At 65.8% G+C, this 53,736-nt stretch carries 58 protein-coding genes, 1 tRNA gene and 1 other RNA gene (1 of these 60 only partly in view); 30 read left to right on the forward strand and 30 right to left on the reverse strand.

All coding sequences use genetic code 11. From position 1 onward, the window contains the following. Window positions 1–891: 891 nt before the first annotated feature. Window positions 892–1,368, reverse strand: coding sequence for an Lrp/AsnC family transcriptional regulator (locus ABE485_RS18160; RefSeq protein ID WP_430795439.1), 477 nt, complete (start codon window positions 1,366–1,368; stop codon window positions 892–894). A 156-nt stretch (window positions 1,369–1,524) separates the two neighbouring features. On the opposite strand from ABE485_RS18160, the gene hppD reads away from it, so the two are divergent. Further along, the gene (hppD, locus tag ABE485_RS18165) at window positions 1,525–2,637 is read left to right on the forward strand and encodes a 4-hydroxyphenylpyruvate dioxygenase (RefSeq protein ID WP_346516667.1); all 1,113 of its coding nucleotides are present in this window, start codon (window positions 1,525–1,527) and stop codon (window positions 2,635–2,637) included. Between the two features lie 100 nt (window positions 2,638–2,737). Here the strand turns inward: hppD and msrA are convergent, their stop codons facing one another. The 3 genes from msrA to ilvD form a co-directional block, all read right to left on the reverse strand. After that, window positions 2,738–3,292, reverse strand: a complete 555-nt coding sequence (gene msrA, locus ABE485_RS18170; RefSeq protein WP_346516668.1) for a peptide-methionine (S)-S-oxide reductase MsrA — start codon at window positions 3,290–3,292, stop codon at window positions 2,738–2,740. Window positions 3,293–3,367: 75 nt separating this feature from the next. After that, window positions 3,368–3,703: a c-type cytochrome gene (locus ABE485_RS18175; RefSeq protein WP_346516669.1), complete on the reverse strand. Its 336-nt coding sequence runs from the start codon at window positions 3,701–3,703 to the stop codon at window positions 3,368–3,370. Next, window positions 3,687–5,372 (reverse strand): dihydroxy-acid dehydratase, encoded by a 1,686-nt coding sequence (gene ilvD / locus ABE485_RS18180; RefSeq protein ID WP_346516670.1) that lies wholly within the window; start codon window positions 5,370–5,372, stop codon window positions 3,687–3,689. Before ilvD ends, ABE485_RS18175 begins: the two co-directional genes overlap by 17 nt. A 129-nt stretch (window positions 5,373–5,501) precedes the next feature. On the opposite strand from ilvD, the gene lgt reads away from it, so the two are divergent. Next, entirely contained in the window at window positions 5,502–6,290 is a 789-nt protein-coding gene (gene lgt / locus ABE485_RS18185; protein WP_346516671.1) for a prolipoprotein diacylglyceryl transferase, read from the forward strand. Here lgt and ABE485_RS18190 read toward each other — a convergent pair. From ABE485_RS18190 to ABE485_RS18205, 4 genes are all read right to left on the reverse strand, one after another. Next, window positions 6,265–7,029 carry an SIMPL domain-containing protein gene (locus ABE485_RS18190; protein WP_346516672.1) on the reverse strand — a complete coding sequence of 255 codons (765 nt, stop codon included), beginning with the start codon at window positions 7,027–7,029 and terminating at the stop codon, window positions 6,265–6,267. The genes lgt and ABE485_RS18190 overlap by 26 nt on opposite strands. A gap of 82 nt (window positions 7,030–7,111) precedes the next feature. Continuing rightward, window positions 7,112–7,297, reverse strand: a non-coding RNA gene (gene ssrS / locus ABE485_RS18195) — 6S RNA. Between the two features lie 31 nt (window positions 7,298–7,328). Next, on the reverse strand, window positions 7,329–7,640 hold the full coding sequence (locus ABE485_RS18200) for a cell division protein ZapA (RefSeq protein WP_008157840.1): 312 nt from the start codon (window positions 7,638–7,640) through the stop codon (window positions 7,329–7,331). Further along, window positions 7,640–8,086: a hypothetical protein gene (locus ABE485_RS18205; RefSeq protein ID WP_346516673.1), complete on the reverse strand. Its 447-nt coding sequence runs from the start codon at window positions 8,084–8,086 to the stop codon at window positions 7,640–7,642. Before ABE485_RS18205 ends, ABE485_RS18200 begins: the two co-directional genes overlap by 1 nt. A 481-nt stretch (window positions 8,087–8,567) precedes the next feature. Here ABE485_RS18205 and ABE485_RS18210 point away from each other — a divergent pair, with 481 nt between their 5' ends. The 4 genes from ABE485_RS18210 (at window position 8,568) to ABE485_RS18225 (ending at window position 13,311) form a co-directional block, all read left to right on the forward strand. After that, the gene (locus tag ABE485_RS18210; RefSeq protein WP_346516674.1) at window positions 8,568–9,032 is read left to right on the forward strand and encodes a tripartite tricarboxylate transporter TctB family protein; all 465 of its coding nucleotides are present in this window, start codon (window positions 8,568–8,570) and stop codon (window positions 9,030–9,032) included. 13 nt (window positions 9,033–9,045) lie between these two features. After that, window positions 9,046–10,551, forward strand: coding sequence for a tripartite tricarboxylate transporter permease (locus ABE485_RS18215; protein WP_346516675.1), 1,506 nt, complete (start codon window positions 9,046–9,048; stop codon window positions 10,549–10,551). A 192-nt stretch (window positions 10,552–10,743) separates the two neighbouring features. Further along, window positions 10,744–12,348, forward strand: coding sequence for a gamma-glutamyltransferase family protein (locus tag ABE485_RS18220; RefSeq protein ID WP_346516676.1), 1,605 nt, complete (start codon window positions 10,744–10,746; stop codon window positions 12,346–12,348). A gap of 57 nt (window positions 12,349–12,405) precedes the next feature. Then, window positions 12,406–13,311, forward strand: a complete 906-nt coding sequence (locus ABE485_RS18225; protein WP_346516677.1) for an NAD(P)-dependent oxidoreductase — start codon at window positions 12,406–12,408, stop codon at window positions 13,309–13,311. 72 nt (window positions 13,312–13,383) lie between these two features. Here the strand turns inward: ABE485_RS18225 and ABE485_RS18230 are convergent, their stop codons facing one another. Next, window positions 13,384–14,013 carry an FMN-dependent NADH-azoreductase gene (locus ABE485_RS18230; protein ID WP_346516678.1) on the reverse strand — a complete coding sequence of 210 codons (630 nt, stop codon included), beginning with the start codon at window positions 14,011–14,013 and terminating at the stop codon, window positions 13,384–13,386. A 196-nt stretch (window positions 14,014–14,209) separates the two neighbouring features. Here ABE485_RS18230 and ABE485_RS18235 point away from each other — a divergent pair, with 196 nt between their 5' ends. Further along, on the forward strand, window positions 14,210–15,145 hold the full coding sequence (locus ABE485_RS18235) for a LysR family transcriptional regulator (protein WP_346516679.1): 936 nt from the start codon (window positions 14,210–14,212) through the stop codon (window positions 15,143–15,145). On the opposite strand, the gene ABE485_RS18240 is transcribed toward ABE485_RS18235, so the two are convergent. The 6 genes from ABE485_RS18240 to ABE485_RS18265 form a co-directional block, all read right to left on the reverse strand. Next, window positions 15,139–16,068, reverse strand: a complete 930-nt coding sequence (locus tag ABE485_RS18240; protein WP_346516680.1) for a 2-hydroxyacid dehydrogenase — start codon at window positions 16,066–16,068, stop codon at window positions 15,139–15,141. The genes ABE485_RS18235 and ABE485_RS18240 overlap by 7 nt on opposite strands. A gap of 111 nt (window positions 16,069–16,179) precedes the next feature. Further along, a complete protein-coding gene (locus ABE485_RS18245; RefSeq protein ID WP_346516681.1) occupies window positions 16,180–17,703 on the reverse strand; it encodes a tripartite tricarboxylate transporter permease in 1,524 nt (507 codons plus the stop codon). Window positions 17,704–17,709: 6 nt separating this feature from the next. Next, a complete protein-coding gene (locus tag ABE485_RS18250) occupies window positions 17,710–18,189 on the reverse strand; it encodes a tripartite tricarboxylate transporter TctB family protein (RefSeq protein ID WP_008157863.1) in 480 nt (159 codons plus the stop codon). A gap of 213 nt (window positions 18,190–18,402) precedes the next feature. After that, on the reverse strand, window positions 18,403–19,935 hold the full coding sequence (locus ABE485_RS18255) for a sensor histidine kinase (RefSeq protein ID WP_346516682.1): 1,533 nt from the start codon (window positions 19,933–19,935) through the stop codon (window positions 18,403–18,405). Continuing rightward, a complete protein-coding gene (locus tag ABE485_RS18260; protein ID WP_175177555.1) occupies window positions 19,936–20,622 on the reverse strand; it encodes a response regulator in 687 nt (228 codons plus the stop codon). After that, window positions 20,603–21,175 (reverse strand): RNA pyrophosphohydrolase, encoded by a 573-nt coding sequence (locus tag ABE485_RS18265; protein ID WP_056327909.1) that lies wholly within the window; start codon window positions 21,173–21,175, stop codon window positions 20,603–20,605. The genes ABE485_RS18260 and ABE485_RS18265 overlap by 20 nt, the downstream gene beginning before the upstream one ends. A gap of 65 nt (window positions 21,176–21,240) precedes the next feature. Here ABE485_RS18265 and ABE485_RS18270 point away from each other — a divergent pair, with 65 nt between their 5' ends. The 10 genes from ABE485_RS18270 (at window position 21,241) to ABE485_RS18315 (ending at window position 30,295) form a co-directional block, all read left to right on the forward strand. Continuing rightward, complete coding sequence (locus ABE485_RS18270; RefSeq protein WP_346516683.1) at window positions 21,241–22,971, forward strand: proline--tRNA ligase; 1,731 nt, start codon at window positions 21,241–21,243, stop codon at window positions 22,969–22,971. 56 nt (window positions 22,972–23,027) lie between these two features. Beyond that, the gene (gene ybgC / locus ABE485_RS18275; RefSeq protein ID WP_346516684.1) at window positions 23,028–23,450 is read left to right on the forward strand and encodes a tol-pal system-associated acyl-CoA thioesterase; all 423 of its coding nucleotides are present in this window, start codon (window positions 23,028–23,030) and stop codon (window positions 23,448–23,450) included. A gap of 2 nt (window positions 23,451–23,452) precedes the next feature. After that, the gene (gene tolQ, locus ABE485_RS18280) at window positions 23,453–24,133 is read left to right on the forward strand and encodes a protein TolQ (protein ID WP_346516685.1); all 681 of its coding nucleotides are present in this window, start codon (window positions 23,453–23,455) and stop codon (window positions 24,131–24,133) included. Then, window positions 24,133–24,591: a protein TolR gene (gene tolR, locus ABE485_RS18285; protein ID WP_346516686.1), complete on the forward strand. Its 459-nt coding sequence runs from the start codon at window positions 24,133–24,135 to the stop codon at window positions 24,589–24,591. Before tolQ ends, tolR begins: the two co-directional genes overlap by 1 nt. A 39-nt stretch (window positions 24,592–24,630) precedes the next feature. Next, window positions 24,631–25,797 carry a cell envelope integrity protein TolA gene (gene tolA, locus ABE485_RS18290; RefSeq protein ID WP_346516687.1) on the forward strand — a complete coding sequence of 389 codons (1,167 nt, stop codon included), beginning with the start codon at window positions 24,631–24,633 and terminating at the stop codon, window positions 25,795–25,797. Window positions 25,798–25,813: 16 nt separating this feature from the next. Next, window positions 25,814–27,136 (forward strand): Tol-Pal system beta propeller repeat protein TolB, encoded by a 1,323-nt coding sequence (gene tolB / locus ABE485_RS18295; RefSeq protein ID WP_346516688.1) that lies wholly within the window; start codon window positions 25,814–25,816, stop codon window positions 27,134–27,136. A 31-nt stretch (window positions 27,137–27,167) separates the two neighbouring features. Then, complete coding sequence (gene pal, locus ABE485_RS18300) at window positions 27,168–27,668, forward strand: peptidoglycan-associated lipoprotein Pal (RefSeq protein WP_346516689.1); 501 nt, start codon at window positions 27,168–27,170, stop codon at window positions 27,666–27,668. Between the two features lie 85 nt (window positions 27,669–27,753). After that, a complete protein-coding gene (gene ybgF / locus ABE485_RS18305) occupies window positions 27,754–28,443 on the forward strand; it encodes a tol-pal system protein YbgF (protein ID WP_346516690.1) in 690 nt (229 codons plus the stop codon). Next, window positions 28,443–29,486, forward strand: coding sequence for a FecCD family ABC transporter permease (locus ABE485_RS18310; protein ID WP_346516691.1), 1,044 nt, complete (start codon window positions 28,443–28,445; stop codon window positions 29,484–29,486). Before ybgF ends, ABE485_RS18310 begins: the two co-directional genes overlap by 1 nt. Further along, complete coding sequence (locus ABE485_RS18315) at window positions 29,483–30,295, forward strand: ABC transporter ATP-binding protein (protein WP_346516692.1); 813 nt, start codon at window positions 29,483–29,485, stop codon at window positions 30,293–30,295. The genes ABE485_RS18310 and ABE485_RS18315 overlap by 4 nt, the downstream gene beginning before the upstream one ends. Window positions 30,296–30,340: 45 nt before the next feature. Here ABE485_RS18315 and ABE485_RS18320 read toward each other — a convergent pair whose 3' ends face one another. Beyond that, entirely contained in the window at window positions 30,341–30,838 is a 498-nt protein-coding gene (locus ABE485_RS18320) for a YbaK/EbsC family protein (RefSeq protein WP_346516693.1), read from the reverse strand. A 128-nt stretch (window positions 30,839–30,966) separates the two neighbouring features. Between ABE485_RS18320 and ABE485_RS18325 the strand changes: the two genes are divergently transcribed. Beyond that, the gene (locus ABE485_RS18325; protein ID WP_346516694.1) at window positions 30,967–31,776 is read left to right on the forward strand and encodes an alpha/beta fold hydrolase; all 810 of its coding nucleotides are present in this window, start codon (window positions 30,967–30,969) and stop codon (window positions 31,774–31,776) included. Between the two features lie 12 nt (window positions 31,777–31,788). Here the strand turns inward: ABE485_RS18325 and ABE485_RS18330 are convergent, their stop codons facing one another. Beyond that, a complete protein-coding gene (locus tag ABE485_RS18330; RefSeq protein WP_346516695.1) occupies window positions 31,789–32,259 on the reverse strand; it encodes an Lrp/AsnC family transcriptional regulator in 471 nt (156 codons plus the stop codon). 298 nt (window positions 32,260–32,557) lie between these two features. Here ABE485_RS18330 and ABE485_RS18335 point away from each other — a divergent pair, with 298 nt between their 5' ends. Continuing rightward, window positions 32,558–33,451, forward strand: coding sequence for a DMT family transporter (locus ABE485_RS18335; RefSeq protein ID WP_346516696.1), 894 nt, complete (start codon window positions 32,558–32,560; stop codon window positions 33,449–33,451). A 9-nt stretch (window positions 33,452–33,460) separates the two neighbouring features. Here ABE485_RS18335 and fusA read toward each other — a convergent pair whose 3' ends face one another. From fusA to ABE485_RS18355, 4 genes are all read right to left on the reverse strand, one after another. Continuing rightward, window positions 33,461–35,572, reverse strand: coding sequence for an elongation factor G (gene fusA, locus ABE485_RS18340; protein ID WP_346516697.1), 2,112 nt, complete (start codon window positions 35,570–35,572; stop codon window positions 33,461–33,463). A gap of 388 nt (window positions 35,573–35,960) precedes the next feature. Then, the gene (locus ABE485_RS18345; RefSeq protein ID WP_346516698.1) at window positions 35,961–36,425 is read right to left on the reverse strand and encodes a universal stress protein; all 465 of its coding nucleotides are present in this window, start codon (window positions 36,423–36,425) and stop codon (window positions 35,961–35,963) included. A 98-nt stretch (window positions 36,426–36,523) separates the two neighbouring features. Continuing rightward, entirely contained in the window at window positions 36,524–36,868 is a 345-nt protein-coding gene (locus ABE485_RS18350; RefSeq protein ID WP_346516699.1) for a TIGR01244 family sulfur transferase, read from the reverse strand. Between the two features lie 38 nt (window positions 36,869–36,906). Further along, a complete protein-coding gene (locus ABE485_RS18355) occupies window positions 36,907–38,367 on the reverse strand; it encodes a PLP-dependent aminotransferase family protein (RefSeq protein WP_346516700.1) in 1,461 nt (486 codons plus the stop codon). Between the two features lie 140 nt (window positions 38,368–38,507). Between ABE485_RS18355 and ABE485_RS18360 the strand changes: the two genes are divergently transcribed. Both ABE485_RS18360 and ABE485_RS18365 read left to right on the forward strand, forming a co-directional pair. After that, the gene (locus ABE485_RS18360) at window positions 38,508–39,431 is read left to right on the forward strand and encodes a DMT family transporter (protein ID WP_346516701.1); all 924 of its coding nucleotides are present in this window, start codon (window positions 38,508–38,510) and stop codon (window positions 39,429–39,431) included. Further along, a complete protein-coding gene (locus ABE485_RS18365; RefSeq protein WP_346516702.1) occupies window positions 39,428–40,072 on the forward strand; it encodes a LysE family translocator in 645 nt (214 codons plus the stop codon). The genes ABE485_RS18360 and ABE485_RS18365 overlap by 4 nt, the downstream gene beginning before the upstream one ends. A gap of 7 nt (window positions 40,073–40,079) precedes the next feature. Here ABE485_RS18365 and ABE485_RS18370 read toward each other — a convergent pair whose 3' ends face one another. Together ABE485_RS18370 and ABE485_RS18375 are read right to left on the reverse strand one after the other, a co-directional pair. Continuing rightward, window positions 40,080–40,772: an LrgB family protein gene (locus ABE485_RS18370; RefSeq protein WP_346516703.1), complete on the reverse strand. Its 693-nt coding sequence runs from the start codon at window positions 40,770–40,772 to the stop codon at window positions 40,080–40,082. Next, complete coding sequence (locus ABE485_RS18375) at window positions 40,762–41,166, reverse strand: CidA/LrgA family protein (protein ID WP_346516704.1); 405 nt, start codon at window positions 41,164–41,166, stop codon at window positions 40,762–40,764. The genes ABE485_RS18370 and ABE485_RS18375 overlap by 11 nt, the downstream gene beginning before the upstream one ends. 96 nt (window positions 41,167–41,262) lie before the next feature. Between ABE485_RS18375 and ABE485_RS18380 the strand changes: the two genes are divergently transcribed. Then, window positions 41,263–42,150, forward strand: coding sequence for a LysR family transcriptional regulator (locus ABE485_RS18380; RefSeq protein WP_346516705.1), 888 nt, complete (start codon window positions 41,263–41,265; stop codon window positions 42,148–42,150). Window positions 42,151–42,227: 77 nt separating this feature from the next. Continuing rightward, window positions 42,228–43,115 (forward strand): alpha/beta hydrolase, encoded by an 888-nt coding sequence (locus ABE485_RS18385; protein WP_346516706.1) that lies wholly within the window; start codon window positions 42,228–42,230, stop codon window positions 43,113–43,115. A gap of 29 nt (window positions 43,116–43,144) precedes the next feature. On the opposite strand, the gene ABE485_RS18390 is transcribed toward ABE485_RS18385, so the two are convergent. Then, window positions 43,145–43,606, reverse strand: coding sequence for a multidrug/biocide efflux PACE transporter (locus ABE485_RS18390; RefSeq protein WP_346516707.1), 462 nt, complete (start codon window positions 43,604–43,606; stop codon window positions 43,145–43,147). 102 nt (window positions 43,607–43,708) lie between these two features. On the opposite strand from ABE485_RS18390, the gene ABE485_RS18395 reads away from it, so the two are divergent. Continuing rightward, window positions 43,709–44,572 (forward strand): LysR family transcriptional regulator, encoded by an 864-nt coding sequence (locus ABE485_RS18395; RefSeq protein ID WP_346516708.1) that lies wholly within the window; start codon window positions 43,709–43,711, stop codon window positions 44,570–44,572. Between the two features lie 4 nt (window positions 44,573–44,576). Here ABE485_RS18395 and ABE485_RS18400 read toward each other — a convergent pair whose 3' ends face one another. Beyond that, entirely contained in the window at window positions 44,577–45,392 is an 816-nt protein-coding gene (locus tag ABE485_RS18400; RefSeq protein ID WP_346516709.1) for a ChbG/HpnK family deacetylase, read from the reverse strand. 36 nt (window positions 45,393–45,428) lie between these two features. On the opposite strand from ABE485_RS18400, the gene ABE485_RS18405 reads away from it, so the two are divergent. Next, window positions 45,429–45,824 (forward strand): GtrA family protein, encoded by a 396-nt coding sequence (locus ABE485_RS18405; protein ID WP_346516710.1) that lies wholly within the window; start codon window positions 45,429–45,431, stop codon window positions 45,822–45,824. On the opposite strand, the gene ABE485_RS18410 is transcribed toward ABE485_RS18405, so the two are convergent. Together ABE485_RS18410 and ABE485_RS18415 are read right to left on the reverse strand one after the other, a co-directional pair. Then, complete coding sequence (locus tag ABE485_RS18410; RefSeq protein WP_346516711.1) at window positions 45,778–47,367, reverse strand: ArnT family glycosyltransferase; 1,590 nt, start codon at window positions 47,365–47,367, stop codon at window positions 45,778–45,780. The genes ABE485_RS18405 and ABE485_RS18410 overlap by 47 nt on opposite strands. Window positions 47,368–47,369: 2 nt before the next feature. Beyond that, window positions 47,370–48,416, reverse strand: coding sequence for a glycosyltransferase family 2 protein (locus ABE485_RS18415; RefSeq protein ID WP_346516712.1), 1,047 nt, complete (start codon window positions 48,414–48,416; stop codon window positions 47,370–47,372). 165 nt (window positions 48,417–48,581) lie between these two features. Here ABE485_RS18415 and ABE485_RS18420 point away from each other — a divergent pair, with 165 nt between their 5' ends. The 5 genes from ABE485_RS18420 (at window position 48,582) to ABE485_RS18440 (ending at window position 52,724) form a co-directional block, all read left to right on the forward strand. Continuing rightward, the gene (locus ABE485_RS18420; RefSeq protein WP_346516735.1) at window positions 48,582–49,076 is read left to right on the forward strand and encodes a GNAT family N-acetyltransferase; all 495 of its coding nucleotides are present in this window, start codon (window positions 48,582–48,584) and stop codon (window positions 49,074–49,076) included. A 158-nt stretch (window positions 49,077–49,234) separates the two neighbouring features. Then, the gene (gene gltS, locus ABE485_RS18425) at window positions 49,235–50,443 is read left to right on the forward strand and encodes a sodium/glutamate symporter (protein WP_346516713.1); all 1,209 of its coding nucleotides are present in this window, start codon (window positions 49,235–49,237) and stop codon (window positions 50,441–50,443) included. A 2-nt stretch (window positions 50,444–50,445) separates the two neighbouring features. Further along, the gene (locus ABE485_RS18430) at window positions 50,446–51,942 is read left to right on the forward strand and encodes a TAXI family TRAP transporter solute-binding subunit (RefSeq protein WP_346516714.1); all 1,497 of its coding nucleotides are present in this window, start codon (window positions 50,446–50,448) and stop codon (window positions 51,940–51,942) included. 42 nt (window positions 51,943–51,984) lie between these two features. Continuing rightward, complete coding sequence (locus tag ABE485_RS18435) at window positions 51,985–52,251, forward strand: hypothetical protein (protein ID WP_346516715.1); 267 nt, start codon at window positions 51,985–51,987, stop codon at window positions 52,249–52,251. Between the two features lie 5 nt (window positions 52,252–52,256). Beyond that, on the forward strand, window positions 52,257–52,724 hold the full coding sequence (locus ABE485_RS18440) for a YaiI/YqxD family protein (protein WP_346516716.1): 468 nt from the start codon (window positions 52,257–52,259) through the stop codon (window positions 52,722–52,724). Window positions 52,725–52,752: 28 nt separating this feature from the next. Here ABE485_RS18440 and ABE485_RS18445 read toward each other — a convergent pair whose 3' ends face one another. The 3 genes from ABE485_RS18445 to dnaQ all read right to left on the reverse strand — a co-directional run. After that, window positions 52,753–52,920 carry a hypothetical protein gene (locus tag ABE485_RS18445; protein WP_313625202.1) on the reverse strand — a complete coding sequence of 56 codons (168 nt, stop codon included), beginning with the start codon at window positions 52,918–52,920 and terminating at the stop codon, window positions 52,753–52,755. Between the two features lie 432 nt (window positions 52,921–53,352). Beyond that, window positions 53,353–53,427, reverse strand: a tRNA-Val gene (locus ABE485_RS18450). A gap of 58 nt (window positions 53,428–53,485) precedes the next feature. Then, window positions 53,486–53,736, reverse strand: the 3' portion of a protein-coding gene (gene dnaQ / locus ABE485_RS18455; protein ID WP_346516717.1) for a DNA polymerase III subunit epsilon. The gene runs 469 nt beyond the window's last position; only the last 251 of its 720 coding nucleotides appear in the window; its start codon lies beyond the right edge, outside the window — the gene reads right to left on this strand; the stop codon is at window positions 53,486–53,488.

Below are 53,736 nucleotides of genomic sequence, written 5' to 3' on the forward strand. Positions count from 1 at the left end.
AATCAAGCCAGGTCATACGTCGCTACTCAAAGGAAGTGAGGTATGTTCTTAAACTTGACGTCTAAGGTACTTCACTTCTAGTGAGCACTTGATTTCATTGTGCTTGTGACCGGATTAAAAACCCAACCACCGCACTCGCATCAAGCGCCCACACTTATCGGTTGTTTAATTGTTAAAGAGCGGTACTGCTAAATTCTGTACTACTTACTGCTGCCACTGATTTCTCAGTGCCTAGCAGCTATCGAAACTTCAGGGTAAACCCTAATTTTTCGGCAACCGCCAAGCCCTCTACTATAACACAACTTTTGCAGATTATGCAACCGGCGTCCGCCTAATTTGCATTCTATCTTGCAACCCGCTCAACCTACGAGCGACCCTGAAAACCAGGGGCTGGTTACCGCACAGTCGGCTGGCAAATTTGCTTCGGGAAAACCCTAACTCGTCATCACCAGCCAAGCCCAAGACTATAGCACAATTTTTGCGGATTGTGCAACTGGCTTCTGCCTGATTTGCCCCAATCCTTGCAATAACCGCGGCGCTTTCATTTCTGATCGCTTTTGCGGCAGGCCCTGGGAAAACCCGGCAGACCTGTTGCACTTGCTTGGCTTCGCTGCTCAGAACTGCTTGAACTGCGAAGGAGCGAGACTATAGCACAGAATTTTCGAGCATGTCGTCGGCATGACACCCTTTTTGCAGAAATATGAATTTTTTAAGGGACGCTCCCCGATTAGCGCGCTTTTCTTGTCCTGCTTTGATCCTAACAAGGCTTGGCGCCCTTCTGGGCCAGCAACACGACAGTCGCCTCCGTCCTCTGCTCTATCTATATAGGAGGCAGCCCTCGAGGACCTCTTCATATGCTCTCTATATATAGGCGATCAAGGGCGGCGCGCATCAAAGCCGCAGCTCGGTGGTCTCTTTGATCTGCTGCAGGGCGAAGAAGGAGCGCATATCGATGACGGCCGGATGGCGCATCAACGTATCCATTGCGAATCGTGAGAAGTGCGCCAGGTCAGCCACCTGGATACGGAGCAGGTAGTCCATATCGCCTGACATGGCATAGCACTCGACAACCTCTGGCCACAATTGGACGTCGCGCGCAAAGTCGCTCATGGGCGCGTGGCTGGAACCGCTATGCTTGTTCAGCCGGATGTTTACATACGCGAGCAGGCCCAGCCCGACCTTGCCGGCGTCGATAAGCGCCACATATTTCTTGATGAAGCCCTGCTCTTCCAGGCGACGGACGCGACGCAGGCAAGGGCTGGGCGACAGGGACACCCGGTCGGCCAATTCCTGATTGCTCAGGCGACCGTCGCGCTGCAGTTCGGCCAAAATCCTTAGATCTGTCCTGTCTAGCTCAATTGCGGACACTTTCAACCCCATAGTTTTATTCCTAGGCAATATTATTGCTCAAAGCATGGTGTTTTGCGCCATGTTTGCAATCGTCTGCCTGCCCTTCGTACCTACAATCTCCGTCTAGACTTGAAGAACAAGTCGTCCTCTACAACGATGCAAGGGAGCAGACTGATGAGCAGCGCATTCCAACCGTGGGACAACCCGATGGGCACCGCCGGGTTCGAATTCATTGAATATGCCGCGCCGGACCCCGCCGCGCTGCGCAAGGTGTTCGAGCTCCTGGGGTTCAAGGCGATCGCCAAGCACCGCCACAAGGATGTGACCCTGTATCGCCAAGGCGGCGTGAACTTTCTGATCAACGCCGAACCCGATTCCTTCGCCCAACGTTTCGCGCGCCTGCACGGTCCGTCGATCTGTGCGATTGGGTTCCGCGTGCAGGACGCCAATGCCGCCTATAAGCGCGCCCTGGAATTGGGCGCCTGGGGTTTTGACTCGCACAGCGGCCCGATGGAGTTGAACATCCCGGCCATCAAGGGCATCGGCGATTCGCTGATCTACCTGGTCGACCGCTGGGCCGGCAAGGAAGGCCATGGCGGCATCGGCGACATCAGCATCTACGACGTGGATTTCATGCCCCTGGATCCGGCCAACGCGCAGACCGACGTGGAATGGCGCGGCGCCGGCCTGACCGTGGTGGATCACCTGACGCACAACGTGCACAAGGGCCGCATGGCGGAGTGGTCGGAGTTCTACGAACGGCTGTTCAACTTCCGCGAAGTCCGCTACTTCGACATTGAAGGCAAGGTCACGGGCGTGAAGTCCAAGGCGATGACGTCGCCGTGCGGCAATATCCGCATTCCGATCAATGAGGAAGGCACCGAAGAGAAGGGCCAGATCCAGGAGTACCTGGACCTGTACCGTGGCGAAGGCATCCAGCACATTGCCATGGCGACCGCCGACATCTACGCCACGATCGAAGCGCTGCGCAAGACAGGCGTGGTGTTCCTGGACACGCCGGAAACCTACTACGAACTGCTGGATCGCCGCCTGCCGAATCATGGCGAAGACGTGGCCCGCCTGCAGAAGAATCGCATTCTGCTGGACGGCGCGCCGGGTGGCGGCCTGCTGCTGCAGATCTTCACCGAAAATCAGATCGGTCCGATCTTCTTTGAAATCATCCAGCGCAAGGGCAATGACGGCTTCGGCGAAGGCAACTTCAAGGCGCTGTTCGAATCGATCGAACTGGACCAGATGCGCCGCGGCGTCCTGAAGACTGTGGAATAACGGACTTCCCCCGCCAGCACGCGATGCCTTGGCATCTGCGCTGGCCTTGAAGCCCCACCGCCTGGTGGGGCTTTTTTTGCGCCGGCGGACCCGGAGAGGATCAGCGCTGCAGGCGGTCTTGGAACTGCTTGCGGAACTTGGCGACCTTGGGTGCGATCACGAACTGGCAATAGCCCTGCTCGGGATGCAGAGCGAAGTAATTGCTGTGGTAGTCCTCGGCTTGCCAGAATCGCGCGGGCGCCAGCAGCTTGGTGACGATGGGCGCATCGTAGACCTTTTGCGCTTCGACCTCGGCGATGACTGCTTCCGCCTGCTGGCGCTGCGATTCGTTCTGCCAGAAGATCGCCGATTCGTATTGCGGGCCGATGTCATTGCCCTGACGGCCCGGCGTGGTTGGGTCGTGGGTGGCGAAGAACACGCGCAGCAAGTCGCTGTACGAGAGTTCGGCCGGGTCGAATTCGATGCGCGCGACTTCGATGTGGCCCGTGTCCTTGCCGCAGACCTGCTCGTAGCTCGGATTGTCCACATGGCCGCCGCTGTAGCCGGGCAACACGCTCTTGACGCCGCGCAGCTCGGCAAAGACTGCTTCGACGCACCAGAAGCAACCGCCGCCCAATACGGCGACTTCATTGCCCGGAGATGGTTGTTCTGCCATGACGATTCCTTCCTGATAGGCGGCCGCTACGCGCGGCCCGCGTCCCGGCGCGACGCCGGGGCATGAAATTCAAGGCTACTGCTTTGCCGGCGCGAGCGACAGGATCCATTCGGACAGGGCGCGGGCGTCTTCGGGCGTGACGTGAGTCTGGGCGGGCATGGGCACGGCGCCCCAGGCGCCACGGCCACCGCCGCGTATCTTGCCGGCGAGGTAGTCCACCATGGCGTCGCCCTGCCCCGCGTAACGTTCCGCCACGCTCTGCAAGGGCGGCCCGACCCGCTTGGATTGCACCTGATGACAGGCCATGCAGGCTTTGCTCTTGGCCAGGTCCAGGCCAGTGGTTTGCGCATGCGCCGCGCCAGCGCCCAGGACGCCGGCCGCGGCCACCAACAGACTAATCTTCAAATGCATCGGTTACTGCCCCACGGCTCGCGGTGCTGGCGAGCTTGCCGAACTTGGCAAGCACACCGCGTGTATAACGCGGCTTGGGCTGAACCCAGGCCTGGCGACGAGCCGCCATGTCTTCGTCGCTGATGTTGAGCTGCAGCAGCAGCTTGTGGGCATCGATGGTAACCGAATCGCCCTCTTGGATCAGCGCAATGGGCCCCCCGACAAAGGCCTCCGGCGCGACGTGGCCCACCACCATCCCCCAGGTGCCGCCCGAGAACCGGCCGTCGGTGATCAGGCCCACTGTTTCGCCGAGGCCCTGCCCCACCAGCGCCGACGTAGGCGCGAGCATCTCGCGCATTCCTGGTCCGCCCTTGGGCCCTTCATAGCGTATGACCACCACATCGCCGTCGCGGATCTGCTGGGCCATGATGGCCGTCATGGCGTCGTCCTCGGAATCGAACACGCGCGCGGGCCCGGTGATGACGGGGTTTTTCAGGCCGGTGATCTTTGCGACACAGCCTTCGGGCGACAGATTTCCCTTCAGGATCGCGAGATGCCCCTGGGGATAGAGCGCACGGTCGATCGGCATGATGACGTCCTGGTCGGCGCGCGGCGCATCCGGCACGTCGGCCAGGGTTTCGGCGATGGTCTTGCCGGTGATGGTGATGCAGTCCCCATGCAGCAGGCCCGCGTTGAGCAGCAGCTTCATGACCTGCGGTATGCCGCCCGCGCGATGCAGATCGGTGGCGACGTACTTGCCCGATGGCTTCAGGTCGCACAGCACCGGCACGCGCTTGCGGATGCGCTCGAAGTCGTCGATGGTCCAGGGCACTTCGGCGGCGTGCGCGATGGCCAGGAAGTGCAGCACGGCATTGGTGGATCCGCCGGTGGCCATGATCACGGACACGGCGTTTTCAATGGACTCTCGCGTGATGATGTCGCGCGGACGCAGATTGCGTCTTACCGCATCCACCAGCACCCGGGCCGATTCCGCGGCCGATGTGACCTTTTCTTCATCTTCGTTGGCCATCGTGCTGGAGTACGGCAGGCTCATGCCCATGGCCTCGAAGGCGGAGCTCATCGTATTGGCGGTGTACATGCCGCCGCAGGAGCCCGAACCTGGAATCGCGCACTTTTCAATCTGCTTGAAGTCGGCCTCGGGCATGCGGCCCATCGTGAATTCGCCCACGGCCTCGAACACCGACACGATCGTGAGATCGTTGCCCTTGTAGCGGCCCGGCTTGATCGTGCCGCCATACACATAGATGCCCGGCACGTTGGTGCGCGCCAATGCGATCATGCCGCCGGGCATGTTCTTGTCGCAGCCGCCGATGACGACGACGCCGTCCATCCACTGGCCTTGCGCGGCGGTCTCGATGCAATCGGCGATGACCTCGCGCGATACCAGCGAGTACTTCATGCCCTCGGTGCCCATGGACATGCCATCGGAAATGGTGGGGGTGCCGAACACCTGCGGATTGGCGCTGGAGGCGCGGATCGCGTCGATCGCGGCGTCGGCCAGCCGCTGCAGGCCGCTATTACAGGGGGTGATCGTGGAATGGCCATTGGCCACGCCGATCATGGGGTTTTCGAAGTCGGCTTCCTTGTAGCCCAACGCGTAGTACATGGCGCGATTGGGCGCGCGCGCGACGCCTTGGGTGATATGGCGGGAACGTTCGTTGTGCGGCATGGTCTGTGTCTCCTGTCGGCCATCGGGGCGCGGACATGGCGGACGCCCCCGGGGAAGCTGGCTCGCTGGCATGCGAATCTGCAGTGCTCGCCGGTTATTATCATTCAACTTTATTGTGTCGGGCAGAACATGCTGCAATATCCAAAATTCGACCCCATCGCCCTGCAGATCGGACCGCTGGCCATCCACTGGTACGGACTGATGTATCTGGCGGGCTTCGCGCTTGTGTATCTGCTGGGCCGCAGCCGCATCAAGAGCGGCCACACAACGACGCTGAACATGCGGGATCTGGAAGACCTGATCTTCTACAGCGTGCTGGGCGTGGTGCTTGGGGGCCGGCTGGGCTATGTGCTGTTCTACAAGCCGTCTTACTACCTGGCCAATCCGCTGGAGGTCCTGTACCTGTGGCAGGGCGGCATGTCGTTCCACGGTGGGCTGATCGGCGTCATCCTGGTGATGCTGCTGTTCGCACGCAAGAAAGGCCTGCCGTTCTTCGCGGTCAGCGACTTCATCGCGCCGCTGATTCCCCTGGGCCTGGGATTCGGCAGACTGGGCAACTTCATCAATGGTGAACTGTGGGGCCGGCCCACCGACGTGCCTTGGGCCATGGTGTTCCCGGACAGCGGCGACGGACTGGCGCGCCATCCCTCGCAGCTCTATGAGCTGGGCCTGGAAGGCATTGTGCTGTTTGCGCTGCTGTGGTGGTTTTCCAGCAAGCCGCGCCCGCTGGGCCAGGTGAGCGGACTGTTCCTGATGGGTTATGGAACGTTCCGCTTCCTGGTGGAGTTCACCCGCGAGCCCGATAACTTCCTGGGATTGCTCGCGGGCGGTCTGAGCATGGGACAGTGGCTGTCCGTGCCGATGGTCGCCTTGGGCGCCATCATGTTCAGCCTTACTGCAAAACGATCGTCCCGTTGACCGAAATGCTGACCGTGACGTTCCCCGCTTCCAGGGGAACGCTGACGTCAGCGCTGCTGAACGAACCGCCCTTCGCCATTGCCGCGCCCATCATGCGCGGCACCGGCACGGGACCACCGGAGCCGCCGAGTTCCAGCTTGGACAGGCGGTAGCCGGAGAAGCCGAACGCATTGGCCGCGGCCAATGCGCGATCCTTGAAGGCTTGCGCGGCTTCCTTCAGCAGCTTGCGTTCCTCGGCTTCACGCGCGGCCGGCGACAGCGAGAAGCTGATGTTGGAAATGGCGGTCTTGTCGGACAGCTTGGAAGCCAGCGCGGCGGCGGCCGCGAAGTCCTTGGATTCAAGCACGATCTCGCCCTGGCCGCGCCACGAGGCGATCTTTCCCTTGTTGTTCATGTTGGGCCAGACGTTGAAGCTGCTGGTGCGCACTTCGACGTCCTTGGTGTCGCGCGCGCGCTTGACGGCGTCTTCAAGGGCCGCGGTCAGCTTCTGGCCGGCGGCCGGCTGGTCCGGGGCTTCGACTTCGGCGGACAACGCGATGCGAACGGTGTCCTGCTTGACCTCGGACGACGCCATGGCCTGCAGCGTCAGCTCGGGGGAACGATTCGCGGACTGCTCGACCGCCGGCGTCGCAGACGGCGCCTGGGCTTGCGCATAAACGGGCTGGGCCGCGGCAATGGCGGCCACGGCTGCGCATGCTGCGCCAAGCTTGGTCAGCGAAAAAACGGGGTGTTTGAACATGGACTGGTCCTAGGAGGGAGGACGATGGGGGATTGCCGAGGCGCCCGACGCGGACCTGCTCTTATGGCAGGCCCGCTGGGATAGATGCCCCGCCTGTGCCGTCAAGGCCGGCATCTCGAACCCTGAGGTTCAAGGTGGTCGCGTTCCGAAGAGCATCGGGTTCGTCTGCGAGAGACAATCACTCCAGCTCTGCACTCCCGCAACCAATATGCCAAAAAGACATAGGTTCAGAGAATGTATGGCCTAGTCACGAACACGGCAGGGACAAACTGAAAATACTTGAATACTGCTTATGAACGTTAGAGCAGTTTTTCCTGACCCGACAAGGCGTCATCGAGTACTGCATTCATGTCCTCAATTCTACGCTTGAAGTCGCCGACCGCCAAACCGCCCAACGGACCATCGGGCGCTTTCATGGCCAACAGCTCGCCGGCGATCTGCAACGCAGCCATGACGGCGATGCGTTCGTTGCTGGACACCTTGCCCGTGCCCTGGATGCGCAGCATGAGCTGATCAACATGGCGCACGGCTGCCAGCAGCGTGGGCTTTTCTTCGGTCGAGCACGCCAGCGAATAGTCGCGGCCCAGGATCGATACGTCTACACGTTCCATTAGTGTTGCTCTCCGGACGGTGCGCCCGGCAGGCGGGCAAGCACGGCGTCGATACGCTCGCGCGCCGACGCGGCGGCCACGCGCAAGCGCTGTAGTTCAGTGTCGCGGGTTTGCAGGGTGCCCTGCATCTCGGTTTCCCTGGCGGAGAAACGCGACTCGAGCGCCTGGCGCTCGGCGGTCTCGCGAGCGAGCTGTTCGCGCAAGGTGGCCTCGGCTTGCTGAGCCTGCTGGAGCATGGCGTTGGCCGCGCCATCATGATCCTGAAGCTTGCTTTGCAGCGTGACGACCTCGGCCTCGCGGTCTGCGGCGCGCTGCTTGAGCACACGTTGCTCTGCTTCGGCGTCGTTCAGGCGCTGACGCAACGCGTCACGCTCGGCGTGGAGTTGGCGGGTGCGTTGCACCAGTTGCCCGATTCGGGCAGCGAGTTGGTCTAGATCTTGCAGCATGGGCGCTATCGTAAACCATCCTGGGTTGAACCGGGCCTCTTCACGCAAGGTGAGAAACCCGGCAATATTCAGTAGGAAATACGGTTGGGATTGGGCGGCGCGAAGGTTACCGGCTCTGCGCTGCCCTGAAAAGTCCCATCCGCCGAAATTGCCGCATCCGGCCGATCCGGCTTTCGCATTTCTTTCTATAAACTTTCACTTAGCTTTCAAAAAGCCCTCAATCTTCCGGCGCCGTTACAAACGGGGGTCGGGAGTTCCCCAATTCTAGGGAAAACCCCAGGCTTTCACAGACCTTACAGGGTTTGCAGCGTGGCAGGCGTCAATTACCATTCGGCCTTTCAAGAAACCACGTCGTCGCTTTCAGAATAATTAATGGCACCCCGAAGTGCCTTTTTTGTGCCTGTCACTCGCCTTTCGGAGAGTGATCCATCCGGCTACAAACCTCTTTTATCTACATGCTGTAAACAGGAGCCAACCAATCATGCAGCTACGCAATCGACAGGACTTCTGGTCGGGGGTGATGTTCATCGCCCTTGGGCTGGGATTTGCCTGGCAAGCCAGCAGCTACCAAATGGGTACTGCTGCCCGAATGGGTCCAGGGTATTTTCCTTTCTGGCTAGGCATCGTTCTCGCGTTGCTCGGCGCCATCGTGCTGCTTGGATCGATGTCCAAGAAAGCCCACGAAACTCACGTCGACAAGTTCGACTGGCGCATCGTCTTCCTGGTGGTGGGCTCGGTTGTGGTCTACGGCCTGGTTCTCAAGCTGCTGGGCGTCTACATCTCGGTGTTCATACTGGTCGTCATCAGCAGCCTTGCCAGCCATGAATTCAGCCTTAAGGTCGCCGTCGCCAACGGCATCTTCCTGGTTGTGTTCACGTACCTGGCATTCATCAAGGGGCTGGGGCTGATTTTCCCGCTGTGGCCGTCGTTTCTGGGCATGAACTGAGGAGCAATCGGCCATGGAATTGTTTGACAACCTGCTTATGGGCTTCTCGGTGGCGTTCACGCCCGAGAACCTGCTGTACGCACTGCTGGGCTGCATCCTGGGTACGCTGATCGGCGTGCTCCCGGGCATCGGCCCCGTTCCGACCATCGCGATGCTGCTCCCGATCACGTACGTGCTGCCCCCGGTGGCCGGCCTGATCATGCTGGCGGGTATCTATTACGGCGCCCAGTACGGTGGATCCACGACCGCCATTCTTGTGGCGCTGCCAGGGGAAACATCCGCAGTGGTGACCGTGCTGGACGGTCACCAGATGGCCCGCAACGGCCGGGCGGGCGCCGCGCTGGCAATCGCCGCGCTGGGTTCGTTCTTTGCCGGTTGCGTCGCCACCCTGCTGCTGGCTGCTTTCGCCCCCCCGCTGGCTGAAGTCGCGTTCAAGTTCGGCCCCGCCGAGTACTTCTCGCTGATGTGCCTGGGCCTGGTTGGCGCCGTGGTGCTGGCATCGGGTTCGCTGCCCAAGGCCATCGCGATGATCATCCTGGGCCTGCTGCTGGGCATGGTCGGCACCGACGTCAACTCGGGCGTCGCCCGCTTCGACTTCGGCGTGCCGGAACTGCAAGACGGCATCGACTTCGCCATCGTGGCCATGGGCGTGTTCGGCTTTGCCGAAATCATGACCAACCTCGAGCAGAAGGAAAACCGCGTCGACATCACCGACAAGATCGGCACGCTTTACCCGAACAAGCAGGAATTCAAGGAAGCCGCTCCCGCCGTGCTGCGCGGCACGGCCCTGGGTTCGGCCCTGGGCATCCTGCCGGGCGGCGGCGCTGTGCTGTCGTCGTTCGCTTCGTACACGCTGGAAAAGAAGATCTCGAAGAATCCGGAACGCTTCGGCAAGGGCCACCCGGCCGGCCTGGCGGGCCCGGAATCGGCGAACAACGCCGCAGCCCAGACTTCGTTCATCCCCCTGCTGACGCTCGGTATTCCCGGCAACGCGGTGATGGCGCTGATGGTCGGCGCGATGACGATCCACAACATCCAGCCCGGCCCGCAAGTCATGACGAGCCACCCCGAGCTGTTCTGGGGCCTGATCGCCTCGATGTGGATCGGCAACCTGATGCTGGTGGTCCTGAACCTGCCGCTGATCGGCCTGTGGGTCAAGCTGCTGAAGGTGCCCTACCGCATCCTGTTCCCGGCGATTCTGGTGTTCTGCACTATCGGTGTGTATTCGCTTAACTACAACCCGTTCGACATCTTCACCACGGCCATGTTCGGCATCATCGGCTACGTGTGGTCCAAGCTGAAGTGCGAAGGCGCCCCGCTGCTGCTGGGCCTGGTGCTGGGTCCCATGATGGAAGAGAACTTCCGCCGTGCCCTGCTGCTGTCCCGCGGCGACTTCACCACCTTCGTCACGCGTCCGCTGTCGGCCACGCTGCTCGCGGTCGCCGTGTTCCTGGTGATCCTGGTGGCGCTGCCCGCGATCCGCAAGAAGCGCGAAGAGACCTTCGTCGAAGAAGAGTAAAGCGCGCAACGCCGCCCCTTGCGGCGGCAGCCACGCCTTTGAAACCCCCCGGGCCCTGCCCGGGGGTTTTTCTTTGCGCGCCAGCTTCGGACACTGACCTCAAAGATACTTAAAATTACAGCAAGAAACTAAACGTACATAGCCTGAATCATCTACGTTAAGCTACGGGTTTACCCCACGCGATGATTCGACATGAATTTCGACTGGAAGAATCCCTACCCGACCACCCGCACGCCCGTCTTTGCCCGCAACGTCGTCGCCACGTCCCAACCCCTGGCGGCCCAGGCGGGGCTGCGGATTCTTGCGCAGGGCGGCAACGCCGTGGACGCGGCCATTGCCGCGGCGTCCACGCTGGCAATTACCGAACCGGTCAGCAACGGCCTGGGCTCCGATTGCTTTGCCATCGTGTGGGACGGCTCGAAGCTGCACGGGCTGAATGCGTCGGGCACAGCCCCCGCCGCATGGAATGTGGATTACTTCCGGCGCAAGCACCAGGGCGCGATTCCCGCCCGGGGCTGGGACAGCGTGACGGTTCCCGGCTGCGTGGCCGGCTGGGGCGCCCTGCATGAGAAGCTGGGCCGCCTGTCCTTCGCCGACATCCTGGCGCCGGCCATCGAATACGCAGAGCGTGGCTTCGCCGTGTCGCCGATGGTCCATGAAAAATGGGCAGCGCAGGCCGACATCCTGCAGCCCCAGCCCGGATTCGCCCAGCATTTCATGCCGCGGGGCCGCGCCCCGCACATCGGCGAGCATTTCGTCCTGCAGGGCGCCGCGGACACGTTGAAGCGCCTTGCCGCCAGCAGCGGACGGGATTTCTACGAAGGCGAAACCGCGCACAAGCTGGTGGCGCACGCGCAGGCGCACGACGCCGCCCTGACGCTGGCGGACCTGCGGAACTACGCGCCGGAGTGGGTCACACCCATCGGGCAGCCTTATCGCGGGCATACGCTGCATCAGATCCCTCCCAACGGCCAAGGCATCGCGGCGCTGATCGCCCTGGGGATCCTGCAGAACTTCGACCTGGCGGCCAGGCCGATCGACCATCCCGATACGCAGCATCTGCTGATCGAGGCGATGAAGCTTGCCTTCGCCGACGTCTATGCGCACGTGGCCGATGCGCGCCACATGCGGGTGGCGCCCGAGCAGATGCTTCGCGCGGACTACCTGGCCGAGCGCGCGCGGCTGATCGATCCCCGCAAGGCCCAGGCTTTTGCGTCAGGCCATGCGCCGCAGGGCGGCACGGTGTATCTGACCGCCGCCGACAGGAACGGGATGATGGTGAGCCTCATCCAGTCCAACTACATGGGCTTCGGCTCCGGCGTCGTCGTACCCGGCACCGGCGTCAGCCTGCAGAACCGTGGGCACTGCTTCAGCATCGATCCCGAACACCCCAACGTGGTCGCGGGCGGCAAACGGCCCTTCCACACCATCATCCCCGGCTTCCTGATGCGCGACGGGGCTCCTGTCATGAGCTTTGGCGTCATGGGCGGCAACATGCAGCCGCAGGGGCAGGTGCAGACCCTGGTGCGCATGCTGGACTACGGCCAGCAACCGCAGGCCGCTTGCGACGCACCGCGCTGGAAATGGAACCATGGACTGGCGGTCGACCTGGAACCCGCCATCGCCCCGGCGGTCGCGCAAGGACTGCGCGATCGCGGACACGTGCTGCAGGGCCTGGATGACCCCTACATGGACTTCGGATCGGGCCAGTTCATCTGGCGGCTGGGAGACCCGGCCGTGGACGGCTACGTGAGCGCCAGCGACAGCCGGCGAGATGGACTCGCCGCCGGCTTTTGATTGCGTTAAGGTTGTGTCCTTAGCCAGACCTTACCTTTCAAGAGCGGAGTCCATTGCATGGCAACGATCGGTACCAAGAGCTACGACGCGGTCGTAGCCCAGAAAGTCGCTTTCCTCGGATTGGGCGTGATGGGCCTGCCCATGGCCGGCCACCTCGCGCGCGCCGGCCATGACGTGACGGTCTACAACCGCACGCCGGCCAAGGCCCTGGCCTGGGTTGCCGAATTCGGCGGCCGCAGCGCAGCGACGCCGCGCGAAGCCGTTGCCGGCGCCCAGATCGTCTTTGCCTGCGTGGGCAACGACGACGACCTGCGCAGCGTCGTGCTGGGTCCGGATGGCGCGTTCGCCGGCATGGCGCCGGGCGCCGTATTCGTCGACCACACGACCGCGTCCGCGGACGTGGCGCGCGAACTGCATGCGCAGGCCAAGGACCTGGGCCTGAATTTCGTGGACGCGCCGGTGTCCGGCGGCCAGGCAGGCGCCGTCAACGGCGTCCTGACCATCATGTGCGGCGGCGAACAGGCCGTGTTCGACGCCATCAAGCCCGTCGCGCAGTGCTTTGGCCGCGCAGTCACGCTGGTGGGCCCGCCGGGCGCGGGCCAACTTGCCAAGATGGTCAACCAGATCTGCATCGCCGGCATCGTCCAGGGCTTGTCCGAAGCCATCGCGTTCGGCCAGGCGGCCGACCTCGACATGAAGGTCGTGCTCGACGTGATCAGCAAGGGCGCGGCGCAAAGCTGGCAGATGGAGAACCGCGGCGGAACCATGGTCGACGACAAGTTCGAATTCGGTTTCGCGGTCGACTGGATGCGCAAGGACCTGGGACTGGTGCTGGCCGAGGCCCGCAACAACGGCGCCCGGCTGCCCCTGACCGCCCTGGTCGACCAGTTCTATGGCGACGTGCAGAAGCTGGGCGGCGGACGGTGGGACACGTCCAGCCTGATCAAGCGCCTGCGCGACTGACGCCAGCCGGACGCACGCAAAAAGGCGAGCCTTGCGGCTCGCCTTTTTCTTTGCCCGTTCGCAGGCGGGAAATTACGCCGCGAGGCTGGACTGCTCGGCGCCGGGCAGCAGCGCGTCGATGCGCTGTTTGGCGTGGGCCAAGCCCTCGAGCGCGGCCACTTCGCCCATGGCCATGCCTTCGGCGGCGATGAAGGTCACGTCGGTCATGCCCAGGAAGGCCAGCATCTGGCGCAGGTACGGCGTCAACGTATCCGAAGGCGTGCCTTCGGCCTTGCCGCCTCGTGCGGTCAGGACGAACACCTGTTTACCCTTGACGAGCCCCTCGGGCACGCCTTCGGGCGTATAACGGAACGTGACCCCGGCCCGCGCCAGGTGGTCCAGGTAGCTCTTGAATTGCGCGGGCAAGTTGAAGTTGTAGACGGGCACGGCAAAGACGATGCGGTCCGCTTCCATCAATTCGGCCACCAGGGTGTCGCTCAACTCCACGATGCGCTGCTGCTCGACGCTGCGCGCGTCGGCCGGGGTGAACAAGGCGCCCGCCGTGTTGCCGTCGAAGTACGGAATGGGTTGAGCGCCGATGTCGCGGACCTTGACGGCGGCGGCGGGGTTGGCGGCCTTGACGCGCGCAATCAGGTGGTCCGCCAATTGCTTGCTGTTGGAACGGTCGCCGAGAATCGAGGAAAGGATAACGAGGGTCTTCATTGCAAAATCTCCAGTGATTGCCCGAGCCGCTCGGGCGGTCAGGATCTGCCAGCGCCGCGCCCCGCAGGATTGCCGGGCCAGGCTTGCCGCCACGGCGGCGTTGGCAGATGCCGAATGCATGGCGTCACTGTAGACGGGTTAATTAGATACATAAATACGGGTATGATGAACTGTTCGTTCCAAACATAGAACAATCATGCAAGATCTCAACGACCTCTACTATTTCTCCCAAGTCGTCGAACAAGGCGGCTTCAGCGCGGCCGCAAGGGCGCTGGACATCCCGAAATCCCGCCTGTCCCGGCGTATTTCGCACCTGGAGGAAAGTCTGGGGGTGCGGCTCTTGCAACGCACCACGCGGCGGCTGCGCCTGACCTCCGCCGGCGAGCGCTACCTGCACTATTGCCGCGAGATGGCGGCTTCCGCGCGCGCCGCCGACGACGCCATGCGCCAATTGCAGTCCGAACCCACCGGCCCGGTGATCGTGAGCTGCCCGGTCTCCATCGCTCAGGACGTGCTGGCGCCGCTGTTGCCGGAATTCCTGGATGCGTGGCCCGCCGTCTCAGTGCAGTTGCTGGTCACGAACCGCCGCGTGGACCTGATACGCGAGGGGGTGGACCTGGCGCTGCGAGTGCGCACCAAGCTGGACACGGACGCGGAACTGGTCGTGCGGCACCTGGGCACCGCGCGCGGCACGCTGGTGGCCAGCCCGGGATACCTGCAACGCCACGGCGCACCGGATACGCCGCAGGATCTGGCCTCGCACACCACGCTCAGCTTCAGCGACCCGCAGAACGAGGTGCGTTGGCCGCTGCGCAACGACAAGGGCGAAGAGGTGCATATCGAACTCAAGCCGCAGTTGTCGTGCAACGACTTCATCGTGCTAACCGAAGCGGCCGTGCGCGGCCGCGGGATCGCGTTGCTGCCGTCGATCGCGACGCAGGAGGAACTGCGCCGCGGCCAGCTCGTGCCGGTGCTGCCGCAGTGGCAATCGCCGGAAGGCATCGTGCACTGCATCTATCCGTCGCGGCGGGGCATGATGCCCGCCGTGCGCACGCTGCTGGACTTCCTGTCCCAGCGCCTGCCGACGATGTACCAGCGGCTGGAAAAGGCCACGGCGCCGGCGGCTCAGTAGCCGCGCGCGCGCTCCACGACGCCGGAGATGGCTTCGCCGCGCTGCAGCTGAGCCACCTTGCCCGCGATCTGTTCGATGCTTTCGTCGCGCAGCGTCCGCGCCGCGATGTGAGGCGTGACATGGACCCGCGGGTCGCGCCAGAACGGATGGTCCTTGGGCAGCGGTTCGGTCTGGAAGACATCCAGCGTGGCGCCGGCGATCTCGCCTTCTTCGAGCATCTGGACCAGATCGTCTTCGACCAGGTGCTCGCCGCGGCCCACGTTGACCAGGTGCGCATCGGGCAGGAGCCGCGACAGGGTCTCGCGATTGAGGATGCCCTGCGTATCCGGCGTCAGCGGCAGCACGTTCACGAGGAAACGCGTACGCGCCAGGAAGTCGGGCAAGGCGGCTTCGCCCGCGAAGGATTCGACGCCGGGGATCTCGCGCGGCGAGCGCGACCATCCCGCGACCGGATAGCCGAAATCGGCCAGGGTACGCGCGACGCGCGCCCCCACCTGCCCCAGGCCCAGCACGCCCACAGGCCAGTCGGCCTGCCGCGTGCCTTCGCGGGTGTCCCAGTGCTGGCGCGCCTGGGCGTGGTCGAAGGCCTCGAAGTCGCGCGAGACACGCAGCAGGGCATACAGCGCGTATTCGGCCATCTGCACCGACATGCCGGCGTCTTCCAGGCGAACGATGCGCACGTGCGGAGGGATCTCGGGCATCTTCAGCAAGGCATCGACGCCCGCGCCCAGATTGAAGAGGGTCTGCAGGCCGGTTTCGTGCTTGAAGAGTTCGGCGGGCGGGCGCCACACCAGGGCAACGTCGGCGCCGGAGGCAGGACCTTCCGGATCCCAGACCGAAATGCGGCAACCGGGCATGGCGGCTTCAAGGCGAGGCACCCAGGCGTCGGGATCGTGGTGGGGACAGGCAAAGAGAATATGCATGGTGGCAACGTGCGCGGGCAACGAAAACCACAAGCATGAGGGATGAGGCGGCACAAATCAAACGGCCCGGCATGAAGCCGGGCCGCGATCGATGCGTGGGCAGGACCGTTGTCAGGCCGTCTGCGGCACCTGGGGCTTGTTCTTGCCCTTGTTGCGCCGCACGAAGGCCCACACCTGCAGCAGGATCAGCAAGGCGCTGGCGCCGATGAACCAGGCGCTGATCGGACGTTCGACGAACACCGCCAGGTCACCGCGGGACAGCAGCAGCGCGCGGCGGAAGTTCTCTTCGACCATGGGCCCGAGCACGAAGCCCAGCAGGATGGGCGCCACCGAGAACTCGAGCGTCATGAGGATGGCGCCGATCACGCCGAAGGCCAGCACTTCCCAGATCTGGAAGAGACTGTTCTGCGTGCTGAACACGCCCACCGCGATGAAGAACAGCGCAGACGGGAACAGGTAACGGTACGGCACCTGCAGCAGCTTGACCCACACGCCGATGAGCGGCACGTTCAACACCATCAGCAGCACGTTGCCAACCCAGAAGCTGGCGATCAGGCCCCAGAAGATGTCCGGATGCTCGGTGATCAGCTGCGGGCCCGGCTGGATGCCCTGGATCAGCAGCGCGCCCAGGATCAGCGCCATCACGGCGTCGCCCGGGATGCCCAGGCTCATCGTCGGAATGAAGTCGACCTGCGTCTTGGAGTGCGAAGAGGCTTCCGGCGACGCCACGCCGGCGATCATGCCGGTGCCGAACTTTTCAGGCGTCTTGGAAATCTTGCGCTCGAGCGCGTAGGCCACGAACGTCGTGATGGTGGGGCCGGTGCCGGGCATGGCGCCGAACAGCGTGCCGACGGCGGTGCCGCGCACCATGGGCCAGAACGCGGTCTTCAGTTCCTGCTTGCTGGGCCGCATGTCGCGCAGGCTCAGCTTGGCGCCGCTGCCGATGATGGTCATGCGGTTCACGCTCATCAGGAAGTCGGCCACGCCGAACAGGCCCATCGAGATCGCCACCAGCTCCAGGCCGTCGGACAGGTCCAGCAGGCCGAACGAGAAGCGGATCGTGCCCGTGTTCACGTCGGTGCCGACCACGCCGCACATGAGGCCGAACAGGGTCATGGCCACGCCCTTGAGCGGCGAGCCGCGCGACATCGTGGCGCCCGCCAGCAGGCCCAGCAGCATGATCGAAAAGATCTCGGTCGGACCGAACTTGAACGCCACCTCGACCAGCAGGGGCGAGGCGAAGATCATGACGATGATGCCGACGGACGCCGCGAAGAACGAGCAGATCATCGTGATGCCCAGCGCCGTCCCTCCCTTGCCCTGCTTGGTCAATGGATAGCCGTCCAGGCAGGTGACCGCGTGCGGCGGATGCGACGGCAGGTTGAGCAGGATCGCGCCGATGGCGCCGCCATACTGCGAGCCGTAGAAGATGCCGGCCAGCATGAGGATGGCGGGCACCGGCTGCATGACATAGGTCAGCGGCAGCAGGATCGAAATGGCGGACAGCGCGCCCATGCCGGGCAGCACGCCGATGAGGTTGCCCACCAGCACGCCGAAGAACGACCACATGAGGTTGTGCAACTGGAATGCGACGCCAAAGCCGTACCAGAGGTCTACCAAAGCTTGAGAAATCATGGCGCATCAACCCCAGCGAAACAGCGGCAGCTGCAGTTGCAGCGCCCACCAGAAAACGACGACCGCGATCGCGGACATGGCGATCGACAGCAAGATTGCCTGCTTGATCGTGTTCTTCCGGTCGCCCAGCGCCGAGATGAAGACGATGGCGAACGTGGCGGGCAGCAGGCCGCCGTAATGGCCCAGCAGCAGGAAGGCCAGAATGCCCAGCAGGATGCAGACGCTGCCGCGGATGTCGGGCATGCCGGTCGGATGGCCTTCCGCCGGCGCGGGGGCAGCGGGTTCGGCCGAGCGCGCCGACATGGCGATAAGCACGCCGGTCAGCGCCAGCAGTCCTCCGAGCGCCGCGGGAAAGAAGCCCGGGCCCATGTGGCTGAGGGTGCCGATGTGATAGTCGGTGCCGCCGTAGATCGCCCCCAGCCCGATCAGGACCATCAGGGCGCCGCCGTAATAGTCCTTTCTGTTGATTGTCTTTTGCACTTCCATCCTCCTTCCTGGTGCGGGACCGTGCCGGCCCTTGATGCGCCGCCCGGAACGAGCGCCGCCCGGCCCTTGACGACAGGCCGGAAGGCAGATTACGGAAGGAAGCTGCTAATCCGCTTTCTGTGCGCTGTCGCGTTCCTGAATCCGGGGGTTATCCCTGATCGGCAGCGGCGGCAGGCGCGGGAAAAGCGGAATGCGAAGTGAAAGCGGGCCGACCTATTGGTCGCCCTTGAGCTCGACATCGGTCGGGCGGGGATACTGCGACACGGTGGGCGCGAGCGGCAACCAGAGCACGGAAGCAAGGCCGACGCCGCCCTGGTCGTTGGCCTCGCCGTCGCGCAATTCGATGTCGCCGTCATTGCGCCGGGCGTAGGCCCGGGCGATGCCCAGTCCCAGGCCCGAACCCGAGGAGGCCACGGGCTTGTCCGTGCCCACGCGTTCAAAGCGCGTAAAGGCGCGTACGCGCAGAATCGGGTCCAGGCCGGGGCCGTTGTCGGACACGGCGACCTCGACGCGGTTTTCCACCCGGCAGACGGACACCGTGATGCGCGCGCCGGCAGGCGCGTAGTGGATGGCGTTGTGCACCAGGTTCGACAGCGCCTCGTGCAGTTCCGCCTCGTTGCCCAGGACCGGCACGGAAGTTTCCTGGCCCGATTCGGAATCCGCCTGCACCCATCCCAGGTCCTGCTGCTTTTCGTGGGCGAGCGGCAGGTACTGGAGCACGACTTCGCGCGAGACGGCATTCATGTCCAGCAACTGGCGCGGAAGCTGGTCCGCCTGGTTGGCATGGGCCAGCGAAAGCAGCTGCTCGGTCAGCCGGCGCGTGCGGCCCAACTGGTCGACGATGGCCCGCAGCCCTTCGCGGGCGCGGGCGGGATCGCGTTCGCGCAGCGTGTACTGCGCCTGGGTCAGCATGATGGCCAGCGGCGTGCGCAGCTGATGGGAGGCGTCCGCCAGGAAATGCGACTGTTCGTCCAGCACCCGCCGATAGCGGGCGATGTGGTGATTGACGGCCTCGACCAGGGGCGCGACCTCGCTGGGCACGCGCGAGGCGTCCAGTGGCGTCAGGTCGTCGGGGCGCCGTCCGCGGATATCGGCTTGCAGCCGCCGCAGCGGCTTGAGCGCCCAGGACACGCCCCACCAGACCAGCACCACGACCAGCGCCAGCATCCGCGCATCGCGCAGGATCTCCTGGCGCCGCGCGTTGTTCTCGGCCTCGATGCGCTTGCCGGTGCTTTCCGCCACCACCACCAGCACCTGGCGGTGCTGACCCTGGTAGTACAGGTCGCGCACGACGGACACGACCCGCACCGGGTCGTTGCGGTACACGCTGTCGTAGAAGATGGGCTGGCCGTTGGAACGGGGCCAGGAGGGAGGACGCGGCATTTCCGGCATGCCCAGCAGCGTCTTGCCTTGCGCCACGGGCACGGGCGCGCCGTCCGGCAAGGGAGGATCGATTTCCTCGATGCGGAAGTACTTGCGCAGGCCCGCGCGGGATTCGAGCATGACCTGCGCGTACAGGGGCGTGGCCACCTGCAGATTGCCTTCCGGGGTGAATTCCAGGCTGCTTTCCAGCACGCGGGCGGGTTCCACCAGCGCGCTGTCGTAGGCTTCGTTGGTGATCTCCGCCAGGGTGCGGTAGTCGTTCAGGCTGTCGATGACCAGCAGCACCACCACGCCGGGCAGCAGCAGGATGATCAGCAGCGCGCGGATGCCGACGCGCGGCAATCCCGGAATCCGCAGGCTCACTTAGGTTTCCGCGGACTCGCTGGCGACGCTTTCCAGCATGTAGCCCAGCCCGCGCACGGTCACGATGCGCACGTCGCTGCCGGCCAGCTTCTTGCGCAGCCGGTGCAGCACGACCTCGATGGCGTCCGGGTTGGCTTCGCTGTCGTGCGTGAAGACCTTGCCGAACAACTGCGACTTGTCCACGGGATAGCCGCTGCGGGTCAGCAGCGCCGCCAGGGCCGCGTGTTCGCGCGGCGTGAGGAACAGCAGGGAACCGTCCAGCGTGAAGGCGCGGCTTTCGCTGTCATAGGACAGGGATCCGCATTGCAGCCGCGGATGCTGGCGGCCGCGGCTGCGGCGCACCAGCGCGGTCAGGCGCGCCTCGAGTTCTTCCAGCGCGAAAGGCTTGGTCAGGAAATCGTCCGCGCCCAGGTTCAGCCCGCGCACGCGATCCTGCAGCGCGCCCTGGGCGGTCAGCAGCAAGACGGGCGTGCGGTCGTCGCGGTTGCGCATTTCGCGCAGGACGACCAGTCCGTGCTTGTCGGGCAGGCGCAGGTCCATGACGATGGCGTCATATTCCGTGCCCGCCATGAACGCTTCAGCCGTGCGGGCGTCCGCTGCGTGGTCGGGCACGAAACCGCTCTGGGCGAGCGCGCGCATCAGCCAGGACGCCATGTCCCGTTCGTCTTCAACCAACAATATGCGCATGACCGTCCGTTCCTTCGGGCAAATTCTCTGCTGCCCGCTGACCATGCACACGCTGGCGCAGGTAGCGGGTTTCGTGATGGCGCCGAAAGAGGATAGCCGACAACTCGTTCAACGCCTGGGTATAGACGTCTCGCTTGAACTCGATGACGGCATCCAGCGGAACCCAGTACTGGCTCCAGCGCCAGGCGTCGAATTCCGGATGCTGCGTCGCGCGCAAGCAAACATCACTGTCACGTCCCACCAGGCGCAACAAGAACCAAATCTGTTTTTGTCCTTTATAGTGGCCACGCCACTCACGCCGGACAAAGTGATCGGGCACGTTATAACGTAACCAATCGCGTGTACGCCCCAAAATACGGACATGCTCGGGCTTCAGGCCCACCTCTTCATGGAGTTCGCGATACATGGCCTGCACCGGGCTTTCGCCGTATTTGATGCCGCCCTGGGGGAACTGCCATGCATGTTCCCTGATACGCTTGCCCCAAAAGACCTCGTTTCTAGTGTTGACGAGAATGATGCCGACATTGGGGCGGTAGCCTTCGCGGTCAAGCATGGGCCACCCCCACCGAATTCAATACAATTACAGTCGATTATACGTATCTGCTGCCACCTTTAAACATGCGCGCATCCAACTACCACATCAACACCCTCAAAGAAGCCCCGTCCGAAGCCGAAGTCGCCAGCCACCAGCTGATGACCCGCGCCGGAATGATCCGCAAGCTCGCGGGCGGCATCTACACCTACATGCCCCTGGGCCTGAAGATCATCCGCAAGGTCGAGGCGATCGTCCGGGAAGAAATGAACGCCGCGGGCGCCATTGAATTGCTGATGCCGGTGGTCCAGCCCGCCGAGCTCTGGCAGGAATCGGGCCGCTGGGAGCAGTACGGCGCGGAACTGCTGCGCATCAAGGACCGGCACCAGCGCGATTTCGTGCTGCAGCCCACGTCCGAGGAAGTCATCACGGACATCGCCCGCAATGAAATCCACAGCTACCGCCAGCTGCCGCTGAACTTCTATCACATCCAGACCAAGTTCCGCGACGAACGCCGCCCCCGCTTCGGGCTGATGCGCGGCCGCGAGTTCACCATGAAGGACGCCTACTCCTTCGACCGCGACGAGGCCGGCGCGCAGCGCAGCTACGACACGATGTTCAACGCCTACATGCGCATCTTCGGCCGCCTTGGCCTGGAGTTCCGCGCGGTGGCGGCCGACACGGGCTCGATCGGCGGCACGCGCAGCCATGAATTCCAGGTCATCGCCGACACCGGCGAGGACCTGCTGGTCTATAACGCCGATTCGGACTACGCCGCCAACATCGAGCTGGCCGAAGCCCCCAGTCTGTACCCGACCCGCGCCGCGGCCGCCCAGGCCATGGAAGACGTGGCGACGCCCGGCGCCGCCAAGTGCGAGGACGTGGCCAAGCTGCTGGACATCCCGCTGGAAAGCACGATCAAGTCGATCGTCCTGGCCACCGACGGCGAAAAGGGCAAGGTCGACATCTGGCTGCTGCTCCTGCGCGGCGACCACGAACTGAACGAAATCAAGGCAGGCAAGCTGCCCGGCCTTTCCGGCTTCCGTTTCGCCACGGAAACCGAGATCGTCGAGTACTTCGGCTGCAAGCCCGGTTACCTGGGCCCGGTCAAGACGGCCAAGCCCGTCCATGTCATCGCCGACCGCACGGTCGCCAACATGGCCGACTTCGTCTGCGGCGCCAACCGCGAAGACTTCCACACCCGAGGCGTGAACTGGGGCCGCGACCTGCCCGAACCCGAGCTCGTGGCCGACCTGCGCAATGTCGTCGCCGGCGATCCCTCGCCGGACGGCAAGGGCACGCTGTCCATCCAGCGCGGCATCGAAGTGGGCCACGTGTTCTACCTGGGCAAGAAGTACTCCGAAGCCCTGAAGGCTACGTTCCTGGACGAAACGGGCAAGCCCGCCGTCCTCGAGATGGGCTGCTACGGCATCGGCGTGACCCGCATCGTGGGCGCCGCCATCGAACAGAACCACGACGCGCGCGGCATCATCTGGCCCCGCGCGATCGCGCCTTTCGAAGTCGTGATCTGCCCGGTGGGCTGGGGCAAAAGTGAAACGGTGCGTGACACCGCGCAAAAGCTCTATGAATCGCTGCTGGCGCGCGGCGTGGACGTCATCCTTGACGACCGCGATGCACGCCCCGGCGTCATGTTCGCCGAGTGGGAATTGATCGGTGCGCCCCTGCGCGTAACAGTTGGAGAACGCGGGCTGAACGATGGTGTGGTGGAATTGCAGGCCCGTCGGGAAACCGAAGCGGCCAAGATTCCGGTAGAGTCCGCGCTTGAAGCCGTGCTGACGAAACTCGACACCCTTTAAACCCTATAGTAACTACGGACTTCCCGCGTCCCGACCCGCACCATTCCTTCATTATCGTGACCGACCCGAAGTCCCCCGAATCCACCCTGCAGGTCCGTGTCTACTACGAAGACACGGATGCGGGCGGGGTGGTTTTCTACGCCAACTACTTGAAATTCCTGGAGCGCGCCCGTACCGAATGGCTGCGCGACCTGGGAGTCAACCAGTCCGGACTGGCCGCCAGCGAACAACGTCTTTTCGTTGTCCGCGCCCTGGACATGTCCTACCGCAAACCGGCCAGACTGGACGATTTGCTTACCATACGCAGCCGAGTCACCAAACTGGGCCGAGCTTCGATACACTTCGCGCAGCGCGCGGAGCGCAACGGGGAACTGCTTGCCGAAGGCAACATCCAAGTCTGTTGCGTCGATGCCATTCACATGCGGCCGGCGGAGTTGCCGGCTGTCATTCGCGCAAAACTGGAATTCATTCAGGAATAACCATGCAAGTCACCAACGACATGTCGTTGCTTTCGCTGATTTCGCACGCCAGCGTGCCGGTCCAGCTGATCATGCTGATGCTGTTGGGCATCTCGATCATGTCCTGGACCTATATCTTCGCCAAGCGGATGGCGATCAAGCGCGCCCACACCCAGACCCGCCGCTTTGAAGACGACTTCTGGTCGGGCGGCGACCTGTCCATGCTGCAGCAGGCCGTGGCGTCGCGCCGCGACGAACAAGGCGCCCTCGCCCGCATCTTCGATGCTGGCATGACCGAATTCCTGAAGGCACGCCGCGGCAATGCCAGCGGCGACGCGACGGCGCTGCTGGACGGCCCGCGCCGCGCCATGCGCGCCGCCTACCAGCGCGAAATGGATTCGCTGGAATCGCACCTGAACTTCCTGGCCTCGGCCGGTTCGGTCTCTCCCTACATCGGCCTCCTGGGCACGGTCTGGGGCATCATGCACGCGTTCATCGGCCTGTCGAACATGCAGCAGGCCACGCTGGCCTCGGTGGCCCCCGGCATCGCCGAAGCCCTGATCGCGACCGCCATCGGCCTGTTCGCCGCCATTCCGGCCGTGGTCGCCTACAACCGCTTCACGAACGACATCGATCGCATCTCGATCCGTTTCGACAGCTTCGTCGATGAATTCCTGAACATTCTGCAACGGCAGGTGCGCTAATGCCTTCGGTAAGCTCACGCGGCAGGTCCGGCCGCCGCATGAAGGCCGACATCAATGTGGTGCCGTACATCGACGTGATGCTGGTGCTGCTGGTCATCTTCATGGTGACCGCACCCCTTATCACCCCAGGGCTGATCCAGCTGCCGTCGGTGGGCGCCGCCTCCGACGTGCCGGTCAAACCCCTGGAAGTCCAGATTTCGGAAGACGGCAAGATTGCCCTGCGCATGCGCGAACCTGGCGCAACCATGCAGGACATCGCGCGCACCGAGCTGGTGGCGCAAGTGCGCTCGCGCATTACCGCGGAAACGCCGGTGGTCATCGCCGCCGACGGCAAGGTGCCCTACGAGACGGTCGTGAAGGTCATGGACGAGCTGCGCACCAACGGCATCACCCGCCTGGGCCTGCTGGTGGACCAATCCGCCGGCGGCAGCCAGCCCGCACCCGCCAAGAAACAATAACGCGCCGCCCTCCGCCGGCCCGGCCGGCAAGCACCGCACATGACGCCACCCATAATTCGACACCGCAGCGGCCCGCCGGCCACCCCGCCCAACAACGACAACCGGAATTCGCTGATTCTGGCTGTGGCGGTGCACCTGCTGCTGCTGGTCGCCCTGATCTTTGGCGTGAACTGGCATACCGAGAACCCCGGCCCCGTCCAGGTGGAACTCTGGGCGGACGGCAATTCGCCCGTCTCGCCCCCGCCCACGCCCCAACCCGAACCTCCCAAGCCGCAGCCCAAGCCGCAGCCCCAACCCGAGCCCGAGCCCGAAAAGGCGCCCGAGCCCCCTCCTCCGCCGCCGCCTCCTCCCCCGGAGCCTGAACCGCAAGTTCAGCCCAAGACCGAGGAAGTCGATCCCGAGATCGCCATCCAGGAAGCCAAGAAGAAGCGCGAGCAGGAAGAAAAGGCACGCCAGGCCGCCGAGGCCGCCAAGGAAAAGGCGCGTCTCGAGGAAGAGCGCAAGCAGGCCGAGCTGAAGGAAAAGAAGCGCCTGGAGCAAGAGCGCCAGGCGGCTGAAAAGGCTGCCGCCGAGAAGGCCGCCGCGCAGAAGGCTGCCGCCGAGAAAGCCGCTGCCGAGAAGGCTGCCGCTGACAAGGCCGCCGCCGAGAAGGCTGCTGCCGAAAAGAAGGCCAAGGACGACGCTGCCAAGAAGGCTGCCGCCGAAAAGGCCGCTGCCGACAAGGCCGCCGCGGAAAAGGCTGAAAAGGCCGCCGCCGAAAAGGCGGCTGCTGAAAAAGCCGCTGCCGAGAAGGCGGCTGCCGAGAAAGCCGCGGCCGCGAAGAAGGCCGCCGCGGACAAGGCCCTGAAGGACGCTTTCCGCAACGACGCGCTGGGCGCGGCGGGGATTCCGGGCGGCACCGCCGACCGCAACCAGGCGGGCGGCGGACGCGACAGCGGCTATGGCGCCAAGGTCCGCGCCTGCGTGCAGCCCGGGGTGGCTTATCCGCCCCCGCCCCGCAGCGGCTCTGGGAATCCGACGGCGCAATACCGGGTACAGTTAGGTTCTGACGGGAAGGTTAACGGCGTCACCTTGACCAGTTCTTCGGGCAACGCGGGCTTTGACCGCGCTGTCGAGACCGGCATCCGCCGCTGCAACCCCTTCCCCAAGCCCTCGACGGGCCGCTACGAACCCATCATTGACGTTGTGTACAGAATGTATGATTGACAGGAGATTGACGAATATGACTCCCGCTTACAGTCGACGAGTATCCCCCCTCGCTCTCTGGAGATCGTATGGAATCGGGCTGCTGATGGTGGCCTTGGCCTGCCTGATGGCCATGAAGCCCGCCCATGCGCAGTTGCGTGTCGATATTTCCGGCACCGGCGCCACCCAGTATCCCGTGGCCATCGCCGATTTCGCCGTTGACGACACCCATGGCCGCGCGCTGGCCGAAGTGATCCGGGCCGACCTGACCCGCACCGGCCAGTTCCGCCTGATCAACGCGGCGGGTTCCGGCCTGAATGTGGATTCGCCCATCGCCCACGACGACTGGCGCGGCAAGGGCGCGGACTTCATCGCCTACGGCAGCATCACCCGCGGCGCCGACGGCCGCTACGACGTGCGCTACCGCCTGGCCGACACGGTCAAGAAGTCGCAGCTGGACGGCGTGGCGTTCTCGGGCACCGAGCAGGAACTGCGCCGCGTCGCGCACCAGATCGCCGACCGCATCTACGAAAAGATCACCGGCGTTCGCGGCGTGTTCTCGACCCGCATCGCCTACGTGCTGAAGAAAGGCGCAACGTACGAACTGCAGGTGGCGGACGCCGACGGCCAGAATCCGCAGGTCGCCCTGCGTTCGCGCGAGCCGATCATTTCGCCGTCCTGGTCGCCCGATGGCGCCAAGTTGGCCTATGTGAGCTTCGAATCCGGCAAACCCGTCGTCTACGTGCACACGCTGGCCACCAGCGCCCGCGCGCCGGTCGCCAACTTCAAGGGCAACAACAGCGCCCCCGGCTGGTCGCCCGACGGCAGCAAGCTGGCCGTGGCGCTGACGCGTGACGGTTTGTCGCAAATTTACGTCGTTAATGCGTCGGATGGCTCGAATCCGAGCCGAGTTACGCGTTCTCCCGGGATTGACACCGAGCCGAGCTTTACGCCTGACGGTGCTTCCATTATCTTTACGAGTGACCGCAGCGGCGGGCCGCAAATCTATCAGACCGGCTCGACAGGCGGCGAGGCCCGCCGTCTCACGTTTAATGGTGGTTACAACATCTCACCCCGAATTTCCCCCGACGGATCGACGCTGCTGTACGTTGCAAGACGAGACGGCGCGTTTCGAATCGCATCCCTGAACTTGTCCACTGGTTCCGAAGCCTTGCTGACTGATGGTCGTGACGATCAGTCTCCCAGCTTTGCGCCCAACGGAATGCAAGTCCTCTACGCCGCCATCCAAAATGGCCGTAGCGTGCTTGCAGGTGTGTCGAGCGACGGACGCGTAAGACAGACGCTTTCGGTACTGAACGGGGAAATACGTGAACCGACTTGGGGCCCATTTACCCGATAACACGTGTGACTCTCTTTGCAAAGGAACTATCATGAAGTCGCGCATTGCCAAAAGCCTAACCATCGCCGCTCTGGCCGCCACCCTGGCAGCCTGCAGCTCCGTCCCTCTCGACGATAAAGCGGGTCAGGGCGGAGGCGCTGGCCAAGGATCCTCGGCCTCCGGCCAGATCCTTGATCCCTTTAACCCCCAAAGCATCCTGGCGCAACAGCGCTCGGTGTACTTTGATTTCGACAGCTACACCGTGTCGGACCAATACCGCGGCCTGGTCGAAACCCACGCCAAGTATCTGGCTTCGCACCAACAGCAAAAGATCAAGATCGAAGGCAACACCGACGAACGCGGTGGTGCTGAGTACAACCTGGCCCTCGGCCAGCGTCGTGCCGACGCCGTGCGTCGCATGATGACCCTGCTGGGCGTCAGCGACAACCAGATCGAAACCATCAGCTTCGGCAAGGAAAAGCCGCGCTCGACGGGTACGACTGAAGCCGACTTCGCTGAAAACCGCCGCGCCGATATCAACTATCTGCGTTAAGCTTTTCGCTTAGTCTAGAGCCCTACCACGCGTCGGGACGGTCAACCGGCCGTCCCGACGTTTGTTTTTATACCCGGGAATATTCATGCGCGATAACGTTCTGTCCCTGCGTCCCCTGATTCTGGCCACCGGCCTGGCGTTCGCTGCCTTGACGGCGCCCGCACACGCTTTTTCCGACGATGAGGCCCGCAAGGCCATCCTGGATTTGCGCCAGCAAGTGCAGCAGCAGAACGAGCAAAGCCAGCGCGCCAAGCTTCAACTGGCTGATCAGATTCAAGCATTGCAGCAAGAAGTCGCCCAGCTGCGCGACCAGCTGGAGCTGGTGTCGCGCCAGCAGCCCAGCGCCAAGCCGGGCGCCGCCGCGGGTGGCTCCAACCCGCCGGGAGCCGCTGCAGGCGATCCCCAGGAGCAGGCTGCCTATGACGGCGCGATGGACCTGTTCCGCAAGGGCCAATACAAGGAAGCGGCCGAATCGCTGGCCGCCTTCACGGCGCTGTATCCGAACAGCCAGCTCGCGCCCAGCGCCCAGTTCTACCAGGGCAGCAGCCGCTATGCGCTGAAGGACTTCAAGGGCACCATCGAGCAGTTGAACGGCATGGTGCAAAAGTCTCCGGACAACGCCCGCGCGCCCGACGCCCTGCTGATCATCGCCGGCAGCCAGATCGAACTGAACAACCGCGCCGGCGCCAAGGCCACGCTGCAGCGCATCGTCCGCGACTACCCGACGACGCCTGCCGCCAGCACGGCCAAGAGCCGGCTGCAATTGCTGCAGTAATGCGGCAAGCCGCAAGCGCGGTTGCCGCCTACCGGCACATCCTTCGCCGCCGGGCGGGGCTCATTGTCCTGCTGCTGGCGGCGATTTTCATTGCGTTGCTGATCGATTTCACCGCAGGCCCCTCGGGCCTGCCCTGGCGCGACCTCTGGCGCACGCTGATCACCCCCGCCCAGGCTGATCCGACCTACCGCGTGATTGTCTGGGATATCCGCCTGCCGTCCGCCCTGATGGCGGCGCTGGTGGGGATGGCGCTGGGACTCGCGGGCGCCGAAATGCAGACCATCCTGAACAATCCCCTGGCCAGTCCCTTCACGCTGGGCGTGTCGTCGGCCGCGGCGTTCGGCGCCTCGCTGGCGATCGTGCTGCAGCTGGGCCTGCCCGGCATCCCCGCCGGCTGGTTGATCGCGGCCAACGCGTTCCTCTTTGCCCTGCTGGCCGCGTTGCTGCTGGACGCCGTCGCGCGCTGGGGCGGCATGAATACCTCGGGCGTCGTGCTGTTCGGCATCGCCATGGTGTTCACCTTCAATGCGCTGGTGTCGCTGGTGCAGTTCACGGCCAGCGCCGAAGCCCTGCAGAACCTGGTGTTCTGGACGATGGGCAGCCTGGCGCGGTCGAACTGGACGACCGTTGCCGTGCTGGCGCTGGCGTTTGCGCTGGCCCTGCCGCTGGCCATGCGGCAATCCTGGAAGCTGACCGCCCTGCGGCTGGGCGAGGACCGCGCCGCGAGCTTTGGCGTGGATGTGCGCCGGCTGCGGGTTGCGGCGCTGGCGCGGGTCAGCCTGCTGTCGGCGCTGGCGGTGGCGTTCGTGGGCACCATCGGTTTCATCGGCCTGGTCGCGCCCCATATCGCGCGCCGGCTGTTCGGCGAAGACCACCGCTTCTACCTGCCGGGCAGCGCCCTGGTGGGCGCGGTGATCCTGTCGCTGGCGTCCATCGCGTCCAAGAACCTCATGCCCGGCGTCGTGGTGCCCGTGGGCATCGTGACGGCGCTGGTCGGCATTCCCTTTTTCGTATCCGTCGTGCTGCGCAGGCAATTGCCATGACCCAGGCCATTCCGCCGACGCCATTGTCCGGACTGGCCGTGCAAGGGATCACGGCTGGCTACGGACGCGAGGACGTGCTGCGCCAGCTGTCGATCCCCGCGCTGGCCGCGGGTGAAGTCACGGCGCTGCTCGGCCCCAACGGCAGCGGCAAATCGACCTTGCTCAAGGCCCTGGCCGGCCTGGTCCCCCCCCGCGCGGGCCGGGCCTCACTTGAAGGGCTGGACCTGACCCGGCTGAATCACGGCGAACGCGCCCGCCATGTGGTGTACCTACCCCAGAGCCTGCCCGCGGCCGTGCACCTGCGCGTGTTCGAGTCCGTGCTGGTGGCGGCCAAGGCAAGCGATGCGACGGCGCAGTCCGCCGACCTGGCGGCCATCGACCGGCTGCTGGACCGCCTGGGCATCGCGCACCTGGCCCTGCACTACCTGGACGCGCTGTCCGGCGGCCAGAAACAGCTGGTGGGCCTGGCGCAAGCCCTGATCCGCCATCCGCGCGTGCTGCTGCTGGACGAGCCGCTGTCGGCGCTGGACCTGAATTACCAGTTCCACGTCATGCGCCTGCTGCAACAGGAAACCCGCGAGCACGGCCTGATCAGCCTTATCGTGCTGCACGACCTGAACGTGGCCCTGCAGCATGCGGACCGGGCCGTGATGATTCACGAGGGCGCGCTGCACGCTGCGGGCGCGCCGGCCGACGTCATCACGCCGGCTTCGCTGGCGGCGGTCTATGGAGTGCAGGCGCGGGTAGAGGCCTGCTCGCGCGGACGGCGGCAGGTACTGATCGACGGCCTGGAAGAACATCCCGGCTGACCGGCTTTCGGATGCCCGCCAGCGAGGACAGAAACAGCGGGACGCTCAGGCGCGTTGGGCCACGTCCACCACCGGCGCGCCGGTCATGTCCGCCAGTTGCGCGGGCGTCAGGTTGAATACGGCATGCGGATGGCCGGCGGCGGCCCACAGGCTGTCGTAGTTGAACAGGTCCGCGTCCAGCAGCATCACCGGCTTGACCGCATGGCCGATGGGGCAGACCCCGCCGATCGCGTAGCCGGTCATGTCGCGCACGAATCTGGCATCGGCCTTGGCCAGGGCGCCCACCTGCGACGCGACCTTGGCCTCGTCCACCCGATTGGCGCCGCTGGCGATGACCAGCACGGGCGCATCGTCCGATGCGCGGCGGAAAATGATGGACTTGGCGATCTGCGCGACCTCGCATCCCAGTCCCGCCGCTGCTTCGGCCGAGGTCTTGCCCGTCTGGGGCAGCACGACCACGGGCTTGTCGTGCCCGATTTCAAGCAGCAGGCGGGCGACGCGTTGGGCGGATTCGGGCAAGGCGGCGATGGATTCTGGCGACATCGATGGGAACTCCGTTCAGGGGATCAGGCGCGCGGGCGACCAGCGCCGGCGGACCGCAGACGAGTTTATCAGCGTCCGGCGGCGCGCCGCCGGGCTAGAATGCGGACCTGGCCATACCTCCCTGCCCCATGCGTTCCGAACCCGTCCTGCCCCTGCAAACCGCCCTGATCGGCGGTTATGCCATGTCCTACACCGAATACGGCAGCGGCGCGCCCCTGGTGCTGGTGCACGGCTCCCTGTCCGACAGCCGCTACTGGAAATCCCAGATGGCGCCGCTGGGCCGGTCGTTCCGCGTGCTGGCCGTGTGCCTGCGGCGCTACTGGCCGGAAGCCTGGGATGGCGAGGGCGGCGGCTTCTCGGTCGCGCAGCACGCCAGCGACGTGCTGGAGTTCATCGACCAGGTGGCGGGCGGTCCGGCTCACGTGGTGGGCCATTCCCGCGGCGGACGCGTCGTGCTCGAAGCCGCCCTGCGCCAGCCGGACGCGCTGCGCAGCCTGACGCTGGCCGATCCCGGCCTGCCCCTGCCCGGCGGCAACGACGAGCGCGGCGGCTTTCGCCAGCGCGCGCTGGCGCTCATCCGCCAGGGCGAGATCGAGGAAGGCCTGGCGCTGTTCGTGGATACGGTGACCGGACCGAACACCTGGCAGCGCATGGTGCCCTGGTTCAAGGAGATGGTGCGGGACAACGTCGGCACGCTTTTCGGACAAGCCGAGGAAAAGCCCGACACCCTTACCCCGGCGCAGATCGGCAGCCTGACGATGCCCGTCCTGCTGATCGGCGGCGCGTTGAGCCCGGCGCCCTACCCGGCGGTGCTGGATGCGCTGGCGCAATGGCTGCCGCAGGCCCGCCGCGTGGACATCGCCGGCTCATCGCACGGCATGAATCTGGGCAATCCCCGCGCCTTCAACGGCGCCATCCAGGAATTCATCGCGGCCTGACCCGCCCGCCCGTCAGGGTTCGACCGAGGGCGTGTGCTTCAGGCGCCGCAGCACGAAGGTGGAGCGGCTGTGCCGCACGCCGCGCAGCTTGTACAGGCGCTTGCGCAGGAATTCCTCGTAGCCCTCGGTGCCGGCCACCGCCACCTTGATCAGGTAGTCGTATTCGCCTGTCACCAGGAAGGCTTCCACCACTTCGGGCAGGCGGCTGATCTCTTCGCCGAAACGCGCCAGCGTGTCGTCGTCGTGGTGCTCCAGGGTGACTTCGATCATGACCGTATCCGGCAGCCCGAGCGCCTTCTGGTTCAGCAAGGCGGCATAGCCTTCTATCACCCCCGCTTCTTCCAGCGCCCTGACCCGGTTCCAGCACGGCGTCGGCGACAGTCCGACCATCTCGGCCAGCTTCAGGTTGGTCAGCCGCCCGTCCGCGCGCAGCGCGCGCAGGATCTTGCGGTCGGTTTCGTCGATTTTGGGCGATGTGGACATGGTTGGGCGGTTGATGAAGATAAAAATACTGCACAACCGAATTCTATCGGAAGGAAATTTTCCTGATTTGGCCAAACAGGCGTGAATCAGGAAACCTATTTTGCCTGCATGACCGTAGACTTTCCTTCAAGACAGGCATCTATCCCGCCCGTCCGATTCGGCGCTCCCGCTGTGGCACAACCCGGCGCGCGCGCCGGCAGTTCCAACGCAGCAAACCGCGCGCCGATCCGCGCGGCCGGAAACCATGTCCCACGCAGCAGCACCTTCAAGAAGCGGTCTCGGCCTGTCCGGCGCCGCCATGCTTTTCACCGCCCCGGCGCTATTCGCCTCGAATATGGTGGCCGCCCGCTGGGCCCACGACGCCAACCTTCCTCCCGTCTTCCTGGCATTCGGCCGCTGGCTGATCGCCCTGCTGATCCTGCTGCCGATTGCCCTTCCCGCAGTGCGCGCCCATCGCAAGGCGCTGTGGCGCGGCCTGCCCGCGCTGGCGCCGCTGGCGATCCTGGGGATGGGCGTGGCGGTCGCGCCGCAATACATCGGCGCGCAAACGACCAGCGCCACCAACATCGCGCTGATCTTTTCATGCAGCCCGATCCTGGTGGCGCTGTTGGAAGCCAGGTTCTGGCGCAAGCCGCTATCGGCGCCGCGCGCGGCCGGACTGGCGCTGGCGCTGGGCGGCGTGCTGGTGGTGCTGGCGCGCGGCGACGCGCATGCGCTCGCCCGGCTGGAATTCGGCCAGGGCGATCTCTGGGTGCTGCTGGCGGCGACAGGATGGGCGCTCTATACCGTGCTGCAGAAGCGCCTGGTCTTGCCGGCCGTGCCGGACAGCGCCCGGCTGGCGACGATGATGCTGGGCGGCGCGCTGGCGCTGGCGCCCTTCGCCGGCATCGAGGCCGCGACCGGAACGCCGGCGCCGTGGACGGATCCGCGGCTCGCCGCCGTGCTGCTGTTCCTGGCGGTGGTGCCCAGCCTGGGCGCGTATTACGTCTATGGCCGGCTGATCAGCCACGCCGGCCCGGCGACCGCGGGCCTGTCCATGTTCCTGGTGCCGGTCTACGCCGCACTGCTGGCCTGGCCGCTGCTGGGCGAGGCGCCGCAGCTGTTCCACGCCTACGGCTTTGCAATGATCCTGCTGGGGGTGAAGCTGGCGTCGTCGCGGCTGCGCCCGGCGGCGGCCGCAGCCGCCGCCTGAGGCCCGCGATCAGCGGCCCGATCCCTGGGCCGCAATCACTTCCTGGGCGACCTGGCGCGGCGCCTCGGCGTAGTGCTTGAACTCCATGGTGTACGTGGCGCGCCCCTGGGTCAGTGAACGCAGCGACGTCGAATAGCCGAACATCTCGGCCAACGGCACTTCGGCGCGCACCACCTTGCCGCCGCCGCCCGCGATGTCTTCCATGCCCTGCACCATGCCCCGGCGCGAGGACAGGTCGCCCATGACGTTGCCGGTAAAGTCTTCGGGCGTTTCGACCTCGACCTGCATCATGGGTTCCAGCAGCACGGGATCCGCGCGGCGCATGCCTTCCTTGAACGCCATCGAACCCGCCATCTTGAAGGCGTTTTCGTTCGAGTCCACGTCGTGGTACGAACCGAAGAACAGCGTCGCCTTCACGTCCACGACCGGGTAGCCCGCCAGCACGCCGGCGTTCAGGGCCTCGCGGATGCCCTTGTCGACGGCCGGGATGAATTCACGCGGAACCACGCCGCCCTTGATGGCGTCGACGAATTCATAGCCCTTGCCCGGTTCCTGAGGTTCCAGCTTGAGCACGACATGGCCGTACTGGCCGCGGCCGCCCGACTGCTTGACGAACTTGCCTTCGACTTCGTTGCAGGTCTTGCGGATGGTTTCGCGATACGCCACCTGGGGCTTGCCCACGGTGGCTTCGACGCCGAACTCGCGCTTCATGCGATCGACCAGGATTTCCAGGTGCAGCTCGCCCATGCCCGAGATGATGGTCTGGCCGGACTCTTCGTCCGTGCGCACGCGGAACGAGGGATCTTCCTGAGCCAGGCGGCCCAGCGCGATGCCCATTTTTTCCTGGTCGGCCTTGGTCTTGGGCTCGACGGCCTGCGAGATCACGGGTTCCGGGAACACCATGCGTTCCAGGATGATGATGTGCGCCGGATCCGTGAGGGTGTCGCCGGTGGTGACGTCCTTGATGCCCACGGCCGCGGCGATATCGCCCGCGTAGACCTCGGTGATTTCTCGCCGTTCGTTGGCGTGCATCTGCAGGATGCGGCCCAGGCGCTCCTTCTTTTCCTTGATGGGATTGAACACCGAGTCGCCGGACTTCACCACGCCGGAATAGACGCGGAAGAACACCAGCTGCCCGACGAACGGATCCGTCATGATCTTGAACGCCAGCGCGGAGAAGGGCTCGTTGTCGGTGGGATGGCGCTCGATTTCGTGGTCGCGCTGGTCATGGCCCTTGATGGCGGGCACGTCCACCGGCGACGGCATGTAGTCGATGACGGCGTCCAGCATCGCCTGCACGCCCTTGTTCTTGAAGGCGCTGCCGCACAGCATCGGGACGATCTCGTTGGCGATCGTGCGGGCGCGCAGCCCTTCCTTGATTTCGGCTTCGGTGAGGGGTTCGCCGGACAGGTATTTTTCAAGCAGGGTTTCGTTGGCCTCGGCGGCCTTTTCCACCATCTTGTCGTGCCATTCCTGCGCCTGCGCCTGCATGGACGCGGGGATGTCCTCGTATTGGAATTTCACGCCCTGGCTGGCATCGTCCCAGATGATGGCCTTCATTTTCACGAGGTCGATCACGCCCTCGAAGTGGTCTTCGGCGCCCACCGGCAGCTGGATGGGAACGGCGTCGCCTTTCAGGCGTTCGGCGATCTGGCGGTGCACGCGCAGGAAGTCCGCGCCGACGCGGTCCATCTTGTTGACGAACGCCAGGCGCGGCACCTTGTACTTGTTGGCCTGGCGCCAGACGGTCTCGGATTGCGGCTGCACGCCGCCCACCGCGTCGTACACCATGACCGCGCCGTCCAGGACGCGCATGGAGCGCTCGACTTCGATGGTGAAATCCACGTGGCCCGGCGTGTCGATGATGTTGATGCGGTGCTCGGGATAGTTGCCCGCCATGCCCTTCCAGAAGGCGGTGGTGGCGGCCGACGTAATGGTGATGCCGCGCTCCTGCTCTTGCTCCATCCAGTCCATCACCGCGGCGCCGTCGTGGACTTCGCCGATCTTGTGGGTAATGCCGGTATAGAAGAGGATGCGCTCGGTGGTCGTCGTTTTGCCTGCATCAATATGGGCGCTGATGCCGATATTGCGATAAAGCTCGATGCGCGTCTTGCGAGTCATGGCCTCTTCCTAGCGGTTGACTACGTGGCGAACGGCAAGCCCGACCGGGCCTTGCCGCGGCGGGCGCGTTGCCGCGAGCAGTGCTTGGATGTTGCGGAACCGCGCCCGCGCTGATGCATAAATATTACGCGCCGCACCGCAAGATACAAGCCTGAAACGGCCCTGTGCGCACGAGATTGGGGATGCCATGGGTTTGCCCTGGGCATACCAAGGTATGGGCGCCCTGGCACCGTCATGCGCGTGCCCGCAGGCCGCGCCTGCCTGGGCGGCGCGAAGAAAAGGGACGCATGGTTTCGCGGCGCGGCCGGGGCCGCGCGCATAAAAAAAGCCCCTCGGCGTCGAGGGGCCTTTGCGCGGGCGGCGGCGTTTCAAGCGCGCCGGCCGGGGATCACTTCTTGTCTTCCTTGACGCGGTAGACCAGCACGGCGGTGGTGGCCAGCGACAGCACCTTGGCGGTGACGCTGCCCAGCAGCAGGCGCGAGAGGCCGCTGCGGCCGTGGCTGCCGATGAAGATCAGGTCGCAGCCGCTGTCGGTGGCGGCCTGCACGATGCCGTCGGCGACGTTGAAATTCGACACCGCGCGGGCCTCGGCCTTCACGCCGGCCGTGTCGGCGCGGTCAGTGATCTGCTTGAGGTATTTGTCGGCTTGCTCGGCGGAGGCCTTTTCGTAGTCTTCGTCGGTGATGGCGTAGGCCGCGGCCATGCCGTCGAAACCGATCGTGGCCGCGAACGGCTGCGTCACGTAGAGCGCGACGACTTCGGCGCCCACGGAGCGCGCAAAGCAAATGCCGGCGTTGGCGGCTTGCGCCGAGAGCGGGGAACCGTCGGTGGGAATCAGGATCTTCTTGAACATCTTGCCTGCTCCTGTTTGAGAGGAATCTTTATGCTACCGGAAAGCCGCCAGGTTCACATCAACCGAACCGGGTGGGCTTGACGGGCGTCAATGTGGAATCAGCCCAGCTGCTGGGCAGCCGCGAACAGATTGGTGCAGCGGGTGCCCGTGCGGCAGTATGCCAGCACGGGGCCCGGCAGCGTGCGCAGCAGTTCGGCAAAGCGCGCGACGTCGGCGGCGGTCATGGCGCTGCCCACGACGGGCTGGTATTCGATCTGAAGGCCGGCGGCCTGCGCGGCGCGGGACACGTCGGCGGCGGTGGGCTGGTCCGGGCCGCCTTCGAAGTCGGGGCGGTTGATGATGACGCTTTTGTAGCCGGCGGCGGCAACATCGGCCATGTCGTCGGGACCCAGTTGCGGGGCGACGGCAAAGTTCTGGGTCAGAGGCTTGATGGGTGCGGACATGACGGTTCCTTCAATGGCTTCAACGAGATAGCTGCATATTATTGATTGTAGGAGCCGTTTTGCGCGAAGAGTTTTTCCAATTCGCTCCAGATGCCCCGGTGGTCCGCGATGGATACCGAGAACCGCAGCATGGTCGACGGCGCCTGCGAGGGCGAGAACAGCGTGCCCGGCGCCAGCAGCATGCCGCGGTCGGCGGCGGCGCGGGCCAGCACCTCGGAATCGCGCCCGCAATCAGCCCAGACGAACATGCCCGCGTGCGGTTCGTGGGGCACCGTCAGTCCCAGCTTCAGCAGCCCCTTCATGCAGCGTTGGCGGGCGTCGTCGACGCGCAGGCGCACACGCTCGATGTGGCGGCGGTACTGCCCTTCGATGAGCACCCGGTGGATGACGCGTTCGCCGAGTTCGGGTGAGGTCAGGCCGGCCAGCATTTTCAGGTCGGCCAGCTTCTGCAGGATGTCGGGATTGGCGGCCACGTAGCCCACGCGCAGGCTGGCCGCCAGCATCTTGGAATAGCCGCTGACGAAGATGACGCGATTCAGGCGGTCGAGCGCGGCCAGCTTGATCGCGCCGCCCGGATGCAGCTCGCCATAGGTGTCGTCCTCGACCACCATGAAGTCGTGGCGTTCGGCGATGCGCAGGATGCCGTAGGCCGCCCCCGCCGACAGCGTGTGGCCGGTGGGGTTGTGGACCGCGCCGTTGATGATGAAGAGCTTGGGCTTGTGCTGCGCGGCCAGCTTTTCCAGCAGGTCGATGTCGGGGCCGTCCGGCCCGCGCGGCACGCCGATCAGGCGGGCGCCGAAAGCGGCCAGCCGGCCGAAGATGACGAACCATGCGGGGTCCTCGACCAGCACGGTATCGCCCGGCTTGACCAGATGCCGGGCAATGAGGTCCAGGCCGTGGGTCACGCCGTTGGTCGTCAGCAGGTTGAGTTCGGGATGCGCGGGCACCCCTTCGTTCTGCAGGGACGCGGCGATCTGCTGGCGCAGCGGCGCGAAGCCCTGGGGATGGCCGTAGCTGACCAGGTTGGCGCGCACCGAGCGGCCCACTGCCCGCACGGCGCCCGCCACCATTTCCGGATCCAGCCAATCGGCCGGCAGCAGGCCGGCCCCGCCCGGCATGCCCGGCGCATGGGATTCGCGGAACATGCTGCGCAGCAGCCAGGCGATGTCCACGCGGGCCGGCGGGACCAGTGTGCTGGGCGCGGCGGCGGCCACCGCCGTCAGCGGGCCGCTGCGCGCGCGCACGAAAAACCCGGCGCCGCGGCGCGACTGGACCAGTCCGCGCGCCACCAGGCGGTCGTAGGCCTCGACCACGGTGAAGCGGCTGACGCCCGACTGTTCGGCCATCTTGCGGATGGACGGCAACCGGGTGCCGGGGCGCAAGCCCTGCTCGTCGATGCGGCGGGCCAGGCCGTCGGCCAGTTGCGCCACCAGGGTGGCATCGGCCTGGCGCACGGGCTGCCAGGGCATGGAAGAGGGGGAAGGCGGAGCAACTGTCATGGAGATTTGACCAGGCCAGTGATTAAAGTGACATGCCGATGTGTACCGGTACTGTACTGAAGACTATGCGTAGAGTGACAGCAATACGCCAAGCCTGCAACCGCGGGCCGCCGCCGATCCCGACATTCCGCGCCCATGCCATGAACCGCCCCCTGCTTTACCCGACCCCGCCGGCCAGCCCGGCCGTCCCTTCTTCCGTATGGGAAGGCTACGGCTACGGATTCCTGGGTGTACTGGTGTTTTCGCTGACTTTGCCGATGACCCGGCTGGCGGTGGCCGAACTGGCGCCCCTGCTGGTGGGCCTGGGGCGCGCGCTGATCGCCGCCGTGCCCGCGATCGCCCTGCTGTGGCTGACCCGCAGCCGCCGGCCGAACCGCCAGGAATGGCCTGGCGTCATCCTGGCCGCCGTGGGCATCGTCGTGGGCTGGCCGCTGGCGTCGTCCCTGGCGATGCAGACCGTGCCGTCGTCGCAGGGCGCGGTGTTCAACGGCCTGCTGCCGCTGTCGACCGCGGCCTTTGCCGCCCTGCGCAGCGGCGAACGCCCCTCGCCCGCCTTTTGGGGCTGGGCCGTCGTGGGCGCCGCGCTGGTCACGGCCTACGCCTTGCGCCAGGGCCAGGGCGTGCTGACGGCCGGCTATCTCTGGCTGCTGGTGGCCGTGGTGCTGGGCGGCCTGGGCTACGCCGAGGGCGCGCGGGCCTCGCGCACGCTGGGCGGCTGGCGCACAATATGCTGGGCGCTGGCGATCAGCGCGCCCGTGGTGGCCGCCCCCGTGGGCTGGATGGCCGCGCAGCAGGCCCACTGGCCCGGCGCGACCGTGCTGGCCGCCTGCGCCTACCTGGCGTTCGGCTCGATGTTCCTGGGTTTCTTCGCCTGGTACCGCGGCCTGGCCGCGGGCGGAATCGCCCGGGTGGGACAAGTGCAATTGCTGCAACCCTTCCTGACTGTCGTGGCCGCCGCATTGCTGTTTGGCGAATCCGTGGAGCCGGCGACGTTCGTGTTCGCCGCCGCCGTGATTGCCGTGATTGCCGGCGGACGCCGCGCCATCGTGAGGACTTCGAAATGAGCCTGTTTCCCGCCAACTGGACCGAGGTCCCTCTCGCTTCCCTGTCGCTGCTCGGCCCCCTGGCGCTGTTCGCCCTGGTCAGCTCCATCACGCCGGGGCCGAACAACGTGATGCTGGCCTCGTCCGGCCTGAATTTCGGTTTCCGCCGCAGCCTGCCGCACCTGCTGGGCGTGAACCTGGGCTTCAGCCTGATGATCTTCCTGGTGGGCATCGGCCTGGGATCGGTCTTCCAGCAGACGCCCGCGCTGTACACCGTGCTGAAGTACGCAGGCGCCGCCTATCTGCTGTACCTGGCCTGGAAGATCGCGAACTCGGGTCCCCTGGAAGAAGGCGAAGCGCGCGGCAAGCCCTTCACCTTCCTGCAGGCGGCCGCGTTCCAGTGGGTCAATCCCAAGGCCTGGGTCATGGCCGTGGGGGTGGTGGCGACCTACACGCCGCAGAACGGCTTTTTTGCGAACCTGGTGATCGCCACCCTTGTCTGCGGCATCATCAACCTGCCCAGCATCGGCATCTGGGTGACCTTCGGCACGGCGCTGCGGCGCGTGCTGCACAAGCCCGCCGCGATCCGCGCGTTCAACATCGGCATGGCGCTGCTGCTGGTGGCGTCCCTGTATCCGGTCGCCCTGGAACTGCTGCACTGACGCCGAGTCAGGCCAGCAGGCCGACCACCACCGCCGGCGTCACCAGCACATTGAAGAGGCCCGCCATCACCATGACCAGGCCCGCGACCGCGCCCTCTTCGGCCGCTAACTCGCGGGCCTTGGCCGTGCCAGCCCCATGCGCGCCCATGCCGAACAGCGCGCCGCGCGCCAGCGCCGACCGCAGCGGCAGCCAGCGGCACATGAGCTGGCCGATGGCCGCGCCGAATACCCCCGTGACGATCACGAATACCGCCGTCAGATCCGGCACGCCGCCGACATGGGACGACACCGCCACGGCGAAGGGCGTGGCCACCGAACGGGGCAGCAGGCTCAGCCGCAGGTCCGGCGGCAGGTCCAGCAGGCTGCCCAGCATCCAGGCGCTGGCGGCCGCGATGCCGCTGCCCACGGCCACGCCCGCCGCCAGCACGGGCCAGTAGCGGCGGATCAGCGCCCGCTGCTCGTACAGCGGCAGGGCGAACGCCACGATGACCGGACCCAGCATGGCCATCAGCCAGTGCGAACCCGACATATAGTCCCGGTAGCCAGTGTGCAGCAGGATGGCCAGCGTCAGCAGCAGCGCGGGCGCAACGACCAGTGTCGAGCTCCACCAATAGGCGTAGCGGCGATAGAAGAGGCGCGCGCAGACATAGGCCAGCACGGTCGCGGCCGGCCAGAACAGCAGGTTGAATTCAAGCGGCATGGCGGTTCATCCAGCGATAGCAGAGATCGATGGTCAGCGCCGTGCCGGCCATGACGAGCGCCGTTCCCAGCAGGATGACGGCCAGCAGCTTTACCCCCAGCAGGCCCAGGAATTCGCGGTGGTCCAGCAGCGACATGACCGCGGGCACGAAGAACAGCAGCATTTCACCCAGCAGCCAGCTCGCGCCCCGCCGCACATTGCGGATCCGCAGCCGCCGCGTCGCCAGCAGGACCAGCACGAGCGCCATGCCGATGACGCCGCCCGGCACGGGCAGGCCGCAGGCTTGCGCCAGCGCCTGGCCCAGCAAGGAAAACAGGACGATCAGGGCGATCTGCAGCAAACGGCTGCGGCGCAGGGTGCTGCGCAGGATGACAAGGGGACGAGAGCGGGGCATGAGACAAATTCCAGCGGCAAGCAGATGTTTTACGCCCGGCGAAGCTATAGATAAAATGAATTCGATGAATTCGCCCTATTCCTTTGAGGCATAGTCATGGAATTACGCCCCCTGCGCGCCCTGGTCGAAGTCGTCCGCCAGGGCGGATTCTCCCAGGCCGCCAAAGTCATCTACGCCACCCAGCCCACGGTCAGCAAGGCCGTGCGGCAGCTGGAGGACGAGCTGGGCATGCCCTTGCTGGACCGCCATGCCCAGCCCATGCAGCTGACCGCGGCAGGCGAGATCGTCTACCGCCGCGCGCTGGCCATGTTGGCGGAACGCGACGATCTGCTTGCCGAACTGGACGACCTGAAAGGCCTGAAGCGGGGTGTGCTGCGCCTGGGCCTGCCGCCGCTCGGCAGCAGTTCCCTGTTCGCGCCGATGTTTGCGCGCTTTCGCAGCCGCTATCCGCGCATCGAGATCAGCCTGGTGGAGCATGGCAGCCGGCGGCTGGAAGAAATGGTGATGGCCGGCGAAATCGAACTGGCGGCTTCGCTGCGGCCGGTGCCCGACAACTTCGAGTGGCAGCCGGTGGCGCGCGAACCGCTGGTGGCGCTGATGCCCGCCGATCATCCGCAGGCGCGCGCGGAATCGGTGAGCCTGCACGATTTGCGCGACTCGCCCTTCATTCTGTTCGAGACGGGCTTCGCCCTGAACCGGATCCTCCACGACGCCTGCCAGCGCGCCGGGTTTACGCCAGCCATCGCCGCGCGCAGCGGCCAGATCGACTTCATCGTGGCGCTGGTGGCCGCCGGGCTGGGCGTGGCCTTCCTGCCGCGGATCAAGGCCAACGAGGAACTGCACGCGGGCGTGGCGCGTGTGCCCCTGCGCGACGCGGGGACGGATTGGGAGATGGTCCTGGTGTGGCGCCGCGGCGGCTATCTGTCGCATGCCGCGCAAGCCTGGCTTGCCCTGACCCGCGAAGTCCACCCGGCCGCGGCCTGACGCCCTGCTGGGCCGGGCCGTCCGGCCGGGGTATGCTGATGCCGGAACCCAACCCGCCTGAACGGGTCAGACTTTTCATGCCCGCCCTGCCCCGACTCTCCGCCCGCCGACTGTTCGTCGCCGCCCTGATCGCCGCCTCCGGCGTGGTGGGCTGCAGCCAGCTCGACTCCTGGCAGCGCCAAACCATCTTCTCTCCCCAGTCCGAACCGCAGACCTGGTGGCGCGAACCCGCCGCCGGCACCGAGGTCTACGACCTTGCGCTGGCCAACGGCGACAAGGTGCGCGCCTGGTACCTGCAAAGCCCCAAGTCCGGCGCGCCCACGGTGCTGTACCTGCATGGCGCGCGCTGGAACCTGAACGGCAGCGCGTTCCGCATCGACGGCTGGACCCGCATGGGCTATTCGGTGCTGGCGATCGACTACCGGGGCTTTGGCGCGTCCACGCCCCGGCTGCCGTCCGAGGAAAGCGCGCTGGAAGACGCCATGGCGGGACTCAAGGAACTGGCGCGGCTGCAGCCCGATCCGGCGCGCCGCTTCGTGTACGGCCACAGCCTGGGCGGGGCCATCGCCATCGACCTGGCCTCGCGCCCCGAACAGCCGGACTTCGCGGGCCTGATCGTGGAGTCCAGCTTTACCAGCATCGGCGCGATGCTCTCCACGCTGCGCTGGGGCAAGGTGCCCGGCGCCAGCCTGCTGGTCACGCAGCCGTTCGCGTCGGTGGACAAGCTGGCGCAGATGCACACGCCGATGCTGTTCATGCACGGCACCGCCGACCGCGTCGTGCCGCACACAATGAGCGACGAACTCTTTGCCGCCGCACGCAACGTGGCGCCGGACCTGAAACGGCTGGTCAAGATAGAAGGCGCCTCGCATTCGGGCGCCTTCCGCAGCGGCACGCAGTACGAAACCGCGGTGAAGACCTTCATGCAGGACGCCGGGAAGGCCTACCAGCGCACGAAGGGCTAGGGTGCCTTCGCAATGAAAAACCGCGGGCGCTAGGCCTGCGCCGCCGCGGCGCCGGCGCGGCGCGACAGCCACTTCATCACGTGGGGACGGGCACGGTCGTAGCCCAGGTTGTAGAAGAAGGCATACGGCAGGTAGAACAGCACCAGCGCGATGTCCAGCACGAAGGCCTGCCACAGGCTGATGCTGAGCCACCATGCGGCCAGCGGGATCACGATGAGGATCAGGCCCAGCTCGAAGCCGAAGGCGTGCATCACCCGCACCCGGAAGTTGCGGGTCCAGCCGTAGCGGTTTTCCAGGCGATCGAAGCCGGCGTTGTAGATCATGTTCCAGACCAGGGCGATCCAGGCGATCACCGCGGTCAGCACGCCCATTTCAAACAGGGACTTGCCCATGGCCCAGGCCGCGACCGGCGCGCACAGGCCGATGGCGAGGATTTCGAACAAAAAGGCGTGGAGGAATCGTTCCTTGAGGGTTTTCTTGGCTTGCGTCATGACCCACCTGAGGTCGGTTGCTACAGAGTGACGCTATTTTCCGCGACATTTCCGGTACGATAAAGATAGTATCCATCGGAAAAACCGATATTCCAGCCCCCTATGCGCCATTCCCTCGAATCCCTCGCCGCCTTTGCCCAGGTCGCCTCGGAAGGCTCTTTTTCCGCCGCCGCCCGCAAGCTGGGAAAGAGCCAGTCCACCATCAGCGAGACGATCGCCAACCTCGAGGTGGACCTGAATGTCTCGCTGTTCGACCGCAGCCAGCGCCAGCCCGCGCTTACCGAGGCCGGGCAGGTCCTGTTGGGACTGGCCTTGCAGGTGCTGGCCGCCAACGACCGCCTGAACCGCAGCGCCAGCCAGCTGTCCGAAGGGCTGGAACCCCGGCTCACCGTCGTGCTGTCCGACACGTTCCAATCCCGGACCTTCGAAGCCATGCTCAGCCAGATCGACCAGCGCTACCCGGCGCTGCGCTTCGAGTGCCTGATCGCCGAATACGAGGACGTGGTGGCGCTGGTGCAGCAGGGCCGCGCGCATCTGGGATTGATGGCCGCGCAGGAAAGCTACCCGCCCGATGTGGCGCATGCCACCCTGGCCGAAGTGTCCGAAATCGCGCTCTGCGTGGGACGCACCCATCCGCTGGCCAGCCTGCCCTCCGTCACGTCCGATCACCTGGCGTCGCAACGGGAACTGCGGCTGAGCACCTACGAACTGGACGACAAGGAAACGGCGCCCGCGCATTCGACCTGGTCGGCCCCCGGCTACCTGATGCTGCTGGAAATGGCGAGCCTGGGATTTGGCTGGACTGAACTGCCGCGCTGGATGATCCAGCGCTTCGGACGCGACCAGCTGGTGGAACTGAAGGCCCCGGGCTGGCCCCGGCACATCCGGGTGGATGCGGTCTGGTCCACGCGCCGGGCGCTGGGGCCGGCAGGCGCCTGGCTGCTGCAGAGCCTGACGCAGCCCTAGCGCGCTAGCGCGGCGCCGCCGGCAAGCGCGAGATCCGCACCCCGTTGGCGCCGAGCCAGTCTCCCAGCTTGGGACTGGCCAGCACCTCGAATTCGGCGCGCCGCTGGCGCGCCATGGCGCTGCCCTCCGCACTGCCCAGCGCGGGATGGCACATGACCAGATCGCAGTCGCGCGCGTTGAACAGCCAGTTCTGCAGCAGGCTGGCATAGCGCCGCTTGCCGCCGTCGAAGGCATACACGCCCAGCAGCCGGCGGTTGGTCCGCAAGCCGTTCGAGCGAGCCTCACGCGCCAGCGCGGCGGCGCCCAACGCGCCGATGACGCGGGCCTTGAACGCTTCCTTCAGCGGAATGCCGCACTGCATGCCGGGCGCCGTCTGGCGCAGCCAGGGCGAGTTCGGCCCGTACCGCTGCGCAAGCAGCGCCAGCAGGCGCTTGCGGATGCCCGGCAGTTGATGCACATGCTGGTGCCCGTCGACGTAGTCCGGCGCGCGGCCGAACGCGGCTTCGAAGGCGTCGAACTGCCTGGCCAGGTGCGCATCGATCCACGCCGCATCCAGCAGGCCGGCGTACGCCTTCAGGATCAGCGCGCCCAGCGACGGCATCGGCGCGGCGTCCTGGCCCAGCGCTTCCGTGAAATTCACGTGCAGCCCGATATCCGCGTCCAGCGCCGCCAGCCGGGGCGCATTGGCGGCAAACGTCGGTCCCAGCGCAAGGCAGCTCACGGCGCTGACGCGCCCCATGCCGGCCAGGGCGATCATGCCTTCGTCGATGTCGGCATTCATGCCAAAATCATCCCCGCAGACCACAACGCGCTTGCTCATCGCTTCACCTCGACATTCCAGTTCATCACATCCAACATGCGTACGCTGCTCCGGCAAATCAGCCTTTTCGTCGCCGTCGGCTGTGCCGCGGCGGCCACGCATTGGGCTGTCGCCGTGGGCTGCGTCGAAGCCTTCCGCGCTCCCCCGCTGGCCGCCAACCTTGTAGGCTGGCTCGCGGCTTTCGTGGTGTCCTTCAGCGGCCACTACCGGCTTACCTTCCGCCATTCGCCCATACCCTGGACCATAGCGGTCCGTCGTTTCTTTCTCATTTCAGCGGCCGGCTTCGCGATCAACGAAGCCGCCTACGCCTGGCTGCTGCACGCCACGGACATCCCCTACGACACGCTGCTGGCCCTGATCCTGATCGGACTGGCCTTCGCCACGTTCATTGCGAGCCGGCTGTGGGCGTTCCGCCACAGACCCGCTGCCTGAGGGCCGCATTCACGTCCACCCGCCACATCGCATTGCGGGCGCTCGTCGCCGTGGGCGCAAGGCCCTGCAGCGGCGCATAGGCTGCGCCGTCCGCGTGGTTGCCCCAGACCCAAAAGCGCGCGCCTTGCGGCGCCGCGCACAGGCGGGCATTGAACGCTTGCGCGCTGACCAGCACCTGCCGGCCCGTGGCCGGATCGAACTTCGCGGCGTCGTAGAGTTCCTTGCGCCAGTTGTCCCGCACCGGCACCTCGGGGTTGAGCCAGTCGTCCACCACCCAGGTCGGACGCGGCGCCCGCGCATAAAGCGCGAGGTCGAATGGATACGTGTGCAGCGCGACGAAGGTGTCTTGCGGCCTGGCCTGCTCCCGCACGACCTTGGCCAGCGGCGCCGCGCTGCCGCGCGTGTTGGTGGCGGCCACGCCCACGGCGATGACGCAGACGCCGGCCGCCAACGCGGCGCTGATGCGAACCAGCCGGGGCGTGACAGCCTCGGGGCCGGCGCGCCACGCCGCCAGGATGACCTCGGCCAGCAGGAAGGCCAGGGGCGCCAGCGCGGGCAGCACGTAGCCGATCAGCTTGGAATGCGGCACCGAAAAGAACACCACCACGACCGCGAACCAGACACCGGCCAGCCGCCGCAGGGATCGCGCCGGACCGGCGGCCCAGAAGGCGCGATGCAGGATGCCGCCGCCCCACAGCGACCACGGCAGGCTCAGTCCCGCCAGCACCGGCAGGTAGAACCAGAAGGGCTGGGCGTTGTTGAAGCCGCCCGCGGCAAAGCGCTGGAAGTGCTGGTAGACAAAGAAGTAGTCGTAAAAGCCCGGATAGCGCTGCTGCATCAGCACGAACCACGGCGCCGCGACCGCCACGAACACCAGCAGCGCCGGCGGCCAAAGCAGCACGGCCATGCCGCGCCAGCGCCGCTCCCAGGCCAGCCAGGCCAGCAGGATGGCGCCCGGCAGCACCAGGCCGATCAGCCCCTTGGCCAGGACCGCCAGCGCGGCCAGCGCCGCAGCCGCCACGGACATCCACCGCCAGGCCTGGCCGCTTTCGGCGCGCAGCGCCGTTTCCGTGGCTGCCAGCACGCACAGCGTGATCAGCCCGGCCACCAGCATGTCCAGGTTGGCGAACTGCGCGCCGCCGTAGAAGAACGGCATGGTGGCCAGGATCAGCACGGCCAGGCTGGCGGCCGCGGCGTCGCGATGGCGACGCACGAACGCATACAGCGCGGCGGCGGCTCCCCACGCGGCCAGCCAGGACGGCACCCGGGCCGCCCAGGGATGCACCCCGAACACCGAGAACGACAGCTCGGTCAGCCAGTAATAGAGCGGCGGCTTGTGGAAATACGGCATGCCGTCCAGCAGCGGCACCGCGTGGGAGCCGCTGCGCAGCATGTCCCAGGCCACGCCTGCATAGCGGCCTTCATCGGGCAGGGTCAGCGGCCGTATCCAGGCCAGCCAGGCCAGCCAGATGCCGACAGCCAGCAACAGCCGTCCTGCCGGCGGGGTCCATTCGGAGCGCGCCGGGATTTTGGAGCCTGCCATGGTCAGCCCTGCGCCTTGCCGGCCGGCCGGCCACGGCGCCGCCGTACGACGAACAGGGGCCGGCCCTTGACCTCGTCGAAGATCCGCGCCACGTACTCGCCCACCACGCCCAGCGAAATCATGTTGACGCCCGCGAAGAACAACACCGCGGTGACGATGGTGGTCCATCCGGACACCGCGTTGCCGGACACCAGGTAGTCGCCCACGAGGAATACCGCATACGCCAGCGCCAGGACGGCGAACGCCACCCCGACCAGGCTGACCAGGCGCAGCGGCCAGGTCGTGAAGGCCGTCAGGCCGTCCAGCGCCAGCCGGAAGAGGCGCAGCCCGCTGTAGCGGCTGCCGCCGTGCAGGCGCTCGTCGGGCGTGTAGGGCAAGGCCTCGCCCTTGAATCCGACCCAGGCGTACAGGCCTTTCATGAAGCGCGTGCGCTCGGGCAAGGCGATCAGCGCGTCGACCACGCCCCTGTCCATCAGGCGGAAGTCGCCGGCATGGGCCGGCACGTCCACGCCGCGCGCGCTGCTGAGCAGCTTGTAGAACCAGCGCGCGCCCGACCGCTTGAGCCAGGATTCGTCGTCGCGGCTTTCGCGCACGGCGTAGACCATTTCCGCGCCGGCGGCCCAGCGCGCCAGCATCTGTTCGATGAGCGCGGGCGGATGCTGCAGGTCGGCGTCCAGGCAGATCACCACATTGCCGCTGGCGGCTTCCAGCCCGGCGCTGAGCGCGGCTTCCTTGCCGAAATTGCGCGACAGCTGCACGTGGCGAAAGCCGTCGTGCTCGGTCCATTCCGCCATCAGCGCGTCGGTGCCGTCCGTGCTGCCGTCGTCGGCCACGATGATCTCCCAGCTGGTGCACAGCGCGGCCAGCCGGTTGCGCAGCATGGGCAGCAGCACGCGCAGGTTTTCGCATTCGTTCAGGCACGGGATGACGCAGGTCACGCGCGTGTCGTACGGCACGCTCGCGGCGGGCGCGGGCCACACCGATCTCAGGGGCAGGGATTTGGGCAGTGGGGGCTGCGGCAGCGGATCGGACCGGAATTGGATTTGCATGATGCGAGGAAAAGCGGTGCGCGGAACTCGATGCATCGCAGTATGCGGAGGGCCTCGTCGAATTTTCATGAAATGGCCCGGAACGCCGGCGCGCAGGGGCCGCCCGGTAAAATGGCGCTCAATTCCCTGTGACCGCAGGTCGTCATGCAATACCAAGTCCGCCCCATGCTGCCCGGCGACGTGGACGCCATCCTCGATGCCCAGGCCCTGGCCTATCCCGAGTTCCTGCTGGAAAGCGCCGGTTTCTTCCTGAACCGCCTCGCGCTTGCGCAGCCCTATTGCTGGGTCGCGCAGCCGGAAACGGGTGAACACCTGCTGGGTTACCTGGTCTCCTACCCCTGGGACGCCGGCCTGCCGCCGGCCCTGGACGTGCCGCTGGACGCCCTGCCGCCCGCCGCCGACCACTGGTTCCTGCACGACTGCGCGGTCGTGCCCTCGGCCCAGGGCCTGGGCGTGGGCCGGGCCCTGGTGGGCGCCGCCGCCGGACACGCGATGGCCGACGGCTGCCGGCGCGCCAGCCTGGTATCCCTGGCGTCGGCGGCAAGCTACTGGCTGCGGCTGGGCTACGCGCCTGTCGCGGCCCAGGGTGGCGATCTGGCCGCGAAGCTGGCGGGCTATGGCGCGGGCGCCCGTTACATGTCGCGCGCCTTCCCCCTCTGAGCAACCTCGCCGGCTGGTGGCGCCCCTGCCCCCTGCCCATGTACAGCGGCGCGGCACCAGCCGTAAGATAGGTTCGCAGTCCGCGAGCGATGCGGCAGCAACGGTTCGAATACCCCGATCTGGCCCTTAGCGGCGCCCCTGCGGGCGCGAAGGTTCATATGCTCTCCCTTTCGCCCGTTCAATCCTTTCTCGCTTGCTGCCTGGTGCTCGTCATCGGGCGCGTACTGACCACGCGGATCGGCATCCTGGCGCGCTACAGCATTCCCGATCCGATCGTGGGCGGCCTGCTGTTCGCCGTGCTGGCCTACATGCTCTCGACCTGGGGAGGCGTCTCCGTCTCGCTGGAAACCAGCGTCAAGCCCACGTTGCTGCTGCTGTTCTTCGGCTGCATCGGACTGACCGCGAACCTGAAGCTGCTGGCCAAGGGCGGCCCCCGACTGATTGCCTTCCTGCTGGCGCTGGTGCCGTTCCTGGTGCTGCAGAACGCGGTCGGCCTGGGCATGGCGTGGCTGCTGGACATGCACCCGCTGATGGGCCTGCTGGGCGGCACGATCACGCTGGTGGGCGGCCACGGAACGGGCGCGGCCTACGCGTCGCGCTTTGCCGACATCAACAACATCCAGGACGTGATGGCGCTGGCGATGACGGCGGCCACGCTGGGCCTGGTGCTGGGCGGCGTCGTGGGCGGCCCGGTCGCGGAATGGATCATGCGGCGCAACAAGGTGTCCGGCAGCCTGGATCATGCCGCCGGCGAAGGCCACCAGGCGGCGGACTTGAACGAAGACCACCCGCCTCCCACCGCCGGCACCTTCATCTTCTCCCTGACCGCGGCGTTTGTCTGCCTGGTCGTGGGCGGCGTCGTGGCGGCCCTGGTCGAGGATGCGCCAGTCAGCCTGCCCAACTTCCTGTGGTGCCTGGCCACCGGCGTGGTGATCCGCAACGCGGGCCCGCTCGTGGGCATCAGGCTGGATGACCGCGCCACCGACATCATCGGCACGATTTCGCTGTCGCTCTTTTTGGGCATGACGATGATGACGCTGGACCTGTCCAGCGTGGCCCGCCTGGCCGGGCCGCTGGCCCTGATGCTGGCGGTGCAGACGCTGGCCTGCGCCGTTTACGCCGCCTGGGTGGTGTTCCGGCTGCTCAAGAAGGACTACGAAGCCGCGATCATGTCCGCCGCCTTCTGCGGCTTTGCGCTGGGTGCGACCGCCACCGCCATCGCCAACATGCAGGCGCTCGCGCGCCGCCACGGGCCGGCGCCCGAGGCCTTCATCGTGGTGCCGGTCACGGGGGCCTTCCTGGTCGACATCCTCAACGTCATTGTCCTGAGTTCCCTCATTCCCTTGCCGTTCGTGGGAGGGATGTAGCCATGTTCAAAAGACTGCTTCTTCTTGCGCTGTGCCTGATGCTGGCCGCCTGCGGCCGGGCGCCCGACGCCGACGTCCTGCGCGCCGACGTCGGACACAGCCTGAGCGCCACCTATGGTCCGGACCTGTTCCGCATCGCCGACCTCAGGCGCATGGGATCGGCCTCGGACAGCACCGCCCCGGCGGGTGAAACCCGGCGCGTGGTCTATTACGACGTGGAACTGGAACTGGCCCGCGACATTTCGCTGGGCGCCTGGGACCAGCCCGGCGCGGCCTCGCTGGTGACGCTGCTGGGCGCCGGCCCGCGCAGCATCAGCGGCGTGAAATCCGGCGGCAACCAGGCGGGAGACCGTATCGTCGCGCACGCCAGCGCCATCTACCGGCAGGAAGACGGCGCCTGGAAGCTGGTGACGCCCGCGGGCTTCAAGGCCGCCGAGGCGCCGTCGCTGGACACGGGCGCCCCACCAACCGTGACGCGCCAGTTGCTCGACACGCTGGACCAGATCACGCATTCGGTTTCCTACAGCGCTTCCAGCACGGCGCAGCACGTGGTGCAGCAGGAACTGGAACGCTCGGTGGCCCGCATCAACGGCCGGCTGTCACGGCTGCAGCAGGGCTATCCGCTGGCCGGCGGCCCGGACCGCGGCGAGTACCTGGCCTTTGCCCGTGCGCTGAGCGACGTGGCGCGCGCGCGGCAGGTCCGGGTGTCGCCCCTGATCACGGGCGGCGGCGCGGACAATATCGCGCTGCTGCGCAGCGGCGCGGCCGTGGTGGCGCTGGCCCAGGCCGACACGGCGCGCATGGCCTATGAGGGCAAGGGTCCGTTCGCGGAACAGGGACCGTTTTCCGGCCTGCGCGCCCTCGGCAGCCTCTACCCGGAAATGGTCCACATCGTCGTACGCGACGATCCCGCGCTGCGCGGCGTGCGCGACCTGAAAGGCAAGACGATCGCGCTCGGGCCGGAAGGATCGGCGGTGCGCGCCACGCTGGAAACGGTGCTGGCGGCGCACGGCCTGCAGTCCGGCCGCGACTACATGGTGGCGGACACACCGTTCGTGGCGGCGCTGCCGGCGTTGCGCGCCGGCACCGTGGACGCCGCCGCCCAGGTGATCGGGGTGCCGGCCACCCCGCTGCGCGACGCGCTGGCCCAGGCGCAGTTGAAACTGCTGCCGCTGGACCCGGCCGCCATCAAGGCCCTGACCTCGGAGAACAGCGTGCTCATGCCGCTGGACATCGCCGCGGGCACCTATCCCAACCAGCCGGAACGGATTCCCACCGTTGGCATGGCGGCGCTGATGCTCACCACGACCGACCTGACCCGCGACGAGGCGCTGGTGGTCGTGCGCGCCGTGTATCAGACGGGCCAGGACCTGCTGGCCGCCGGGTCGGCGCAGGGTTCGCAGGTGTCGGTGGCCACCGCCCGGCTCGGCCTGAGCGTGCCGCTGCACGACGGCGCGGAGGAAGGCATCGCGGCGCTGGAGCACGGCAAACCGCGCTGAGCCCGGTTGCGCTTATGATGGCGCTCCCTATCAGGAATTCCGATGAATAAATTCGATCTCCAAAAGAACCAGGCCCTCAAGCTGGCCGGCCAGCTCAAGCAGTCAGCCACGCCCGACCGCTTCGGCGCCGCCTCGCAGGCGCCCGACCGCCGCGAACAGCGCAAGCTGGACCAGGCCGCCGGCCTGGTCCCCTTCCCGCTCAAGCTCTCGCAGGCGCAGGCCGACAAGCTGCGCGCAGCAGCCGCCGAACGCGGCGTGTCGACCAACGACATCGTGGCCGAAGCACTGCAGAAAGCGCTGGGCGCCTGAGCGCAATGCACATCTGGGTCGACGCGGACGCCTGCCCCGCGGTCATCAAGGACATCCTTTTCCGCGCCGCGCAGCGCTGGCAGGTGCCCCTGACGCTGGTCGCCAACCAGGCGCTGTACACCCCGCCGTCGCCGCTGATCCGCGCCGTGCAGGTGCCGCGCGGCTTCGACGTGGCCGATGCGCACATCGCCGAACGCGCGAACATCGGCGACCTGGTCATCACCGGCGATATTCCGCTGGCCGCGCAGGTGCTGGAAAAAGGCGCAATGGCGCTCAATCCCCGCGGCGAACGCTATTCGCCGGAGACTATCCGCGAGCGGCTGGCCGTGCGGGACATGATGGAAGAGCTGCGCGCAAGCGGCGTGGATACGGGCGGCCCGCCGTCATTCAGCCAGGCCGACCGCAAGGCGTTCGCGAACCAGCTCGACACCCTGCTGTCCCGGGCGGCCCGGCAACAGGCGCAGAACGGCTGAATCCGGCGGCGCATGCCGCCGGCGGACTTCAGTAGAAGGTGATGTAGGCCTTGTACAGGATGGCGCCGATGGCGGTGACAAGGCCCAGGCCCATCAGTGCCATGCCAAGATTCCGGTCGCGAAACCCGAAACCGATCAGCATGAGCGCCACGCCGGTGACGATGATGATGAGCATGGTGTTGGTGTGCGGGCCCATATTCTTCTCCTGTTGCCGATGGGTGTGCCAATCGGCGTTGCCAAACGCCCGGCGATGAATCCGCCGGGGATTAACCGGGAGATCGACCGCCGCCTTTATTCATTGCTTTTTTATCGCTTTGACCAATGATAGACAGGCATCGTACGGGTTTGGCGCAACCAGCTAAAGCGGGCTTGCGGCAAATCAGGAGATTAATGAATAGCCCCGCGGCGGGCAAGGCAATGGGGTTTGCATTGGGTTTCGCGTTGGTATTTGCACATCGCGCTACACATCGCACGCATACGCCCCAGCCCAAAACAAAAAAGCCAACCGATGAAGGTTGGCTTTTTGCTTTCTGCCCTGACTTTTCGTCTTGATCGCAATACTTGAACCGCTGGCGGCGCATTGCTTTCCGGGGCTCTTCAAAGGCTGGAAAGCCTTAAGAAGGGTCTTTGGTGGGTAGTACTGGGTTCGAACCAGTGACCCCTGCCGTGTGAAGGCAGTGCTCTACCACTGAGCTAACCACCCCAAAGAAGCGAAATAATAGCACGTTTTTTTAAACGTGTGCAAGTCGTCCGGGAATCGTTCAGGCGGCGACAGGCGCGTCCATCTTGCGCCACACGCATTCGCCGTTCACGGCCTTGTCCAGGGCGCCCAGGTAGGCTTCGTGTTCGGCCAGTTCGTCCGCGCTGGCCTGCAACACGGGCAGCCCCGAGGCGTCGAACTTCGCCAGCACGACGCCGTTGCTGCCCGCACCGGCGCTGTCGTCCACGTCGATCAGCAGCGCATCCTGGCCGCGCGTCATGGCCAGCCAGACTTCCGCCAGCAATTGCGAGT

It is taken from the genome of Achromobacter spanius (assembly GCF_039673305.1).
GTDB lineage: Bacteria > Pseudomonadota > Gammaproteobacteria > Burkholderiales > Burkholderiaceae_B > Achromobacter > Achromobacter spanius_F.

Excerpts from the sequence above, each read along its gene's own strand:
- hppD (WP_346516667.1), top strand. The coding sequence starts at position 1,525 with ATGAGCAGCGCATTCCAACCGTGGGACAACCCGATGGGCACCGCCGGG.
- msrA (WP_346516668.1), bottom strand. The coding sequence starts at position 3,292 with ATGGCAGAACAACCATCTCCGGGCAATGAAGTCGCCGTATTGGGCGGC.
- ABE485_RS18175 (WP_346516669.1), bottom strand. The coding sequence starts at position 3,703 with ATGCATTTGAAGATTAGTCTGTTGGTGGCCGCGGCCGGCGTCCTGGGC.
- ilvD (WP_346516670.1), bottom strand. The coding sequence starts at position 5,372 with ATGCCGCACAACGAACGTTCCCGCCATATCACCCAAGGCGTCGCGCGC.
- lgt (WP_346516671.1), top strand. The coding sequence starts at position 5,502 with ATGCTGCAATATCCAAAATTCGACCCCATCGCCCTGCAGATCGGACCG.
- ABE485_RS18190 (WP_346516672.1), bottom strand. The coding sequence starts at position 7,029 with ATGTTCAAACACCCCGTTTTTTCGCTGACCAAGCTTGGCGCAGCATGC.
- ABE485_RS18200 (WP_008157840.1), bottom strand. The coding sequence starts at position 7,640 with ATGGAACGTGTAGACGTATCGATCCTGGGCCGCGACTATTCGCTGGCG.
- ABE485_RS18205 (WP_346516673.1), bottom strand. The coding sequence starts at position 8,086 with ATGCTGCAAGATCTAGACCAACTCGCTGCCCGAATCGGGCAACTGGTG.
- ABE485_RS18210 (WP_346516674.1), top strand. The coding sequence starts at position 8,568 with ATGCAGCTACGCAATCGACAGGACTTCTGGTCGGGGGTGATGTTCATC.
- ABE485_RS18215 (WP_346516675.1), top strand. The coding sequence starts at position 9,046 with ATGGAATTGTTTGACAACCTGCTTATGGGCTTCTCGGTGGCGTTCACG.
- ABE485_RS18220 (WP_346516676.1), top strand. The coding sequence starts at position 10,744 with ATGAATTTCGACTGGAAGAATCCCTACCCGACCACCCGCACGCCCGTC.
- ABE485_RS18225 (WP_346516677.1), top strand. The coding sequence starts at position 12,406 with ATGGCAACGATCGGTACCAAGAGCTACGACGCGGTCGTAGCCCAGAAA.
- ABE485_RS18230 (WP_346516678.1), bottom strand. The coding sequence starts at position 14,013 with ATGAAGACCCTCGTTATCCTTTCCTCGATTCTCGGCGACCGTTCCAAC.
- ABE485_RS18235 (WP_346516679.1), top strand. The coding sequence starts at position 14,210 with ATGCAAGATCTCAACGACCTCTACTATTTCTCCCAAGTCGTCGAACAA.
- ABE485_RS18240 (WP_346516680.1), bottom strand. The coding sequence starts at position 16,068 with ATGCATATTCTCTTTGCCTGTCCCCACCACGATCCCGACGCCTGGGTG.
- ABE485_RS18245 (WP_346516681.1), bottom strand. The coding sequence starts at position 17,703 with ATGATTTCTCAAGCTTTGGTAGACCTCTGGTACGGCTTTGGCGTCGCA.
- ABE485_RS18250 (WP_008157863.1), bottom strand. The coding sequence starts at position 18,189 with ATGGAAGTGCAAAAGACAATCAACAGAAAGGACTATTACGGCGGCGCC.
- ABE485_RS18260 (WP_175177555.1), bottom strand. The coding sequence starts at position 20,622 with ATGCGCATATTGTTGGTTGAAGACGAACGGGACATGGCGTCCTGGCTG.
- ABE485_RS18265 (WP_056327909.1), bottom strand. The coding sequence starts at position 21,175 with ATGCTTGACCGCGAAGGCTACCGCCCCAATGTCGGCATCATTCTCGTC.
- ABE485_RS18270 (WP_346516683.1), top strand. The coding sequence starts at position 21,241 with ATGCGCGCATCCAACTACCACATCAACACCCTCAAAGAAGCCCCGTCC.
- tolQ (WP_346516685.1), top strand. The coding sequence starts at position 23,453 with ATGCAAGTCACCAACGACATGTCGTTGCTTTCGCTGATTTCGCACGCC.
- tolR (WP_346516686.1), top strand. The coding sequence starts at position 24,133 with ATGCCTTCGGTAAGCTCACGCGGCAGGTCCGGCCGCCGCATGAAGGCC.
- tolA (WP_346516687.1), top strand. The coding sequence starts at position 24,631 with ATGACGCCACCCATAATTCGACACCGCAGCGGCCCGCCGGCCACCCCG.
- tolB (WP_346516688.1), top strand. The coding sequence starts at position 25,814 with ATGACTCCCGCTTACAGTCGACGAGTATCCCCCCTCGCTCTCTGGAGA.
- pal (WP_346516689.1), top strand. The coding sequence starts at position 27,168 with ATGAAGTCGCGCATTGCCAAAAGCCTAACCATCGCCGCTCTGGCCGCC.
- ybgF (WP_346516690.1), top strand. The coding sequence starts at position 27,754 with ATGCGCGATAACGTTCTGTCCCTGCGTCCCCTGATTCTGGCCACCGGC.
- ABE485_RS18310 (WP_346516691.1), top strand. The coding sequence starts at position 28,443 with ATGCGGCAAGCCGCAAGCGCGGTTGCCGCCTACCGGCACATCCTTCGC.
- ABE485_RS18315 (WP_346516692.1), top strand. The coding sequence starts at position 29,483 with ATGACCCAGGCCATTCCGCCGACGCCATTGTCCGGACTGGCCGTGCAA.
- ABE485_RS18320 (WP_346516693.1), bottom strand. The coding sequence starts at position 30,838 with ATGTCGCCAGAATCCATCGCCGCCTTGCCCGAATCCGCCCAACGCGTC.
- ABE485_RS18325 (WP_346516694.1), top strand. The coding sequence starts at position 30,967 with ATGCGTTCCGAACCCGTCCTGCCCCTGCAAACCGCCCTGATCGGCGGT.
- ABE485_RS18330 (WP_346516695.1), bottom strand. The coding sequence starts at position 32,259 with ATGTCCACATCGCCCAAAATCGACGAAACCGACCGCAAGATCCTGCGC.
- ABE485_RS18335 (WP_346516696.1), top strand. The coding sequence starts at position 32,558 with ATGCTTTTCACCGCCCCGGCGCTATTCGCCTCGAATATGGTGGCCGCC.
- fusA (WP_346516697.1), bottom strand. The coding sequence starts at position 35,572 with ATGACTCGCAAGACGCGCATCGAGCTTTATCGCAATATCGGCATCAGC.
- ABE485_RS18345 (WP_346516698.1), bottom strand. The coding sequence starts at position 36,425 with ATGTTCAAGAAGATCCTGATTCCCACCGACGGTTCCCCGCTCTCGGCG.
- ABE485_RS18350 (WP_346516699.1), bottom strand. The coding sequence starts at position 36,868 with ATGTCCGCACCCATCAAGCCTCTGACCCAGAACTTTGCCGTCGCCCCG.
- ABE485_RS18355 (WP_346516700.1), bottom strand. The coding sequence starts at position 38,367 with ATGACAGTTGCTCCGCCTTCCCCCTCTTCCATGCCCTGGCAGCCCGTG.
- ABE485_RS18360 (WP_346516701.1), top strand. The coding sequence starts at position 38,508 with ATGAACCGCCCCCTGCTTTACCCGACCCCGCCGGCCAGCCCGGCCGTC.
- ABE485_RS18365 (WP_346516702.1), top strand. The coding sequence starts at position 39,428 with ATGAGCCTGTTTCCCGCCAACTGGACCGAGGTCCCTCTCGCTTCCCTG.
- ABE485_RS18370 (WP_346516703.1), bottom strand. The coding sequence starts at position 40,772 with ATGCCGCTTGAATTCAACCTGCTGTTCTGGCCGGCCGCGACCGTGCTG.
- ABE485_RS18375 (WP_346516704.1), bottom strand. The coding sequence starts at position 41,166 with ATGCCCCGCTCTCGTCCCCTTGTCATCCTGCGCAGCACCCTGCGCCGC.
- ABE485_RS18380 (WP_346516705.1), top strand. The coding sequence starts at position 41,263 with ATGGAATTACGCCCCCTGCGCGCCCTGGTCGAAGTCGTCCGCCAGGGC.
- ABE485_RS18385 (WP_346516706.1), top strand. The coding sequence starts at position 42,228 with ATGCCCGCCCTGCCCCGACTCTCCGCCCGCCGACTGTTCGTCGCCGCC.
- ABE485_RS18390 (WP_346516707.1), bottom strand. The coding sequence starts at position 43,606 with ATGACGCAAGCCAAGAAAACCCTCAAGGAACGATTCCTCCACGCCTTT.
- ABE485_RS18395 (WP_346516708.1), top strand. The coding sequence starts at position 43,709 with ATGCGCCATTCCCTCGAATCCCTCGCCGCCTTTGCCCAGGTCGCCTCG.
- ABE485_RS18400 (WP_346516709.1), bottom strand. The coding sequence starts at position 45,392 with ATGAGCAAGCGCGTTGTGGTCTGCGGGGATGATTTTGGCATGAATGCC.
- ABE485_RS18405 (WP_346516710.1), top strand. The coding sequence starts at position 45,429 with ATGCGTACGCTGCTCCGGCAAATCAGCCTTTTCGTCGCCGTCGGCTGT.
- ABE485_RS18410 (WP_346516711.1), bottom strand. The coding sequence starts at position 47,367 with ATGGCAGGCTCCAAAATCCCGGCGCGCTCCGAATGGACCCCGCCGGCA.
- ABE485_RS18415 (WP_346516712.1), bottom strand. The coding sequence starts at position 48,416 with ATGCAAATCCAATTCCGGTCCGATCCGCTGCCGCAGCCCCCACTGCCC.
- ABE485_RS18420 (WP_346516735.1), top strand. The coding sequence starts at position 48,582 with ATGCTGCCCGGCGACGTGGACGCCATCCTCGATGCCCAGGCCCTGGCC.
- gltS (WP_346516713.1), top strand. The coding sequence starts at position 49,235 with ATGCTCTCCCTTTCGCCCGTTCAATCCTTTCTCGCTTGCTGCCTGGTG.
- ABE485_RS18430 (WP_346516714.1), top strand. The coding sequence starts at position 50,446 with ATGTTCAAAAGACTGCTTCTTCTTGCGCTGTGCCTGATGCTGGCCGCC.
- ABE485_RS18435 (WP_346516715.1), top strand. The coding sequence starts at position 51,985 with ATGAATAAATTCGATCTCCAAAAGAACCAGGCCCTCAAGCTGGCCGGC.
- ABE485_RS18440 (WP_346516716.1), top strand. The coding sequence starts at position 52,257 with ATGCACATCTGGGTCGACGCGGACGCCTGCCCCGCGGTCATCAAGGAC.
- ABE485_RS18445 (WP_313625202.1), bottom strand. The coding sequence starts at position 52,920 with ATGGGCCCGCACACCAACACCATGCTCATCATCATCGTCACCGGCGTG.